This window comes from Streptomyces sp. NRRL F-5126, from assembly GCF_000721265.1.
Taxonomy (GTDB): Bacteria; Actinomycetota; Actinomycetes; order Streptomycetales; family Streptomycetaceae; genus Streptomyces.
This window is the reverse complement of the sequence record NZ_JOFZ01000006.1, coordinates 337,970-394,296: the sequence shown is the minus strand read 5'-3', so window position 1 is coordinate 394,296 and position 56,327 is coordinate 337,970. Positions and strand designations below refer to the sequence as shown.

General features: G+C 72.9%; 54 protein-coding genes (2 of these 54 running past the window's edge). 28 read left to right on the top strand and 26 right to left on the bottom strand.

The features are described 5' to 3' along the window. Together purN and purH are read left to right on the top strand one after the other, a co-directional pair. Positions 1-365: the 3' portion of a phosphoribosylglycinamide formyltransferase gene (gene purN / locus IH48_RS0114685; protein ID WP_037841929.1), read on the top strand. The gene continues 307 nt to the left of window position 1, outside the view; 365 of the gene's 672 nt are visible here — the last part of the coding sequence; the start codon falls outside the window, past its left edge; it ends in the stop codon at positions 363-365. Next, positions 362-1,939, top strand: a complete 1,578-nt coding sequence (gene purH, locus IH48_RS0114680; RefSeq protein ID WP_030903638.1) for a bifunctional phosphoribosylaminoimidazolecarboxamide formyltransferase/IMP cyclohydrolase — start codon at positions 362-364, stop codon at positions 1,937-1,939. Before purN ends, purH begins: the two co-directional genes overlap by 4 nt. Positions 1,940-2,054: 115 nt before the next feature. On the opposite strand, the gene IH48_RS0114675 is transcribed toward purH, so the two are convergent. Continuing rightward, the gene (locus IH48_RS0114675; RefSeq protein WP_030903636.1) at positions 2,055-2,666 is read right to left on the bottom strand and encodes an RDD family protein; all 612 of its coding nucleotides are present in this window, start codon (positions 2,664-2,666) and stop codon (positions 2,055-2,057) included. A gap of 230 nt (positions 2,667-2,896) precedes the next feature. Here IH48_RS0114675 and IH48_RS0114670 point away from each other — a divergent pair, with 230 nt between their 5' ends. The 7 genes from IH48_RS0114670 to IH48_RS34380 all read left to right on the top strand — a co-directional run bounded on the left by IH48_RS0114670 (position 2,897) and on the right by IH48_RS34380 (position 9,925). Then, positions 2,897-3,757: a bifunctional methylenetetrahydrofolate dehydrogenase/methenyltetrahydrofolate cyclohydrolase gene (locus IH48_RS0114670; RefSeq protein WP_030903635.1), complete on the top strand. Its 861-nt coding sequence runs from the start codon at positions 2,897-2,899 to the stop codon at positions 3,755-3,757. Beyond that, positions 3,754-4,332: a DUF3017 domain-containing protein gene (locus IH48_RS35035; RefSeq protein ID WP_078849726.1), complete on the top strand. Its 579-nt coding sequence runs from the start codon at positions 3,754-3,756 to the stop codon at positions 4,330-4,332. The genes IH48_RS0114670 and IH48_RS35035 overlap by 4 nt, the downstream gene beginning before the upstream one ends. Positions 4,333-4,426: 94 nt before the next feature. Next, on the top strand, positions 4,427-5,338 hold the full coding sequence (locus IH48_RS0114660; RefSeq protein ID WP_030903633.1) for a DUF2690 domain-containing protein: 912 nt from the start codon (positions 4,427-4,429) through the stop codon (positions 5,336-5,338). 204 nt (positions 5,339-5,542) lie between these two features. Then, on the top strand, positions 5,543-6,532 hold the full coding sequence (locus IH48_RS0114655; protein ID WP_030903632.1) for a malate dehydrogenase: 990 nt from the start codon (positions 5,543-5,545) through the stop codon (positions 6,530-6,532). 326 nt (positions 6,533-6,858) lie between these two features. Continuing rightward, entirely contained in the window at positions 6,859-8,517 is a 1,659-nt protein-coding gene (locus tag IH48_RS0114650) for a hypothetical protein (protein ID WP_078849725.1), read from the top strand. Beyond that, a complete protein-coding gene (locus IH48_RS0114645; RefSeq protein WP_030903630.1) occupies positions 8,501-8,917 on the top strand; it encodes a hypothetical protein in 417 nt (138 codons plus the stop codon). Before IH48_RS0114650 ends, IH48_RS0114645 begins: the two co-directional genes overlap by 17 nt. A 279-nt stretch (positions 8,918-9,196) precedes the next feature. Beyond that, positions 9,197-9,925 (top strand): hypothetical protein, encoded by a 729-nt coding sequence (locus IH48_RS34380; protein WP_051839771.1) that lies wholly within the window; start codon positions 9,197-9,199, stop codon positions 9,923-9,925. Positions 9,926-9,981: 56 nt separating this feature from the next. Here IH48_RS34380 and IH48_RS0114635 read toward each other — a convergent pair whose 3' ends face one another. Beyond that, positions 9,982-10,485 (bottom strand): carboxymuconolactone decarboxylase family protein, encoded by a 504-nt coding sequence (locus IH48_RS0114635; protein ID WP_030903626.1) that lies wholly within the window; start codon positions 10,483-10,485, stop codon positions 9,982-9,984. Between the two features lie 46 nt (positions 10,486-10,531). Between IH48_RS0114635 and IH48_RS0114630 the strand changes: the two genes are divergently transcribed. From IH48_RS0114630 to IH48_RS0114620, 3 genes are read left to right on the top strand one after another with little or no spacing between them, the layout of a single operon-like run. Continuing rightward, on the top strand, positions 10,532-12,058 hold the full coding sequence (locus tag IH48_RS0114630) for a PLP-dependent aminotransferase family protein (RefSeq protein ID WP_420705485.1): 1,527 nt from the start codon (positions 10,532-10,534) through the stop codon (positions 12,056-12,058). A 60-nt stretch (positions 12,059-12,118) separates the two neighbouring features. Then, positions 12,119-12,433, top strand: coding sequence for a hypothetical protein (locus IH48_RS0114625; protein ID WP_051839770.1), 315 nt, complete (start codon positions 12,119-12,121; stop codon positions 12,431-12,433). Between the two features lie 54 nt (positions 12,434-12,487). Continuing rightward, on the top strand, positions 12,488-13,675 hold the full coding sequence (locus IH48_RS0114620) for a glutathionylspermidine synthase family protein (protein ID WP_030903623.1): 1,188 nt from the start codon (positions 12,488-12,490) through the stop codon (positions 13,673-13,675). 58 nt (positions 13,676-13,733) lie between these two features. On the opposite strand, the gene IH48_RS0114615 is transcribed toward IH48_RS0114620, so the two are convergent. Both IH48_RS0114615 and rocD read right to left on the bottom strand, forming a co-directional pair. Continuing rightward, on the bottom strand, positions 13,734-14,660 hold the full coding sequence (locus tag IH48_RS0114615) for a DMT family transporter (protein WP_199809954.1): 927 nt from the start codon (positions 14,658-14,660) through the stop codon (positions 13,734-13,736). A gap of 341 nt (positions 14,661-15,001) precedes the next feature. Beyond that, positions 15,002-16,243 (bottom strand): ornithine--oxo-acid transaminase, encoded by a 1,242-nt coding sequence (gene rocD / locus IH48_RS0114610; protein WP_051839769.1) that lies wholly within the window; start codon positions 16,241-16,243, stop codon positions 15,002-15,004. Positions 16,244-16,474: 231 nt separating this feature from the next. On the opposite strand from rocD, the gene trpS reads away from it, so the two are divergent. Both trpS and IH48_RS0114595 read left to right on the top strand, forming a co-directional pair. Next, positions 16,475-17,488 (top strand): tryptophan--tRNA ligase, encoded by a 1,014-nt coding sequence (gene trpS, locus IH48_RS0114600; protein ID WP_030903619.1) that lies wholly within the window; start codon positions 16,475-16,477, stop codon positions 17,486-17,488. Positions 17,489-17,664: 176 nt separating this feature from the next. Next, positions 17,665-18,249 (top strand): 2'-5' RNA ligase family protein, encoded by a 585-nt coding sequence (locus tag IH48_RS0114595; RefSeq protein WP_030903618.1) that lies wholly within the window; start codon positions 17,665-17,667, stop codon positions 18,247-18,249. 39 nt (positions 18,250-18,288) lie between these two features. Here IH48_RS0114595 and IH48_RS0114590 read toward each other — a convergent pair whose 3' ends face one another. Both IH48_RS0114590 and IH48_RS0114585 read right to left on the bottom strand, forming a co-directional pair. Further along, positions 18,289-19,074: an SDR family NAD(P)-dependent oxidoreductase gene (locus IH48_RS0114590; RefSeq protein ID WP_030903617.1), complete on the bottom strand. Its 786-nt coding sequence runs from the start codon at positions 19,072-19,074 to the stop codon at positions 18,289-18,291. A 40-nt stretch (positions 19,075-19,114) separates the two neighbouring features. Then, entirely contained in the window at positions 19,115-20,593 is a 1,479-nt protein-coding gene (locus IH48_RS0114585) for an FAD-binding oxidoreductase (RefSeq protein ID WP_078849724.1), read from the bottom strand. Positions 20,594-20,741: 148 nt separating this feature from the next. On the opposite strand from IH48_RS0114585, the gene IH48_RS0114580 reads away from it, so the two are divergent. After that, entirely contained in the window at positions 20,742-21,686 is a 945-nt protein-coding gene (locus IH48_RS0114580; protein ID WP_037841920.1) for a YihY/virulence factor BrkB family protein, read from the top strand. 56 nt (positions 21,687-21,742) lie between these two features. Here the strand turns inward: IH48_RS0114580 and IH48_RS0114575 are convergent, their stop codons facing one another. Continuing rightward, positions 21,743-22,966: a D-alanyl-D-alanine carboxypeptidase family protein gene (locus IH48_RS0114575; protein WP_234434251.1), complete on the bottom strand. Its 1,224-nt coding sequence runs from the start codon at positions 22,964-22,966 to the stop codon at positions 21,743-21,745. A gap of 151 nt (positions 22,967-23,117) precedes the next feature. Between IH48_RS0114575 and IH48_RS0114570 the strand changes: the two genes are divergently transcribed. After that, on the top strand, positions 23,118-23,411 hold the full coding sequence (locus IH48_RS0114570; protein ID WP_030903612.1) for an SCO4848 family membrane protein: 294 nt from the start codon (positions 23,118-23,120) through the stop codon (positions 23,409-23,411). A gap of 444 nt (positions 23,412-23,855) precedes the next feature. Further along, a complete protein-coding gene (locus IH48_RS0114565) occupies positions 23,856-25,409 on the top strand; it encodes an ABC transporter substrate-binding protein (protein ID WP_030903611.1) in 1,554 nt (517 codons plus the stop codon). 45 nt (positions 25,410-25,454) lie between these two features. Here IH48_RS0114565 and IH48_RS33310 read toward each other — a convergent pair whose 3' ends face one another. The 3 genes from IH48_RS33310 to IH48_RS0114550 form a co-directional block, all read right to left on the bottom strand. After that, entirely contained in the window at positions 25,455-26,213 is a 759-nt protein-coding gene (locus IH48_RS33310) for a TetR/AcrR family transcriptional regulator (RefSeq protein WP_234434269.1), read from the bottom strand. Positions 26,214-26,353: 140 nt separating this feature from the next. Then, a complete protein-coding gene (locus tag IH48_RS0114555; RefSeq protein ID WP_037842120.1) occupies positions 26,354-26,740 on the bottom strand; it encodes a DCC1-like thiol-disulfide oxidoreductase family protein in 387 nt (128 codons plus the stop codon). 29 nt (positions 26,741-26,769) lie between these two features. Further along, positions 26,770-27,204, bottom strand: a complete 435-nt coding sequence (locus IH48_RS0114550) for a hypothetical protein (protein ID WP_030903607.1) — start codon at positions 27,202-27,204, stop codon at positions 26,770-26,772. 168 nt (positions 27,205-27,372) lie between these two features. On the opposite strand from IH48_RS0114550, the gene IH48_RS0114545 reads away from it, so the two are divergent. Continuing rightward, positions 27,373-28,575, top strand: coding sequence for a VWA domain-containing protein (locus tag IH48_RS0114545; protein ID WP_030903606.1), 1,203 nt, complete (start codon positions 27,373-27,375; stop codon positions 28,573-28,575). Positions 28,576-28,649: 74 nt separating this feature from the next. Here the strand turns inward: IH48_RS0114545 and IH48_RS0114540 are convergent, their stop codons facing one another. The 5 genes from IH48_RS0114540 to IH48_RS37635 all read right to left on the bottom strand — a co-directional run bounded on the left by IH48_RS0114540 (position 28,650) and on the right by IH48_RS37635 (position 32,963). Then, positions 28,650-29,432, bottom strand: coding sequence for a succinate dehydrogenase iron-sulfur subunit (locus tag IH48_RS0114540; protein WP_030903604.1), 783 nt, complete (start codon positions 29,430-29,432; stop codon positions 28,650-28,652). Next, positions 29,432-31,186, bottom strand: coding sequence for a succinate dehydrogenase flavoprotein subunit (sdhA, locus tag IH48_RS0114535; protein ID WP_030903602.1), 1,755 nt, complete (start codon positions 31,184-31,186; stop codon positions 29,432-29,434). Before sdhA ends, IH48_RS0114540 begins: the two co-directional genes overlap by 1 nt. Before the next feature lie 20 nt (positions 31,187-31,206). Then, positions 31,207-31,695 (bottom strand): succinate dehydrogenase hydrophobic membrane anchor subunit, encoded by a 489-nt coding sequence (locus tag IH48_RS0114530; RefSeq protein ID WP_030903601.1) that lies wholly within the window; start codon positions 31,693-31,695, stop codon positions 31,207-31,209. A 6-nt stretch (positions 31,696-31,701) separates the two neighbouring features. Beyond that, positions 31,702-32,082, bottom strand: a complete 381-nt coding sequence (gene sdhC, locus IH48_RS0114525) for a succinate dehydrogenase, cytochrome b556 subunit (RefSeq protein WP_030903600.1) — start codon at positions 32,080-32,082, stop codon at positions 31,702-31,704. 110 nt (positions 32,083-32,192) lie between these two features. Beyond that, a complete protein-coding gene (locus IH48_RS37635; protein WP_420705483.1) occupies positions 32,193-32,963 on the bottom strand; it encodes a 2-oxo-4-hydroxy-4-carboxy-5-ureidoimidazoline decarboxylase in 771 nt (256 codons plus the stop codon). A gap of 162 nt (positions 32,964-33,125) precedes the next feature. On the opposite strand from IH48_RS37635, the gene IH48_RS0114515 reads away from it, so the two are divergent. From IH48_RS0114515 to IH48_RS0114490, 6 genes are all read left to right on the top strand, one after another. After that, positions 33,126-34,844, top strand: a complete 1,719-nt coding sequence (locus tag IH48_RS0114515; RefSeq protein ID WP_107059299.1) for a beta-N-acetylhexosaminidase — start codon at positions 33,126-33,128, stop codon at positions 34,842-34,844. 68 nt (positions 34,845-34,912) lie between these two features. After that, positions 34,913-36,568 carry a leucine-rich repeat domain-containing protein gene (locus IH48_RS0114510; protein ID WP_234434250.1) on the top strand — a complete coding sequence of 552 codons (1,656 nt, stop codon included), beginning with the start codon at positions 34,913-34,915 and terminating at the stop codon, positions 36,566-36,568. Beyond that, complete coding sequence (locus IH48_RS0114505) at positions 36,565-37,416, top strand: DUF1963 domain-containing protein (protein ID WP_030903596.1); 852 nt, start codon at positions 36,565-36,567, stop codon at positions 37,414-37,416. Before IH48_RS0114510 ends, IH48_RS0114505 begins: the two co-directional genes overlap by 4 nt. A 254-nt stretch (positions 37,417-37,670) precedes the next feature. Further along, positions 37,671-38,378, top strand: coding sequence for an RNA polymerase sigma factor (locus IH48_RS0114500; protein WP_030903595.1), 708 nt, complete (start codon positions 37,671-37,673; stop codon positions 38,376-38,378). Beyond that, a complete protein-coding gene (locus tag IH48_RS0114495) occupies positions 38,378-39,493 on the top strand; it encodes a hypothetical protein (RefSeq protein WP_030903594.1) in 1,116 nt (371 codons plus the stop codon). The genes IH48_RS0114500 and IH48_RS0114495 overlap by 1 nt, the downstream gene beginning before the upstream one ends. A gap of 329 nt (positions 39,494-39,822) precedes the next feature. Further along, on the top strand, positions 39,823-41,421 hold the full coding sequence (locus IH48_RS0114490; protein WP_030903593.1) for an acyl-CoA mutase large subunit family protein: 1,599 nt from the start codon (positions 39,823-39,825) through the stop codon (positions 41,419-41,421). A gap of 33 nt (positions 41,422-41,454) precedes the next feature. On the opposite strand, the gene IH48_RS0114485 is transcribed toward IH48_RS0114490, so the two are convergent. Next, positions 41,455-42,474: an aldo/keto reductase gene (locus tag IH48_RS0114485; RefSeq protein WP_030903592.1), complete on the bottom strand. Its 1,020-nt coding sequence runs from the start codon at positions 42,472-42,474 to the stop codon at positions 41,455-41,457. A 163-nt stretch (positions 42,475-42,637) separates the two neighbouring features. Between IH48_RS0114485 and IH48_RS0114480 the strand changes: the two genes are divergently transcribed. Next, positions 42,638-43,234 carry a TetR/AcrR family transcriptional regulator gene (locus tag IH48_RS0114480; protein WP_030903591.1) on the top strand — a complete coding sequence of 199 codons (597 nt, stop codon included), beginning with the start codon at positions 42,638-42,640 and terminating at the stop codon, positions 43,232-43,234. Here the strand turns inward: IH48_RS0114480 and IH48_RS36250 are convergent. From IH48_RS36250 to IH48_RS0114455, 5 genes are all read right to left on the bottom strand, one after another. Further along, positions 43,215-43,451, bottom strand: a complete 237-nt coding sequence (locus IH48_RS36250) for a hypothetical protein (RefSeq protein WP_030903590.1) — start codon at positions 43,449-43,451, stop codon at positions 43,215-43,217. The two genes, IH48_RS0114480 and IH48_RS36250, sit on opposite strands and share 20 nt — an antisense overlap. 300 nt (positions 43,452-43,751) lie before the next feature. Beyond that, positions 43,752-44,717: an MBL fold metallo-hydrolase gene (locus tag IH48_RS0114470; RefSeq protein ID WP_030903589.1), complete on the bottom strand. Its 966-nt coding sequence runs from the start codon at positions 44,715-44,717 to the stop codon at positions 43,752-43,754. A gap of 34 nt (positions 44,718-44,751) precedes the next feature. Continuing rightward, positions 44,752-45,549: a cyclase family protein gene (locus IH48_RS0114465; protein WP_030903588.1), complete on the bottom strand. Its 798-nt coding sequence runs from the start codon at positions 45,547-45,549 to the stop codon at positions 44,752-44,754. Further along, positions 45,524-46,873: an MFS transporter gene (locus IH48_RS0114460; protein WP_051839767.1), complete on the bottom strand. Its 1,350-nt coding sequence runs from the start codon at positions 46,871-46,873 to the stop codon at positions 45,524-45,526. Before IH48_RS0114460 ends, IH48_RS0114465 begins: the two co-directional genes overlap by 26 nt. After that, positions 46,870-48,144, bottom strand: a complete 1,275-nt coding sequence (locus IH48_RS0114455) for a M20 metallopeptidase family protein (protein WP_078849719.1) — start codon at positions 48,142-48,144, stop codon at positions 46,870-46,872. The genes IH48_RS0114460 and IH48_RS0114455 overlap by 4 nt, the downstream gene beginning before the upstream one ends. Before the next feature lie 104 nt (positions 48,145-48,248). Between IH48_RS0114455 and IH48_RS0114450 the strand changes: the two genes are divergently transcribed. Then, entirely contained in the window at positions 48,249-49,271 is a 1,023-nt protein-coding gene (locus IH48_RS0114450) for an Lrp/AsnC family transcriptional regulator (protein ID WP_030903584.1), read from the top strand. 32 nt (positions 49,272-49,303) lie between these two features. Here the strand turns inward: IH48_RS0114450 and IH48_RS0114445 are convergent, their stop codons facing one another. The 5 genes from IH48_RS0114445 to IH48_RS0114425 form a co-directional block, all read right to left on the bottom strand. Continuing rightward, positions 49,304-49,984: a sulfotransferase family protein gene (locus tag IH48_RS0114445; protein WP_051839766.1), complete on the bottom strand. Its 681-nt coding sequence runs from the start codon at positions 49,982-49,984 to the stop codon at positions 49,304-49,306. 95 nt (positions 49,985-50,079) lie between these two features. Next, positions 50,080-51,135, bottom strand: a complete 1,056-nt coding sequence (locus IH48_RS0114440) for a hypothetical protein (protein WP_030903582.1) — start codon at positions 51,133-51,135, stop codon at positions 50,080-50,082. Positions 51,136-51,146: 11 nt separating this feature from the next. After that, positions 51,147-52,073 carry an N-acetylneuraminate synthase family protein gene (locus IH48_RS0114435; protein WP_030903581.1) on the bottom strand — a complete coding sequence of 309 codons (927 nt, stop codon included), beginning with the start codon at positions 52,071-52,073 and terminating at the stop codon, positions 51,147-51,149. Between the two features lie 79 nt (positions 52,074-52,152). After that, positions 52,153-53,394 carry an acylneuraminate cytidylyltransferase gene (locus IH48_RS0114430; RefSeq protein WP_051839764.1) on the bottom strand — a complete coding sequence of 414 codons (1,242 nt, stop codon included), beginning with the start codon at positions 53,392-53,394 and terminating at the stop codon, positions 52,153-52,155. A 50-nt stretch (positions 53,395-53,444) separates the two neighbouring features. Next, positions 53,445-54,860, bottom strand: a complete 1,416-nt coding sequence (locus IH48_RS0114425) for a DUF6716 putative glycosyltransferase (protein WP_420705482.1) — start codon at positions 54,858-54,860, stop codon at positions 53,445-53,447. A 174-nt stretch (positions 54,861-55,034) separates the two neighbouring features. Between IH48_RS0114425 and IH48_RS0114420 the strand changes: the two genes are divergently transcribed. Together IH48_RS0114420 and IH48_RS37025 are read left to right on the top strand one after the other, a co-directional pair. Continuing rightward, positions 55,035-56,015, top strand: a complete 981-nt coding sequence (locus IH48_RS0114420; RefSeq protein ID WP_030903578.1) for a glycosyltransferase family 2 protein — start codon at positions 55,035-55,037, stop codon at positions 56,013-56,015. Further along, positions 56,012-56,327, top strand: the start of a protein-coding gene (locus IH48_RS37025) for a polysialyltransferase family glycosyltransferase (RefSeq protein WP_030903577.1). It continues 1,043 nt past the right edge of the window; the window shows 316 of its 1,359 coding nt (coding positions 1-316); the start codon lies at positions 56,012-56,014; its stop codon lies off the right edge, out of view. The genes IH48_RS0114420 and IH48_RS37025 overlap by 4 nt, the downstream gene beginning before the upstream one ends.

Sequence of the window (56,327 nt, the reverse complement as noted above, 5' to 3'; positions counted from 1 at the left end):
TGGTGGTCTCGGCGGGCTTCATGAAGATCGTGGGGAAGGAGTTCCTCGCCGCGTTCGGCGGGCGCTTCGTCAACACGCACCCCGCCCTGCTGCCCAGCTTCCCCGGCGCCCACGGCGTGCGCGACGCCCTCGCGTACGGGGCGAGGGTCACGGGCTGCACCGTCCACTTCGTCGACGACGGCGTCGACACCGGCCCGATCATCGCCCAGTCAGCGGTCGAGATCCGGGACGAGGACCACGAGGACGGCGGCACCGCGCTCCATGAGCGCATCAAGGAAGTCGAGCGACGGCTGCTCGTCGATGTCGTGGGGCGTCTGGCCCGGCACGGCTACCGCATCGAGGGACGAAAGGTAACGATCCAGTGACCGCCGAAGGTACGAAGCGGCCCATCCGCCGCGCACTGGTCAGCGTCTACGACAAGACAGGCCTCGAAGAGCTCGCCAAGGGCCTGCACGAGGCGGGCGTCGCGCTGGTCTCCACCGGCTCGACCGCCGCGAGGATCGCCGCCGCCGGGGTGCCCGTCACCAAGGTCGAGGAGCTGACCGGCTTCCCCGAGTGCCTCGACGGCCGGGTCAAGACGCTGCACCCGCGCGTCCACGCGGGCATCCTCGCCGACCAGCGCCTCCAAGCGCACCGGCAGCAGCTCGCCGACCTCGGCATCGAGCCGTTCGAGCTGGTCGTCTCGAACCTCTACCCGTTCCGGGAGACGGTCGAGTCCGGGGCCACGCCCGACGAGTGCGTCGAGCAGATCGACATCGGCGGCCCCTCGATGGTGCGCGCCGCCGCCAAGAACCACCCGTCCGTCGCGATCGTCACGAGCCCCGCGCGGTACGCGGACGTGCTCGACGCCGCGCGCGGCGGCGGCTTCGACCTCGCGGCACGCAAGCGGCTCGCGGCCGAGGCGTTCCAGCACACCGCGGCGTACGACGTCGCCGTCGCGACCTGGTTCGCGGGCGACTACACGGCCGCTGACGAGGCTGCCGACGACAGCGGCTTCCCCGAGTTCCTCGGCGCCACGTACGAGCGCTCGAACGTCCTGCGCTACGGCGAGAACCCGCACCAGCCCGCCGCGCTCTACCGCACCCCGGGCGCCGCGGGCCTCGCGGGCGCCGAGCAGCTGCACGGCAAGGAGATGTCGTACAACAACTACACGGACACGGACGCCGCGCGCCGCGCCGCCCACGACCACGCCGAGCCGTGCGTCGCGATCATCAAGCACGCCAACCCGTGCGGCATCGCGATCGCCGGCGACGTCGCCGAGGCACACCGCAGGGCGCACGCGTGCGACCCGCTGTCCGCGTTCGGCGGCGTCATCGCCGTCAACCGTCCGGTGACGGTCGCGATGGCGGAGCAGGTCGCGGAGATCTTCACCGAGGTCATCGTCGCCCCGGCGTACGAGGACGGCGCGGTCGAGGTGCTGTCGCGCAAGAAGAACATCCGCGTGCTGCGCTGCCCCGAGGCGCCCGCGCACACCCACGAGGTCAAGCCGATCGACGGCGGAGTGCTGCTCCAGGCCACCGACCGGCTCCAGGCCGAGGGCGACGACCCGGCCCACTGGACGCTCGCGACGGGCGAGGCCCTGTCCGACGCCGAACTGCGCGAGCTGGCGTTCGCGTGGAAGGCGTGCCGCGCGGTGAAGTCCAACGCGATCCTGCTGGCGAAGGACGGCGCGTCCGTCGGCGTCGGCATGGGCCAGGTCAACCGCGTGGACTCCGCGAAGCTCGCGGTGGAGCGTGCCGGCGAGGAGCGCGCGCGTGGCGCGTTCGCCGCGTCGGACGCGTTCTTCCCGTTCCCCGACGGTCTTGAGGTCCTGCTGGAGGCCGGCGTGCGCGCGGTCGTCCAGCCGGGCGGCTCCGTGCGCGACGAGCTGTCGGTCGAGGCGGCGAAGAAGGCCGGCGCGACGATGTACTTCACGGGCACGCGCCACTTCTTCCACTGAGCCGCGTCCCGCGAGGCAGCGACCGTGTGACACCGGCCGTGTGACGCGGCAGGGGCCGCGCCCCGGGATCTCCCGGGGTGCGGCCCCTGCCGTACCAGGTGCGGCCCGCGGCCGGTCAGCGAGACCGGACGACGACCGTGGAGCAGATCTTGTCGGCGAACGTCTGCTTCTTGGAGTCCCACAGCGGCCACAGCCACCCGAGGTAGCAGGCGATCGAGTCCACGATGTGGCAGATGCGGCGGCCGAGCGCGAACCAGAAGCCCAGCGTCGAGCCGTCCGCCTCCTTCAGCAGCCGGATGCCTATGGCCTTCTTGCCGATGGTCTGGCCCGTGCTGCCCTCCATGTAGAGCTGCCAGATGGCGAGGCCGATGGCGGCGAGCGCCCCGACCAGCACGAGGATGGGGCCAGAGGAGTTGCCGTTGCTCGACATGATGGCGCCGGGGATGGCCAGCACGTAGTACGGCAGACCGATGATGATGCCGTCGATGATCGTGCCCACGACACGCAGGCCCCAGTGCGCGAGCGTCGGCATGCCGGGCGCGCCGAACTGCGGCCCGTACCCCCCGACGGGGGGCGCCTGCGGGTAGCCGTACCCCTGCTGGGGGACTCCCTGCTGGTAGCCCTGGCCGGGCTGCTGGGGGTATCCGTAGCCGGGAGCGCCCGCGCCGCCGCCCGGCGGCTGCTGGGGTGGGCTGTTGTACGGGTTGTTGGGTTCGCCGAAGCTCATGGTGAGCTGTTCCTCCGGGACTCAGAACGGGGACGTGCGGTCCGCGCGGAGGAAGCATGACGAACTGAGCGGACGCCCCCCTGCACTGCCGCGGTTCTACCGGGACATCGTCGTGGCGCGATATGTACCTTGTCCAGTCGCTTCGCGCCGCCGTTGTGCAAGCGCAACGTGCCCGGAGCGGGAAGGGGCCGAATTGGAACCCGGGCGGGGTCATCCGCGAGGATGGGGGTATGAGCGCCCAGATTCTCGACGGCAAGGCCACTGCGGCCGCGATCAAGTCCGATCTGACCGCCCGCGTGGCGGCCCTCAAGGAGCGGGGCGTGACGCCCGGCCTCGGCACGCTCCTCGTCGGCGACGACCCCGGCAGCCGCTGGTACGTCAACGGCAAGCACCGCGACTGCGCGCAGGTCGGCATGGCGTCGATCCAGCGTGAACTGCCCGCCTCCGCCACCCAGGAGGAGATCGAGGCGGTCGTGCGGGAACTCAACGAGGACCCCGCGTGCACCGGCTACATCGTGCAACTGCCGCTCCCCAAGGGCGTCGACACCAACCGCGTGCTGGAACTCATCGATCCGGCCAAGGACGCCGACGGGCTGCACCCCACCAACCTCGGCCGCCTGGTGCTCAACGAGACGGGCCCGCTGCCCTGCACGCCGAACGGCATCGTCACCCTGCTGCGCCACCACGGCGTCGAGATCAACGGCGCGCACGTCGTCGTCGTCGGACGCGGCATCACCGTCGGCCGGTCGATCCCGCTGCTGCTGACGCGCAAGTCGGAGAACGCCACCGTCACGCAGTGCCACACCGGCACGCGTGACCTCGCGGCGCAGCTCAAGCAGGCGGACATCATCGTGGCCGCGGCGGGTGTGCCCGGCATCGTCAAGCCCGAGTACGTGAAGCCGGGTGCGGCTGTCCTCGACGTCGGCGTGAGCCGCGACGAGAACGGCAAGATTGTCGGCGACGTGCACCCGGGCGTGGCCGAGGTGGCCGGCTGGCTCTCGCCCAACCCGGGCGGTGTCGGCCCGATGACGCGTGCCGAGCTGCTGGTCAACGTGGTCGAGGCGGCCGAGCGCGCGGTGGGCGCGGCGTGAGCGAGGACGCGCCGGTGCCAGGCTGCCCCGCCGCCGTCGAGCCGGCCCCCGTCGCCGGGCCCGGCGGGTCGGCGCCCGCGCCCGCGCGGACCCCGGGCCCGGACGCTGCCCCGGCGGAGCCGGCCGGCCGGGAGGCGGAGGCGGCCGGGCTGCACGGCGCCACCGCCGTCGGGCCCGCCGAGGGGTCGACGGATTCGCCCGTCACCAGGGACTTCCCGTCGCCCGAGGGCGCCGAGCGCGCCGCGCCGGGCGACGCGCCCGCGCCGGTCAGGCAGTGGCCGCTGGTCAGTGTGCTGGTGGTGGCCGCGCTCGGGCTGCTGACGGTCGGCGTGCACCCCTTCGAGGCCGCCTTCCGGGTGGGGACGATCATGGTCGGCGCCGCGCTCGTGGGCGGGGCGGTGCTCCGCAGGACGGTGACGTCGGTCGGCATGCTCGCCGTGCGGTCGCGGTTCACCGACATGGTCACGTACGGCCTGCTCGGCGTCGCGATCATCCTGTTCGCGCTGATGATCCAGCCCCGGCCGCTGCTTGACATCCCGTTCCTGCAGAGCGTGGTCCACTCGACGGTGCCGTAGGAAGACCGTCACGACCGTCGCGACGCGGTGTGATCGGCGGGCAACGGTGGGAGACTTGCCCGGGCGCGTCGAGCGCGCCAGGGGAGGGGAACGGATGGCGCGCCGTGGCACGGACCCAGCGGGTGAACTCACCGACCGCATACGGGAGCTGATCGACCGCAGCGGCCTCAGCGTCGACGCGGTGGCGGCCAGGACCGGGCGCGGCCGGCACGAGTGGGACGCGTACGTGCGCGGCCTGCGAAGGCCCTCGCGCGAGGCGACGGCGGCCCTCGCCGAGGCGCTCGGCGCGCACGGGGGCCCGCTCCTCGAACTGTGGGACCGCGCCGAGTCGCACGCGCCCACCCCCGTCGCGGACGACACCGGCAGGATCGCCCCGCCCCGGCGCGGCACCGGCCACCCCCACCATCCGCGTCACTCCCGGCCGGGCCGGCGCCCGCACGGCGACCGCCGGCCGCGGCACGCGCGTACCGGCACGCTCGTCGCCACCGCCGTCGGCGTCGCCCTGGTCGTGCTCGCCGTCGTGCTGCTGACCGGCCTCGGTGGCGGCGGTGACAGCCGTACGGCGGCGGCCGCACCCACGGCCACCGACCCGGCCACCGCCTCGCCCTCAGCCACCGCCTCGTCCTCTCCGTCGCCCTCTGCGGCAACGTCCGCCCGCCCCTCGCTCCCCGCGGGCGTCCGGTGCGCGCCCGGGGCGTGCGCCGGTGCGGACCCGGAGACCGCGGGGTGCGCGGGCGGACACGCCTCGACCGTCGCCGCCGCCCGGGTCGCCGGCGCCTACGTGGAGGTCAGGTACAGCGCCACCTGCCGCGCCGCCTGGGCGCGCGTCACCGGCGCCCCGTCAGGCGCGACGCTGCTGATCGCCCCCGGCGGGGGCCCCGTCGCCGCGCACGCGGGCGCCGGCGCCGGCACGTACACCCCGATGGTCGACGCCCAGGACCCGCGCGGCCTCCGCGCCTGCCTCACCCCCGCCACAGGACCCCGCGGCTGCACGAGCGCGCGGTGAGCCACGCCACCCGGGGGCACAGGTGTCCGAGGCCGCCGGTCGGATAGCCTGGCCGCTGGATTTCTCTTCACATCAAGATTCGGAAGGTTCCGGCCGCGATCCGGACCGGTGGCCGCTCCGGTGGGTGTGGGGAGCCGTCCCGCACACCAGGGGGCCCGCACACCAGGGCGGTACCCCACCGTCAGCTTGCTATCGGAGACCGCCATGACCCGCACTCCCGTGAATGTCACCGTCACCGGCGCGGCCGGCCAGATCGGCTACGCGCTGCTGTTCCGCATCGCTTCCGGCCAACTCCTCGGCGCGGACGTGCCGGTCAGCCTGCGGCTCCTGGAGATCCCGCAGGGTCTCAAGGCCGCCGAGGGCACCGCGATGGAGCTCGACGACAGCGCCTTCCCGCTGCTTCGCGGCATCGAGATCACCGACGACGCGAACAAGGCGTTCGACGGCGCGAACGTGGCCCTGCTCGTCGGCGCGCGCCCCCGCACGAAGGGCATGGAGCGCGGCGACCTGCTGGAGGCCAACGGCGGCATCTTCAAGCCGCAGGGCAAGGCCATCAACGACCACGCGGCCGACGACATCAAGGTCCTCGTCGTGGGCAACCCGGCCAACACCAACGCCCTCATCGCCCGCGCCGCCGCGCCCGACGTACCGGCCGGCCGCTTCACCGCGATGACGCGCCTCGACCACAACCGCGCGCTGACGCAGCTCGCCCAGAAGACCGGCACGTCGGTCGCCGACATCAAGCGCCTGACCATCTGGGGCAACCACTCCGCCACCCAGTACCCCGACATCTTCCACGCGGAGATCGCCGGCAAGAACGCCGCGGAGACCGTGAACGACGAGGCATGGCTCGCCGACACGTTCATCCCGACCGTCGCCAAGCGCGGCGCCGCGATCATCGAGGCGCGCGGCGCGTCCTCGGCCGCGTCCGCCGCCAACGCCGCGATCGACCACGTCCACACCTGGGTCACCGGCACCGCCGAGGGCGACTGGACCTCCATGGGCGTCGTCTCGGACGGTTCGTACGGCGTCGCGGAGGGCCTGATCTCCTCGTTCCCCGTCACCACGAAGAACGGCACGTACGAGATCGTCCAGGGCCTGGACATCAACGACTTCTCGCGCTCGCGCATCGACGCGTCCGTCAAGGAGCTGACGGACGAGCGCGACGCGGTCCGCGCGCTCGGCCTGATCTGATCCGAGGCCACTCTTTAGGCTGAGATTCAGGGGCTTGAAAGCCGGAACCCCCCGTAAAATACGGGGGGTTCCGGCTTTTTGCGCGGTGCGGCGCCATCTCCGGGTGAGTAGGGTGCCGGCTCCGGCGCAACGCCGCGCCGCATACGACACGGGGGTAAATCCGGGTGCCAGAACCGCAGGGGCCGGACGATCCGCGAGCACCCGGCGGTCCGCGCGGGCCCGCTGCCGGCGCGTTACCGCCGCGCCCCCGGGCCGCGCCGCGGGAGCCCGCGCGGTGGCCCGTCCACCCCGCTGCCAGCGAGGCCTGCCGCCTCCTGTGCGCAGGCGTGTACCTGGACCCCGGGTACCGGGACGCCGTGCTGGACGAACTGCGCGTGCACAAGGAACGCTTCCCGGCGCCGTCGGTCGGCTTCGACGCGGCGCGTGTCCTGCTGCACGCCGCCCGTGCACGGCGGTTGGAGATCGGCTGGGCCTGCGCCCTGGTCGTCCTCTGGCTCGTCGCCCTGCTGTTTGCGAAGGGACTCTCGCCCTTGCTGCTCTGGGGCACCGTGTGGCAGGCGCTCGCGCCGTGGATCAGGGGCCAGGACGCGCACCCGCCGATGGCCCGGCGCGTCCTGGCGTTCATCGCGCGATGGATCGGGCGGCTTTCCTACGTCTACCTGGGCGCCGCACTCGCCATCGGCGTCGTCGGCGGCTCCCCCGCGGACACGCTCTTCCTGAACGGCGACGGGCAGATGGGCGTCGGCGGGTTCGGCGGCCCCGGCCCGGGCGACAATCCCGCGGGCGCCGGCAGCCCGGGACCGCCCGGGGACCCCGGCGCAGGATGGCAGGCCCCCGCCGCGCTCGTCCTCTTCCTGTTCCTGCTGATCGTCGGCGCGGTGGCCGCGCGGGAGCGGCAGGCCGCGCGGGTCGTGACGGGCGAGCTGTCCCGCCGCCGGTTTCCCGTGCTCGGTACAGACCCCGCCGAGCGGCCGGCCGGAGGCGTGCGCCTCGGCTCGCTGCGCGACCGGCTGCGCGCCGAACAGCACGTCCCGCTGTCCATGTACCGCTCGGACGAGCCCTTCAGCGGCTACGGGAAGCCGTTCGACGTGTGGAGCCTGTCGATCGAGCTGCGGCCGCGCGAAGGAGTGACCCCCACGCACGTCGACAACGCCGAGATGCTGCGGCGGGTACGCCCCCTCGTCGAGGCCCTGCGTGTGCCGTCGCCGCGCACCGACCAGCGAGCCTCCCAGGCGGTGCGTGACAGGCTCCGCGAACTGGTCGTCGACGAGTGCGTGTTCCTGCCCGCCGACGGAATGCCGCGGCGCGACGCCGCCCCGTACGCGGCGGCGGACTTCGAGGCGCACCGCGCGGCGGCCGTGGAGGAGGGGGGCGAGGGCCGCCGCCACTTCCTGCGCGTCCGGGTCGGCGGTTGGCACGAGGAGGTCGTCGTCACGGTGTTCGTGCGGGTGCACACCCAGGGCGGCATGCTGATGGTGGAGTTCGCGCCGCACGTGCTGTTGCCCGTACGCCTGCACTTCCGTGAGGCGGACCGCAGGGCGCACCGCTACCTGCGCAGGAACGTGGTGGGCAAGGCGGTCCTGGCGCTCGGGAAGTCGGCTACCGCGCCGCCGGCCGCGCTGTACGCGCTGGGCCACGCGGCGGTGAGGAGCTGGCACCGTCTCGTCCACGGCTACGCGCACGGGCTGCCCGAGGGGCCGGGGCTGTCGGTTCGCGAACTGGGCTCCGAATCGGGAATGTCGCGGTTCCAGGAAATGGACGTGAGCCGCTACGTGAAGAGCATCCAGGACCGGGTGGCCGACGGGGTACGGGCGACGCTGCGCGACGCGGGCTACGCGACAGGTGAGTTCGAGCAGCGGATCATCCAGGTCTCCGGGCACGGCGTGTACGTCGAGAGCGCGCGGAACAGCGCCGTGGGCATCGGGGACAACAACAACGTCAGCGTCAACGACGAGAGGGAGGCCGGCCGTGGCCAGGGAAGCTGACGGGGCGGGGGAGCGTACCGCGGCGGGGGAGCAAACCGCGGCAGGGGCCGGGGTCCACATCGGCCGGGTGACCGAGAGCGCCCTGAGCATCGGCGACCACTCCACCGTGACGTACGTGAACCACCGGCACGCGGCGGTGACCGACCCCGCGCAGGAGCAACTGCTCGCGGCCGTACGTGAACTCCGCGCGGACCTCGCCCGCCGTGTCCGCGCCGACGAGACGGACGCGCTCGACGCCGAACTCGCCCGTACCGAGGGGGAGGTCACGACGGCAGGGGCCGCGACTCCCGGTCGCCTCGCCAGGCTGCGCGAGGCACTCGGGCTCGCGGGAGCGATCACCGGCGGCCTCGAGTCGGGTGTCGCCGTCGCGCAGTCGGTCGCCGGACTGCTGGGGAGCTGACGCGTGGGCGGACCCGGGGGGAGCGGGCGGCGCGAGCCGGCCGCGCGGCCCTGGTGGAACGGCGAGGCACAGCGCTGGGAGGAGGGCGGCGCACCCGTGCGGCCGTACCAGCCGCCTCCGCCGCCACTTCCGTCGCTTCCGCCCTCTGCTGCCTACGATCCGGCATTCCCGACGGCACATGAGCGGACGCCGGGACCGGACGAGGTGCCCGCCGGGGCCGCGAGCCGGGGTGACGACGCTGCCGCCGGCCCGGACGGTGCCGCCAGCCGGAGTGCCAGGGTGCGGGCAGCGCTGCGCGCGCGGCGCGGCCCGGTGGCCGCCGTCTCCGGGGCCGTCGTCCTGGGCGGGATCGCCGCCGGGGTCTGGCCGGCGGCGACCGCGGGCTCGCCGCCGGCCACGGCAGGCCACGGCGGCGGCAGCCCCGCCGCGTCGGCCGCCGGCGCTCCGCCGGCCCACCGCTCGCCCGGCCTGTCCGCCTCGGGCGGCACAGGCGGCGGCCCCTCCGAGCCGGCCGCCTCCGATCTGCCCGACGGCGTGCGCGAGGTGCGCGACCCGAAGGGGTTCACCATCGCCGTGCCCGAGCGCTGGACCCGCAGCGAACAGGGGGCCTCCGTCTTCTACACCTCGGCCGACGGGGCGAGCCTGCTTCAGGTCTTCACCGTCACCGAGAAGTCACTGACGCCGGAAGAGGCGGCCGAGGCCGCGTCACAGGGGCTGTCCAAGGCGCCCGGTTACCGGCAGATCTCCCTCGGACAGGTGCCGAGCGGACCGGAGAACCCCACGGGTGACGCCGCCGAGCTGGTCTACGCGTACGACAGCGAGAGCACCGGCTCCGTCCGGGAGGGCATCGAGCGGGTTTTCACCGCGGTCGACGGCAGGAAGTACGCGGTGCTCGTCGCCGCGCCCCAGGACCGGATGCCCGTGCAGCACACGCTGCTCGCGGCGGCGCTGTCGCGGTTCGCCCCGGTCGGAGCGGGAGAGCCGGACACGGCGTCGCCGTCCGCCTGAGGCCTGGGGCCCGGCATGACGGCGACGGCGCGTTCACCCGCAAGGGCGCGGCCGGATCAGCGGTGGTGGCCGGCGGGCGTGTAGTGGCCCGGCACCATCCTCGTGGTGACGCCGAAGCGGTTCCACGCGTTGATCACCGTGATCGCCGAGATCAGGTGCGCCAGCTCGGTCTCGTCGAACTGCTTCGCCGCCCTGTCGTAGACCTCGTCCGGCACGAAGCCGTCCGTCAGGACCGTGATCGCCTCGGTCAGTTCGATCGCGGCGATCTCCCGCGCCGTGTAGAAGTGCTGCGACTCCTCCCAGGCGCTCAGCTGGACGACCCGCTCCACCGACTCGCCCGCGGCGAACGCGTCCTTGCTGTGCATGTCGACGCAGAACGCGCAGTGGTTGATCTGCGACGCCCGGATCTTGACCAGTTCGAGGATCGTCGGGTCGACGCCCTGCCGTGCCGCCGCGTCCAGCCGGACCATGGCCTTGTAGACGTCGGGGACGAGCTTCGCCGGGTCGAGCCTGGGGGTGTGTTCCGGCATGCGCTGGTCATTGCTCTCGTTGGCTGTCATGCCTCCACCGTAGGCAGTCAGTGGCACATGTGTATGGTCCATTCCTGTGACAGAACGATGGGCCAATCCGGCGAACGGAGTAGAGGGCGGACCGGCGGGCGGACCGGCGAGCGGACCGGCGGACGGCGCGTCCGCTCCCGCTGGGCCCGGCGCCGACCTGCACCTCGACGGCCTGGAGCTGCGCGCCGGGCACGGCCTGCGCGCCTCGCTCATGGAGGCGCTGCGCGAAGCCGTGCGCAGCGGACGTCTCGCTCCCGGCACCCGGCTGCCGTCCTCCCGGGTACTCGCCGCCGACCTGTCCGTCGCGCGTGGCACCGTCGCCGACGCCTACGCGGAACTCGCCGCCGAGGGCTGGCTCACCTCGCGGCAGGGCTCCGGTACGCGCGTCGCCCGCCGCACGGCGCCCCGCAAGGCCGTGGGCGAGCCGGCGCCGGGACCCCCGCCCTCGGCGCCGGGGCCCCTGCGCGGTGCGAACGCACGCTACGACCTGCTGCCCGGCAGCCCGACGCTCGCGGCCTTCCCGCGCGCGCAGTGGCTCGCGGCGGCCCGGCGCGCCGTGACCGCGGCACCGCACGACGCCTTCGGGTACGGGGACCCGCGCGGACGGATCGAGCTGCGCACCGCACTCGCCGGCTACCTCGCGCGCGCCCGCGGCGTGCGCGTGGACCCCGACCGCGTCATCGTGTGCGCGGGCTTCGTCCACGGCCTCCGGCTGATCGGCTCCGTACTCGGCGCGCGTGGCGTGCGTACGGTCGCCGTCGAGGCGTACAGCGTCCCGCAGTACCGGTCGCTGCTGACGGAGGCGGGGTTGCGCACGCCCGGCCTGCCGCTCGACGGGGACGGCACCGTCACCTCGGCGCTGCCCGGCGTGCGCGGCGCGGGCGCCGTCCTGCTCACGCCCGCCCACCAGTTCCCCACCGGGGTGCCCCTGACCCCGGGGCGCCGCGCGGCCGTCGTGGACTGGGCGCGCGCCACCGGGGGGCTGATCCTGGAGGACGACTACGACGGCGAGTTCCGCTACGACCGGCAGCCGGTGGGCGCCCTCCAGAGCCTCGATCCCGAGCGCGTCGTCTACTTCGGCACGGCGAGCAAGTCGCTCGCCCCGGGCCTGCGCATCGGCTGGATGGTGGTGCCGCGCGCGATGACCGCGGAGGTGGTGGCCGCCAAGGGCCACGCGGACTGGGCGCCCGGCGCCCTCGGCCAGCTGACGCTCGCCGAGTTCATCACGTCGGGGGCGTACGACCGGCATGTGCGCGCGATGCGGCTGCGCTACCGGCGCCGCCGTGACCAGCTCGTCGACGCGATCGCGGAGCGCGCGCCCGGCATCCGGGTCACCGGCATCGCGGCCGGACTGCACGCGGTGCTCGAACTCCCGCCGGGCACCGAGGAGTCGGTGACCTCGGCGGCCGCGTGGCAGGGCCTCGCGGTGGACGGCCTGCGCTCCTACGTCCACGAGGACGCGGCCGGGCTGCCTGGCGTGCGGGAGCGTGCGGCGCTGGTGGTCGGCTACGGGACGCCGCCGGACAGCGCGTGGCACGGCGCGCTCGACGCGCTGTGCCGTGCCCTGCCCTGACTCGGGCGCTGCGCGGCTGGTGGCGTTCCGCACGTACGTACTACGGTGGCCGGAACGCGGATGGCTGAAGAAAAACAACAAGGGGGGTGGCGCGTGACCACGCGCCGGAAGTTGAGGTCGAGCGCTGTCGTGCTCGGGGGAATGGGACTGCTCGCGACCACGCTCGTGGCGTGCGGCAACGATCCCGACAAGCGCTGCGTCGACCCGTCGACGCACAAGCTGCTGCCCGACAGCAGGTGCAAGGGCAGCGGCGACGGCCGCTACTACTACGGCGGGACGGTCACCAAGGGCCGCGTCTCGGGTGGCGGGTTCTCCAAGTCGGCCGTGAGCCGCGGCGGGTTCGGCGGCAGCCGCAAGGGGTCGAGCGGTGGCTGACGGCACCGCGCCCGGCACCGCCGCGCGGAAGTGCACCGCCGCGCGGAGCCGGCGATGAGGCGCCACACGATCGAACCGCGCCCCGACTGGCAGCGCATCGTCGAGGCGCAGGGCGTGATCTACCCGCTCACCCGCTACCCGGACGACTCGCTGCGGCCCTACTGGGACGAGAGCGCGTACTACTCCTTCACGCTGCCCGAGGTCGAGGCGCTGGAGGAAGTCGTCGAGGAACTCCACACGATGTGCCTCGCCGCGGCGCAGCACATCGTGGCCGAGGGCCGGTTCGCGGATCTCGGCATCACCGACCGCCGCCTTGCGGACGCGGTCGCGGACTCCTGGCACCGCAGGGACGAACTCCCCTCGGTGTACGGGCGGTTCGACCTGCGCTACGACGGCGCGGGCGGACCGGCCAAGATGCTGGAGTACAACGCCGACACGCCCACGTCGCTGGTCGAGGCGGCGAGCGCGCAGTGGTTCTGGATGGAGGAGCGCTTCCCGGGCGCCGACCAGTGGAACTCCCTGCACGAACGGCTCGTCGAGGCGTGGAAGAAGCAGGCGCCCCTGCTGCCGCCAGGACCGCTGCACTTCGTCCACAGCGAACTCGACGAGCTCGGCGAGGACCTGATGACGGTCGCCTACCTGCGCGAGACGGCCGAACAGGCCGGCCTCCACACGGAGGCACTGTCGGTCGAGTCGATCGGCTGGGACGACATCGCGGGCCGGTTCGTCGACGACAAGCTGCGCTTCGTCCGCAGCTGCTTCAAGCTCTACCCGTGGGAGTGGCTGGCCACCGACGACTTCGGGCCGCACGTGCTCGCCACGCTGGACAACGGCGGCGGCACGGGCACCACGTGCTGGATCGAGCCGGCCTGGAAGATGCTGCTGTCCAACAAGGCGCTGCTGGCGATTCTGTGGGAGCTGTACCCGGGCCACCCGAACCTGCTCCCGTCCTACCTGGACGGCCCGCGCGAGCTCGCCGCGAACGGCCCGGGCTACGTCTCGAAGCCGCTGCTCGGCCGTGAGGGCGACGGTGTCATGATCCACGGCCCTGGCGAGGCGGCGCCCGTGCGCGACGAGCGCTGCTGCTACCAGGAGCTGTCGGCGCTGCCGGACTTCGACGGCAACCGCGTCGTACTCGGCGCGTGGGTGGTCCAGGACGAGGCGGCGGGCCTGAGCATCAGGGAGTCGTCGGGGCTCGTGACGGACGAGTACGCGCGGTTCGTGCCGCACGTGATCCGCTGACGGGTGGTGCGGTGGCCGGCGCGTGGCGGCCGGCCACCGCACCACGCGCCACGCGGCGTCATCCTGCGGCGCCGGGCGCTCTGGTCGCCCCGGGTGCCTCCACGGCTCCCGCCGTACCGACGGGCGCGGCATGGCCCGTCACGTCCGTCCCGTCCGCGGCGGCCTCCGGCGCCTCGCCGAAGCGCGCCAGCAGCAGCGCCCCCGCGACCGCGACGGCGAAGCCCAGCACCGCCAGCCAGCCCAGGCCCGGCCGCGTGCGGTCGCCCAGCCAGACGACGCCCACGAGCGCGGGTCCGACGGTCTCGCCCACCACCATCCCGGCCGTCGCGGTCGTCACGGAACCGCGCTGGAGCGCGGATGTGAGCAGCAGGAACGCGGCGCCGCCCGCCGCGAGCAGCGCGTACAACGCGGGGTTCGTCCAGAAGCGGCCCGACGCGAGGTCGAGCGAGTCGATGAGCCGCACCGCCACCTCGACGACGCCGAAGCCGACACCCGACCCGAGGCCGAGCACGAGCGCTCTCGCCCTGCCCGGCAGCCGCCCCCCGACGACGCCGACGAGCAGCACGAACGCGGCGACGGCGAGCATGGCCCAGCGCAGCCCGGACGAGCCGGCCGTGCCGCCCTCGGGCCCTGAGGCGAGGCCGAGCATGGCGAGCCCGCAGCAGACGACCGCGACGGCCGCCCACTCGGTACGGCTCAGCCGCACCGACAGCAGCCGCGCGGCCACCACCGCCGTCACGGCGAGGCTCGCGGCGAGGGCCGCGCCGACGACGTAGATGGGCAGCGAGCGCAGCGCGACGATCTGGAGCGCGAACCCGCCCGCGTCGAGCAGGAGCCCCAGCAGGTAGCGCCACTGCCGCGCGGCACGCAGGAAGAGCGCCGCGTCGACCCCGGAGCCGCTGCCGGGCGCGGTGCTGCGCGTGGCGGCGGCCTGGAGTACGGCCGCGGTACCGAAGCAGACGGCGGCGCCGAGCGCGCAGAGCATCCCAGGAAGCACGGTCCGAACAGTAACCCGCCCGGGTGAACACCCCTCCCGCCGCGCCGCCGCGGCCCCGTCCGGCCAGGAGAGCCCGATGCCTCGGCAGTGACGCACGCCCCGTGCTTCGGTGCGGGCGCCTCCCGCCTGGCGTGGTGCCTCGGGCAGGGCGCGTGGTCTGCCGTTCTTGGGGCGGCCGCGGGCTGTCCGCCGTGGTAGCGGCCGGTGGGGCCGTCGGCGCGGCGCCCGCGTTGCCGGTTGGCCGGCCGGGGGTGCCGTTGGGGGCGGGCGCATCCCGCCGGGACCGGCGTCCCGGCGGGGAACGCTGTCGAGCGTCCTGGCGGAGGCGGCTACGACTCCGCCAGGACGCCCCGCAGCTGCGCCAGCCCCCAGTCCAGGTCCTCCCGTGAGATCACCAGCGGTGGCGCCAGGCGGATCGTCGAGCCGTGGGTGTCCTTCACCAGCACGCCCCTGTCCATCAGCCGCTCGGAGACCTGCCGGCCCGTGCCGTGCCGCGGGGCGATGTCCACGCCCGCCCACAGGCCGCGGCCACGCACCTGCGTCACCCCGCCGCCGACCAGCAGGCCGAGCTGCTCGTGCAGGTGGTCGCCCAGGCACGCCGCGCGCTCCTGGTACTCGCCCGTCCTGAGCATGGCGATCACTTCGAGCCCCACCGCGCACGCCAGCGGGTTCCCGCCGAACGTCGAGCCGTGCTCGCCCGGCCGGTACACGCCGAGCACCTCCGCCGACGACACCACCGCGGACACCGGCACGACCCCGCCGCCGAGGGCCTTGCCCAGCACGTACATGTCCGGCACCACGCCCTCGTGCTCGCACGCGAACGTGCGGCCCGTGCGGCCGAGGCCCGACTGGATCTCGTCCGCCACGAACAGCACGTTCCGTGCGCGCGTCAGCTCGCGCACCGCCGCCAGGTAGCCGGGCGGCGGCACCAGCACGCCCGCCTCGCCCTGGATCGGTTCGAGCAGCACCGCGACCGTGCGGTCCGTGACCGCGGCTTCGAGCGCCGCGGCGTCCCCGTACGGCACCACGTCGAAGCCCGGGGTGTACGGGCCGAAGCCGGCCCGCGCCTCCGGGTCCGTCGAGAAGCTGACGACGGTCGTCGTACGGCCGTGGAAGTTGCCGGACGCGACGACGATCCTCGCCTCGCCGTCCGGCACCCCCTTCACCTCGTACCCCCACTTGCGTGCCGTCTTGACCGCCGTCTCGACCGCCTCGGCGCCCGTGTTCATCGGCAGCACCATCTCCATGCCGCAGAGCTCGGCGAGTTGCGCGCAGAACTGCGCGAACCGGTCGTGGTGGAACGCGCGCGACGTGAGCGTCACCCGTTCGAGCTGCGCCTTCGCCGCATCGATCAGCCGCTGGTTGCGGTGGCCGAAGTTGAGGGCCGAGTAGCCGGCCAGCATGTCCAGGTAGCGGCGGCCCTCGACGTCGGTCATCCACGCGCCGTCCGCGGAGGACACGACGACGGGCAGCGGGTGGTAATTGTGCGCGCTGTGGGCCTCGGCCGAGGCGATGGCCTGCGCGGTGCCCTGCCCGGTCACCTGTCCCGCGGGGCTTGAGGTGGTCGACATGGTGTGTCCTCCGATCGTTCGGCACGAAGAGGGTCGTACGCCAGTTTCTCTCGGATTACTGCCCTGCGGCAGGCAATGCTGATCCTCCGTGCGAGGGTCGCACGGCGACCGCACGCGGACGCCGTGCCGGCCACGACGCACAAGACGCTGCGCGGGCCGCGCGGCCTCGACCGGGATGTCGGGCATCAGGACCGGCACGCCGGCCTCCCGACGGCCTGAGAGAATGGGCCCATGGCCTCAGACCGTCCCCGCGCCCTCTCCGGCATCCAGCCCACAGCCGGCTCCTTCCACCTGGGCAACTACCTCGGCGCCATCCGCCAGTACGCCGCCCTCCAGGAGTCCCACGACGCCTTCTACATGGTCGTCGACCTGCACGCCATCACCGTGCCGCAGGACCCGGCCGTGCTGCGTGCGAACACCCGCCTCGCCGCCGCGCAGCTGCTCGCCGCCGGGCTCGACCCGCAGCGGTGCACGCTGTTCGTGCAGAGCCACGTTCCCGAGCACGCGCAGCTCGGCTGGGTGATGAACTGCATCACCGGGTTCGGCGAGGCCTCCCGCATGACGCAGTTCAAGGACAAGTCGGCCAAGCAGGGCGCCGACCGCACGACCGTCGGCCTCTTCACCTACCCGGTGCTCCAGGTCGCCGACATCCTGCTGTACCAGGCCGACTCCGTGCCGGTGGGCGAGGACCAGCGCCAGCACGTCGAGCTGACGCGCGACCTCGCGGAGCGGTTCAACGGGCGCTTCGGACACACCTTCACCGTCCCCTCGCCGCACATCGTCAAGGAGACCGCGAAGATCTACGACTTGCAGGACCCGGCCATCAAGATGAGCAAGTCGGCGTCCACTCCCAAGGGCCTGATCAACCTGCTCGACGAGCCGAAGGCCACCGCCAAGAAGGTGAAGAGCGCCGTCACCGACACCGGCTCCGAGATCGTCTTCGACGCCGAGAACAAGCCGGGCGTGAGCAACCTGCTGACGATCTTCTCGACGCTGACCGGCACTTCCATCGGGGACCTCGAAGCCCGCTACACGGGCAAGGGCTACGGAGCGCTCAAGACGGACCTCGCGGACGTCATGGTCGATTTCGTCACACCTTTCAGGGACCGGACGCACGAGTTCCTTGAGGACCCGGAGACCCTGGACGCCCTCCTCGCGACCGGCGCGGAGAAGGCGCGTGCCGTGGCCGCGGAGACGCTGGCGACCGCGTACGACAGGATCGGATTCCTGCCCGCGAAGCACTGATCGCAGCCGCCCGGCCGGCACAGGGGGCCGGTCGGGCGACGCCGGAAACGTCCCACATGGCGGACACTGGTCACGAGGCCCCGGGAGGGCCACACTGGCGTGCGTCCGGGCCGAGTACCGACAAGTCCGGACGAAAAGCCGAAAAGCTGATAGTGGTCGACAGCGAGGAGATCGATGTGGGGACCGTAACGCTCGGCGTTTCGATCGCGGTCCCGGAGCCGTTCGGCAGCCTGCTCCAGCAGCAGCGCGCGAGCTTCGGGGATCCCGCCGCACACGGCATCCCCACACACGTCACCCTCCTGCCGCCCACCGAGGCCGTCGCGGAAGCACTGCCGGTGGTGGAGGCCCACCTCGCCGCCGTCGCCGCCGCGAGCAGGCCCTTCCCGATGCGGCTGTCGGGCACAGGCACGTTCCGGCCGCTGTCGCCCGTCGTGTACGTACAGGTGGTGGAGGGCGGCTCGGCCTGCAACTGGATCCAGAAGCGGGTGCGTGACGCGTCGGGGCCGCTCGCACGCGACCTGCAGTTCCCGTACCACCCGCACGTGACGGTCGCGCACGCCATCGCCGAGGAGGCGATGGACCGCGCGTACGAGGAGCTCGCCGACTTCGGCGCCGCCTGGGCGTGCACGTCGTTCGCGCTGTACGAGCAGGGCTGCGACGCCGTCTGGCGCAAGCTGCGCGAGTACGCGTTCGGCGGCGGTGAGGCCCACGGCGTGCCGCCGCAGGGCGCGCCGCACCGCCGTGCGCCGGTGAGCCGCTGAGCACCGGTGGACCGCTGAGCGCGGGGGCCGCCCTGCCCGTCACTCCGGGACGGTCGCGTCCTGCACCGCCCGGTACACCGGACCCGGCAGGTGCCTGAGCGCCGCCATCACGAACCGCAGCCGCGCCGGCACGTACACCGTGGCGGAGCGGCGCCGCAGCCCCAGCTCGATCGCGCTCGCCACCTCCTCCGCGCTGGTGGTCAGCCGTCCGCCCGTCACGTGCCGCGGCGTCACCGCGCCCGGGCGCACGGTCATGACCTGCACGCCCGTGCCGTCCATCGCCTCGCTCAGGCCCTGCGTGAACGTGTCGAGGCCGGCCTTGCTCGACCCGTAGATGAAGTCGGCGCGCCGGGCGCGCTCGCCCGCCACGGACGACAGCACCACCAGCGCGCCGTGCCCCTGCGCCTGCATCGCGCCGGCGCACACCAGCGAGGCGGACAGCGCCCCGGTGTAGTTCGTCTGCGCGACGCGCACGGCGGCGAGCGGGTCGGCCTCGTCGTGACCCTGGTCGCCTGCCGCGCCGAAGGCGAGCAGCGCCAGGTCGATGTCGCCCTCGGCGAAGACCTTGCCGAGCGCCTCCTCGTGGGACGCCGGGTCGAGTGCGTCGAAGGCGACCGTACGGACGTCCACGGTGCCCACGGCCCGGCCGTCCGGGCGCAGCGCGCGCAGCGACGCGGCCGCGGCGTCCAGCGCGGGGGAGGGGCGCCCGGCGAGCCACACCGTCCTGGCCCGCCGCGCGATGAGCCTGCGCGCGGTGGCGAGGCCGATCCCGGACGTGCCGCCGAGTACCAGCAGGGACTGCGGGGCGCCGAACGCGTCCTTCATCGGTGTCTCCATTCGGGGTTCGGGTTCTCTGGCCGGGTTCTCAGAGCGCGAGCCTGCGGGCCAGGTCGGACGTGATGACGCCGTCGGGATCGAGTCCGGCGCGCACCGCCCTGAACTCGGCGAGGCGCGGGTACATCGACTCCAGCAGGTCGGGCCGCAGCCGCGCGTCCTGGGCGAGATCGACGCGGCCGCCCGCGGCGGCCACCTCCTCGTCCAGTTCGTCGAGGAAGCGGCCGAGGCCGCCCGCGCTCGCGGGGATGTCGAGCGCGAGGGCCCAGCCGGGCAGGGGGAACGACAGCAGGCCCGTGCCCGCTGCGCCGAGGCGCTGGAGCGTCGCCGCGGGCACCGGCACGGCCCGGCGCGCGACGTTGCGCACGATCCGGTGCAGCGCGTCCTCGTGGCCGAGACCGAGGGCGCACTCGTACCGCACGAAGCCGCCGCGGCCGTAGCAGCGGTCCAGGCCGGGCCACCGGCCGAGCGGCCGGGTCAGCGGCCGCAGGGCCCGCGCCCTGCGCGGCGGCGAGGCCCGGAAACGCAGCGCGTTCAGCGCACGTGCCGCCCCGGCGCCCAGCAGGCCGTCCGGGACCAGTTCCGGCGGCAGGGACGGCACGGCGGGCAGCGTGAACGGGGCGGGGCGCGTGGCGCGGGCGCGGGCACGGGCACGTGCGCGGGCGCGGGCGCGTCCGGGCAGTGCCTCGACCGGCACGTGGAGCGCGCGGGTCAGCACCCCGCGCCCCAGCGCGGGCCCCCGCGTGAGGAGGTCGAGCCAGGCGGTCGACCACCGGTAGCGGTGGTCGGTCAGCGACAGGCGCGAGAGCAGGTCGTCCAGGCCCGTGGCGCGCTCCGTGTCGACGGCGAGCAGCGGGCTCGCCGCGCGCCGCAGCCGCACGGTGGCCGAGAGGATCACCCCGGTCAGGCCGAGACCGCCGGCCGTCGCGTCGAACAGCGGCGTACCGGCGTCGACCGTGCGCACGGAGCCGTCGGCCGTCAGCAGCCGCAGCGACGTGACGTGGCGGGCGAACGAGCCGCAGGCGTGGTGGTCGCCGCCGTGCAGGTCGGCCGCGAGCGCGCCGCCGACGGTCGGCCAGGACCCGCCCGCCGCCGTGGGCAGCACGGGCAGGGACCAGCCGAGTTCGAGCGCCGCCTCGGCCAGCCTGCGCAGCGGCACGCCCGCGTCGCAGACGGCCAGGCCCGCCTCCGTGTCGACGGAGCGGACCAGGTCGAGCCCCGCCAGGTCGAGGACCGTCCCGCCCGCGTTGCGTGCGGCGTCGCCGTGGGCTGTGCCGAGGCCGCGTGCGACGGCGCCGCGCGCCCCCGGCGCGGACCGGCTCGCGCCGAGCGCGGCCGCGGCCTCCTCGTACGACCGCGGGCGCACCAGCACGGCGGTGGTGGGCGCGGTGCGGCCGCGACCGGTGAGCGGCGCGACGTCGAAGGCCAGGGCGCGATCGTCCGGCGGGTGCGATGCCTCCGGGACCGGTGCGTCCGGTGCGTCAGTGCTCTCCACGCTCTCCACAGCCATGGGGGCGACGGTATCGCCCGGTAAGGCCCGGAATGCGGCGTCCGGCACGGTAGTCGCGCTACTCGTATCAAGCGGTACTCATATTTTCGGGAAGGGGCACACGAGATCGTGTCCGCTGCATCCACGATCCGGGGGTAGGCCTCTTGCCATGGACTGGCTGAAAAAACTCCCCGTCATCGGCCCGTTCGTCGCCAAGCTGATGCTGACGCACGCCTGGCGCTCGTACGAGACGCTGGACCGGGTGCACTGGGCGCGGCTCGCCGCCGCCATCACGTTCATCAGCTTCATCGCGCTCTTCCCGCTGATCACGGTCGGCGCCGCGATCGGGGCCGTGCTGCTCAGCACGAGCCAACTCCATCAGGTGCAGCACAACATCTCGGCCCAGGTCCCCGGCATCTCCGACCAGCTCGACATCAACGCGCTCGTGCAGAACGCGGGCACGGTCGGGGTGGTGGCGGGCGCGCTGCTGCTGTTCACCGGCATCGGGTGGATCGGCTCCATGCGGGAGTGCCTGCGCGCCGTCTGGGAGAAGGAGGACCAGCCCGAGGGCAACCCGTTCCTCCTGAAGGCCAGGGACACCCTGACACTCGTCGGCCTAGGCGCCGTGGGGCTCGCCTCGCTCGGCGCCTCGACGTTCGGCTCGACGGCCGTCGGCTGGACCGCGCGGCAGCTCGGCATCCCCGAGGACGGCCCGACCGGCTTCCTCCTCCAGGCGGGCTCGATCCTGATCGCGGTGCTCGCCGACTTCCTGCTGCTGCTGTACGTGCTGACGCTGCTGCCCGGCGTCAAGCCGGCCAGGCGGCGGCTCGTGGTGGCGGGACTGATCGGGGCCATCGGCTTCGAGGTGCTGAAACTGCTGATGGGCGGCTACATCAGCCAGGTCGCAGGCAAGTCGATGTACGGCGCGTTCGGCACGCCCGTCGCGCTGCTGCTGTGGATCAACTTCACCGCGAAGCTGCTCCTCGTGTGCGCGGCCTGGACGGCGACGCCCGGCAAGGACGAGCCGAGCAGGGCCGAGCTGAACGAGCGTGAGGCCGCGGAGCGGGAGCGGGAGAAGGCGGCCGAGGATGCGGAGCGGGCCGAGGAGGCGTGACCCTCATGACGCCGGCGCTGCGGGCGGGGCCGTGCCGCCCGCCCCGCCTCGGACCGTTACGGCTGCGGGCGGCGCGGCCAGCGGCGGTTGACGAAGAACCCGCCCGCGGCCAGGACGACCAGGACCCCGCCGATGATGGCGAGCGAGGTGGTGCCGACGCCGGACGAGCTGTGCGCGGCCGTCGCCTCGGCGGGCGCCGTCGCGGCCGCCTTGCCGGTCGAGGGGCTGCTCGACGAGCCCGCCTGCTTGGTGTCGGCGAGCGACTTCGGCGGCACGAGCTTGCCGACCGGCGTCACCTTGCCGTCCGCGGCGAAGCCCCAGTCGAGCAGCGACGCCGCCTCCTTGTAGACGGCGTTGGGCTCCGTGGCGGACGGGTTCATGACGGTCACGAGGATGACGTGCGAGCCCCGCTGCGCCACGCCCGTGTACGTGTTGCCCGCGTTGGTGGTGTAGCCGTTCTTGACGCCGGCGATCCCCGGGTAGGGCGTCATGCCGTGGGTGCCGCTCAGCAGGCGGTCGGTGTTCTGGATCTGGAAGGACGGCCGCTTCTTCCCCTTCTTCGCCGCACCGGGGAACTGGGCGGTGGCCGTCGAGCAGTACTCCCTGAAGTCCTTGTTCTGCAGCCCCGAGCGGGCGAAGAGGCTCAGGTCGTACGCGCTGGAGACCTGGCCGGGCATGTCGTAGCCGTCGGGCGAGACGACGTGCGTGTCCAGCGCCTGGAGATCGTCCGCGTGCTGCTGCATCTGCTGGACGGTGCGCGGCACGCCGCCGTTCATCGCGGCCAGGACATGCACGGCGTCGTTGCCGGACTTGAGGAACACGCCGAGCCACAGGTCGTGGACCGAGTACGTCTGGTTCGCCTCGACGCCGACCAGGCTGCTGCCCGCGCCCATGCCCTTCAGGTCGCTCGCCGCGACCTTGTGCTGCTCGTCGCTCGGCAGCTTCGGCAGCAGGGTGTCCGCGAACAGCATCTTCAGGGTGGAGGCGGGCGGCAGCCGCCAGTGCGCGTTGTGCGCGGCCAGCACGTCGCCGCTCTCCGCGTCCGAGACGATCCAGGACCTCCCGGTCAGCTTCTTCGGCAGTGCGGGCGCGCCGCCGGCCAGGGAGACCTGGGTGCCGGACACGCCGAGCCGCGCGCCGCCCACGCTCGACATGTGGGCGGGCGGCTTCGGGGCGTCGCTCGCGTCGGCTCCTCCGCTCGCCCACGCGGGGGCGGCGGCCAGAAGGGACAGCACGGCGGTTGAGGCGACCGTCACCGCGGTCTTTTTGGCAGCAGACACGACGGAGAACGTACAGGGCGCGACCGCGGGCCTCGACAGGCGAGGTGGCTCAGGGAGCGTTTCCGGCAGGAAATCCGGGAGGCGGGGTGACGACGCCCACACGCCACGGCCCGCGCGCCAGGACGGATCGGCGGACGGCGATACTGGGGGCATGAAGCTCAGCCGCCCGGTGTCCTGGTTCCTGCTCGCCTTCGGCGCGTGGAGCTGGTTCATCTGGATCACTTTCGCTAAGAACCTGTGGCAGGACGGGAGCGGCCTCGCCTTTGACGACGCGGGCCACCCGACCGCCTACTTCTGGATCCACCTTCTGCTTGCCGTCGCGTCCTTTCTCCTGGGGACGGCGATCGGAGTAATCGGGTTCCGCGGGGTGCGGGCCCTCAGGGCCCCCGCCGCGCAGCAGGACGGGCCCTCCGAAACGCCGGCCCCCGAGCGCACCCGGGCGTGACGCCCGCGGGCGTGACGGCGTACGGCGTGACGCCCCGGGCCGCGTCCCTCGGCCAGGTACGTCCCGCGCCCGCCCCCGCCGGCGCATGCGCCCGTGCCGGCCGTCGCGTCGCCGACGGGCCAGGCGGCCCGTGCGTCCGGCGCCCTGCCGTCCGGCGCCCCTCGGGCGGGTGCGCCGACGGGCTCGCGGCGTGACGCTTCGTTACTGTTCGGGCGCGCAAAGTCGCTGTATGGCGCGACGGTTGTGGAGTCGGCGTGCCCGAGGGATGATGCGGGCGGTGCGGACGTGTGAAGCGTTTCGGCCGTCGGCCGGTGGGACGGCCGTGCAATTGACCCGACTGTTGCCTGTGCGACCCCAAACATCACTTCTCTTTGTGAAGGCCGTGTGATTGGGTGACGCCATCGCGGTCAGGGGTGGGCGTGAAACACGAGGGGCACAGCGAAAATGCGGTCGATCCGTCTCCGAATACTGGTTACCTGCGTGGTGCTGGCGATCATCGGCGTGGGCGGGTGGCAGCTGCTCCCGTCCGGTGACGACGGAGAGCAGCCGATCAGGGTCGGCACGACCGACATCGTCAGCTCGCTCGATCCGGCGGGCGCATACGACGCGGGCTCCTGGGCGCTGTTCAACAACATCTACCAGTCGCTGCTCACCTTCAAGCCCAGTTCGACGGTCCCGACCGGTGACGCCGCGCAGCGCTGCGGGTTCGAGGGCAGCGGCCTGGTCACGTACAGCTGCAAGCTGCGCAGCGGCATCACGTTCTCCAACGGCGACAAGATGACCGGGCACGACGTCGCGTTCTCGATCAACCGCGTGACGCACATCCACGACGGGCAGGGCCCCTGGTCGCTGCTGTCCACCATGAAGTCGGTCGAGGCGCACGGGCAGACCGTCACGTTCCACCTCAAGACGCCGGACGCGACGTTCCCCTCGAAGCTCGCCACCGGCGCGGGCGCGATCGTCGACAGCAAGTACTACCCGGCGGACAAGCTGCGCCCGGGCGACACCGCCATCGGCTCGGGCCCGTACCTGCTCAAGGCGTACAAGAAGGGCGTCTCCGCGACGCTCGTGCCGAACCCGAAGTACAAGGGCTCCATCGGCAAGACGGGCAGCCCCGTGGACGTCGAGTACTTCAAGACGTCCGAGCAGCTCAACACCGCGTGGCAGAAGAAGAAGGTCGACGTCACGCACCGCCAGATGCCGCCGTCCGTCGTGGCCAAGGTCGACGCCAGCTCCAGCGACATGCACGTCACCGAGACCGCGAGCGCCGAGATCCGCAACATGGTCTTCAACACCCGCAAGGGCTCGCCCATGGGCACCAAGGCGGTGCGCCAGGCCGTCGCCGCGGTCATCGACCGGGACAAGATCACCGCAGGGGTCTACGACTCCACCGTGGAGCCGCTCTACTCGGTGATCCCCCAGGGCATCACCGCGCACTCCACCGCGTTCTTCGACACCTATCCCAAGCCCAGCAAGGCCAAGGCCAAGGCGCTGCTCAAGTCGGCGGGCGTCCACACGCCCGTGCACTTCTCGCTGGCCTACTCGCCGGGCGGCGCGACCGCACAGGAGACCGCGGAGATCAGCCGGCAACTGGACGCCACCGGGCTGTTCAAGGTGAAGGTCGTCAGCAAGGAGTGGACGGCCTTCCAGAAGGGGTACGCGGCCGGCGACTACGACGCCTACACGATCGGCTGGCTGCCTGACTACCCGGACCCCGACGACTTCGTCGCGCCGCTCGTCGGCGCCGACAACACCTTCCAGAACGGCTACGACAACAAGAAGATCGACGGCCTGATCACGGACACGCAGAAGTACAGCCAGCGCGCACAGGCGTCCGGCGACTTCAAGACGATCGAGCAGACCGTCGCCGACGACGTGCCGCTGCTGCCGCTGTGGCAGAAGAAGGACTACGTGCTCAGCACGGAGAACGTCACCGGCTCGCAGTACCTGTCGGACGGCACCGGCATCTGGCGCCTGTGGGAGCTCGGCCGCATCTGAGACTGCTGTCCCGCATCCCCTGCGGGCCCACGGCGCGGCGCGCCCTCACCCGGCCGGTCGCGGTGCCTGCGGCCGGCCGCCGTCGCCGTCCAGGTCCTCGGGCACGTCCGCGTCCTCGCGGCCGTCGCCTTGACGGCCGCCGCCGCGGACCCTGCGGGTGACCGCCGCCTCCGCCATCCCGGGCAGGAAGTCCGTGAACAGCTCGTGCACCTCGCGCACGAGCGGCCGCAGCGGCCGGAAGCGGGAGAGCGCCACGCCACGCGTCGTCAGCCGCGCGCCGCGGTCGGCGAGGCGGCGGCTGCGCTCGCTGTCCTGCGAGCGGTCGAACACCCAGTACAGCACCAGGCCCATCTGCGAGAGCCACATCAACTCGGGGAGGATGTCGACCAGTTCGTCCGCAACCTTCGACCTGGACCCGGCCAGCACCTCACGGTGCACGGAGATCGCGGCCTCACGCGCGTGCTCGGACTCGGGCGAGAAGGGGCTGAGCGGGCTCTCCGGGTCGGCGGCGTTCTTGAAGAACTGCGCGGCGAACTCGTGGTACGGCCCGGCGACGTCGAGCCAGACGCGCAGCACGCCCGCCATGCGCGCCTCAAGCCCGGTCTCCCGGTCGAGCACGGGTCTGACGGCCTCGCGGTGCTCCGCCGCGATGCGGTCGTAGAAGCCCTGGACGAGGTGTTCCTTGGACGAGAAGTAGTAGTACGCGTTCCCCACGGAGACCCCGGCCTCCTTGGCGATGGCGCGCATCGTCGTCCTGTCGTAGCCGCGCTCCTGGAAGAGCCGGAGCGCGGTCTCGAGGATCAGCGTGCGCGTCTGCTCGCTCTTGGGCGCACGCGCGGCCCGTGCGGAGCCGGAAGGGCGGGAGGCGCCCCCCGGCGCCTCCCGCCCGTCGTCCGAGCCCGCCGCCCCCGTCACATCCTTCTCACGCTTCACGATGCCCGAGCCTAGTGCGCCCCGCCGGGCACCTCGCACCGTCCTTCGCACGGTGCCGCGGTCAAATCGCGGTACCTCGCCGCCGCCAGGAGGGCCGCCCTGGCGAACGGCGCGCCGGCCGGGGTGGCTAGCCAGTACGCCTTCTGCCGGTGCGCGGCGAGCGCCCACAGGCAGACGATCCACGCGGAGGTCCCGCGGTAGACCTGGCCGCCGTCCCCGACGACCGTGATCTCCCGCAGGGTCTCCTCGTGGTCGAGCGCGGGGAAGCGGCGAACCGCCTCCGTCGATCCCGCTGCCACCGCTTCGATGGGCACGAGGTGGGGTTGGCGGAGCAGCCAGCGGCGCATGTGGACGCAGAGCGGGCACCCGGCGTCGTAGAGGACGGTCAGCGACCGCACGGCCGGCGACTGCACGGTCCGCGTGCCCGTCAGGCCTCGGTCGCGGTCGCCGTCGCCGTGCGGGGCCCGCCCGCGGGCGTCCACCCCTGCGGCTCCACCGGCGGGGTGTGGCGGCGCTCGGCGATCCCGCGCCGCCGCATCCTGTTGAGTACGTAGACGTTGCCGAGGTGCAGCACGCCGAGGACGAGCAGCACGACGCCGAGCTTCACGGAGATCGCCTCGACCAGTTGCCTGGCGTCCGCGACCGCCCGGGACTCCTTCAGGTACAGCGCGACGAAGCCCAGGTTGACGAGGTAGAAGCCGACCACCAGCAGGTGGTTCACGGCCTCGGCGAGCTTCTCGTCACCTTGCAGGACGTCGGACAGGAAGAGCCGCCCGTTCTTGCTGAGCGTCCTCGCCACCCACACGGTGAGTCCGATGCTGACGGCCAGGTAGATGACGTACGCGACAACGGTGAGATCCATTACGCCCCTCCATTTGAACACGTTCAAAACGTGCTGACGGCAAGACTCTAGCCCTCTTTTTGAACATGTTCAAGAAAGGGGTCGGGCGGGGCGGGCCGCCTGCGTCCGCTGCCGTATCCCGTGTACGCACGCTTACGGAGAGTGCCTCTCCCACGGCACACTGTCCGGATGGCATCCGCTTCCCTGGCCGAGGGCGCTCATGTCCCCGTCGCCGCGACAGCCGTACGGGCCGTGCTCACCCCGGCGGCGGGCCCGCCCGCCGACCCCGCGGCCGCACCCGGCAGACGCGTGCCCGGCGTCCTGCTGACCGCCGACGGCGGGGAGGCCGGGGGAGTGAGTGACGTGGTGTACCTGCCGTCGCTGCCCGCCGACGTCGCCCGCGTCCTGTTCCGCGTGGACGGTGGCGACCGGCGCCCCGGCATGCTGCTGAGGCTGGTGCGGGCCGCCGACGGCACCGAACTGGCCCGCGTCGTGCCCGCGGACGTTCACGCCGACGCGCCGTGCGAGGGCGGCGAGCTCTACCGCGCGGCCGGCCGGTGGGCCTTCCGCGCCGCGCGGCCGGCGGGCGAGCACCGGGTGCCCGCACAGGGCGCCCCTCCCGAGGCCGAGAGCGCCGACGCCGGCCCGGCCGGTGCCCTGCGCCGCAGGATCGCGTTACGGAGCCGGCAGGCCGCCCTGAGCCTGCGGAGGTACGGCGCCGCGGACGCCAGGGCGCGCGTCGTCCTCGTCATGGACGCGTCCGGCGCGCTGTCGGGCCTCTACGCGCGCGGGGTCGTCGCCGACGTCGTCGAGCGCACCGCGGCGGTGGCCGCCGTGCTCGCCGGTGGCCGCATGCGGGCGTGGACGTACGCGTCCCGTCCCGCCCGGCTGCCCGACTGCACCGTGGACGGGCTCCACGAGTGGCTGCCCCTGCACGTGCGCGCCGGTCAGCTCGCGCTGCTCGGCAGGCCGCGGCGGCGCGCCCGCGGCCTGCGCCCCTGCCAGGTCGACATGCGGTGCGTCGGCGTCCAGAGCGACCCCCACAGGGCCGTGGCCGAGGTGCGCGCGTACGTGCGCGAGAGGCCCGCGCCCGTGCCGACGCTCGTGGTGTTCCTCTCGGGCGGCGGCGTCCACCACGCCGGGCCGCTGCTGCGCGAGTTACGCGAGGCGGCCGACGAGCCGCTGTTCTGGCAGTTCGTCGGGGTCGGCAGGGCGGACCACCGCGCGCTTGCCCGGCTCGGCACGGGACCGGGCTGCGGCCCGCTCGGCAACGCCGGCTTCTTCGCCGTGGAGGACGTCGCACGCACCCCCGACGCCGAGCTGTACGACCGCCTCCTGTGCGCGTTCCCCGCCTGGCTCTCGTCGCAGCGCGGCGCGGGCCCTCGCGGCTGACATGCGAACGCCCGCCCCGGCGTGCTGGTTCGCGCGCGGGAGCGGGCGTTCGGCGCTCAGGAGAGCGACGGGTGTCAGAAGCGGCGCGTGATCAGCGCCCGCTTGACCTCCTGGATCGCCTTGGTGACCTCGATGCCGCGCGGGCAGGCGTCCGTGCAGTTGAAGGTCGTGCGGCAACGCCAGACGCCGTCACGGTCGTTGAGGATCTCCAGGCGCTGCTCACCGGCCTCGTCACGCGAGTCGAAGATGAAGCGGTGCGCGTTGACGATCGCCGCGGGGCCGAAGTACTGGCCGTCGTTCCAGAACACCGGGCAGGACGACGTGCACGCGGCGCACAGGATGCACTTGGTGGTGTCGTCGAACCGCGCGCGGTCCTCGGCCGACTGGTACCGCTCGCGCGTCGGCTCGTTGCCCTTGGTGACGAGGAACGGCATGACGTCGCGGTACGCCTGGAAGAACGGGTCCATGTCGACGACGAGGTCCTTGAGGACCGTCATCCCCTTTATGGCCTCGATCGTGATCGGCTTCGAGACGCTGCCGGACTTGTCCAGCGAGACGATGTCCTTGATCAGCGTCTTGCACGCGAGGCGGTTCTTGCCGTTGATCCGCATCGCGTCGGAGCCGCAGACGCCGTGCGCGCAGGAGCGCCGGAAGGTCAGCGTGCCGTCGAGGTCCCACTTGATCTTGTGGAGGCCGTCGAGCACCCGTTCCTTCGGGTCGATATCCACTTGGAAGTCCTGCCACCAGGCCTCGTCCGAGACCTCCGGGTTGAACCGGCGGATCCGGAACGTGACGGTGAGCAGGTGGGCGGAGGCGGCGGAGTCCTCCTCCACCCGGTCCATGGTCGGGGTAGCCATCAGTACTTACGCTCCATCGGCTGGTAGCGGGTCTGGACGACCGGCTTGTAGTCGAGCCTGATGGACTCGACACCGTCGTCACCGACCTCGCGGTACGCCATCGTGTGGCGCATGAAGTTCACGTCGTCGCGGTTGGGGAAGTCCTCGCGGTAGTGGCCGCCGCGCGACTCCTTGCGGGCGAGCGCCGACACGGCCATGACCTCGGCCAGGTCGAGCAGGTTGCCCAGCTCGATGGCTTCGAGCAGGTCCGTGTTGAACCGCTTGCCCTTGTCCTGGACCGCCACGTTCTTGAAGCGCTCCCGCAGCTCGCCGATGCGCTCGACGGCGGTCTTGATGGTCTGCTCCGTGCGGAAGACCATCACGTTCGCGTCCATGGTCTCCTGCATCTCGGTGCGCAGTGCCGCGACGCGCTCCTTGCCCGTGGAGGCGAGCATCCGCTCGACCTGGTCGACGACGAACGCCTCCGGGTTCTCCGGCAGCTCCACGAAGTCGTGGTTCGCCGCGTACTCGGCGGCGGCGATGCCGGAGCGGCGGCCGAAGACGTTGATGTCGAGCAGCGAGTTCGTGCCGAGGCGGTTGGCGCCGTGCACGGAGACGCAGGCGACCTCGCCCGCCGCGTACAGGCCCGGCACCACCGAGGTGTTGTCGGAGAGCACCTCGCCCGTCACGTTGGTGGGGATGCCGCCCATGTTGTAGTGCGCGGTCGGCTGGATCGGGATCGGGTCCGTGTAGGGCTCGATGCCGAGGTACGTGCGCGCGAACTCGGTGATGTCGGGCAGCTTGGCGTCGAGCTGCTCGGGCGGCAGGTGGGTGAGGTCCAGGTAGACGTGGTCGCCTGCCGGGCCGCAGCCGCGCCCCTCGCGGATCTCCGTGTAGATGGAGCGCGAGACGACGTCACGCGAGGCGAGGTCCTTCATGACGGGCGCGTACTTCTCCATGAAGCGCTCGCCGTCCTTGTTGCGCAGGATGCCGCCCTCGCCGCGGGCGCCCTCCGTGAGCAGGATGCCCATGCGCCAGATGCCCGTCGGGTGGAACTGGAAGAACTCCATGTCCTCCAGCGGCAGTCCGCGCCGGTAGCAGGCCGCCTGGCCGTCACCGGTGAGGGTGTGCGCGTTGGAGGTCACCTTGAAGAACTTGCCCGACCCGCCGGAGGCGTAGATCACGGCCTTCGCCTGGAAGATGTGGATCTCGCCCGTCGCCAGCTCGTACGCGACGACGCCGGCGGACCGCCGCACACCGTCGACCTCGACCATGATCTGGTCCAGGACGTAGAACTCGTTGTAGAACTCCACGCCCTCCTTGACGCAGTTCTGGTACAGCGTCTGGAGGATCATGTGGCCGGTGCGGTCGGCCGCGTAGCAGGACCGGCGCACCGGCGCCTCGCCGTGGTTGCGTGAGTGCCCGCCGAACCGGCGCTGGTCGATGTTGCCCTCGGGCGTCCTGTTGAAGGGCAGGCCCATCTTCTCCAGGTCGAGGACGGCGTCGATGGCCTCCTTCGCGAGGATCTCGGCGGCGTCCTGGTCGACCAGGTAGTCACCGCCCTTGATCGTGTCGAAGGTGTGCCACTCCCAGTTGTCGTCCTCCACGTTGGCGAGCGCGGCGGCCATGCCGCCCTGCGCCGCCCCGGTGTGCGACCTGGTCGGGTACAGCTTGGTCAGGACGGCGGTGCGGCTGCGCTTCGTGGCCTCGATGGCCGCGCGCATTCCGGCGCCGCCGGCGCCGACGATGACGGTGTCGTACTTGTGGATCTTCATCGGTGTCGTCAACCCCGGCTCTAGCGGATGTTCGGGTCGAAGGTGAAGATCACCAGCGTGCCCAGCAGGACGGTCCAGATGGTGGCCGTGTAGAGCAGGCCCTTGAGCCACATCCGGGTTTTGGGGCGCTCCGCGTAGTCGTTCACGATGGTGCGCAGGCCGTTGCAGCCGTGCAGCATCGCAAGCCACAGCATCGCCAGGTCCCAGACCTGCCAGAACGGGTTGGCCCAGCGGCCGGCCACGAAGGCGAAGCCGATCTTGGAGACGCCGCCGTCGAGCACGAGCTGGATCAGCAGGTGGCCGAGGACGAGGACGACGAGGACGACGCCGGACAGCCGCATGAACAGCCATGCGACCATCTCGAAGTTGCCGCGGGTCGTCTTGGGCGTCCTGGCGGTGCGCGCGCGGGGCGGCTCGATGACGGGGGCCGGGTGGTCGACGTCGAAGAGGCTCGCGCCCTCGACCTCGCCGATCGCGGAGCCGGCCGCGGAAGTGGTGTCTGCGGACATGGGTCTCTAGCTCCCGAACACTTGACGGAATGCGTGGCCGAGCACGGGGTACAGGGCGCCGAGCATCAGCACCAGCCACAGCACCACGGCCGTCCACAGCATCTGCTTCTGGTAGCGCGCGCCCTTGGACCAGAAGTCCACGGCGATCACGCGCAGGCCGTTCAGTGCGTGGAAGAGGATGGCGGCCACAAGGCCGTACTCGAGCACCGCGACGATGGGGTTCTTGTAGGTCGCCACGACATGGTCGTAGGCCTCGGGGGAGACACGGACGAGAGCGGTGTCCAGCACGTGTACGAACAGGAAGAAGAAGATGAGGACACCGGTGACTCGGTGAGCCACCCAGGACCACATGCCTTCCCGGCCGCGGTACAACGTTCCAGCCGGCACGGAAAAACCCTCCGGAAGCGGGGATCGGGGCCGGCCGCCATCTTCTACTTGGTCAAGCACAGTGGTGTCGGTCGCGCCCGGCCGGGTACGGTCCACCGGCCCCGGCCATGTTAGCGACGACTTGCCGGTCCGTTCGCCCGGGGGTCGCCGGTGTGATCGAGCCCGCAGTCAAACTGCCACGTACGGGCTACAGGGGACGGTACGGATCCGCGCGGACGCGGCATTTCGGGCGCGCCGGCCGGGCGTGTCCCCGTTGCACCGGCACCCGGTGCTCCGGTCACCGGCGGCCCGGCCACCAGCGCCGCCAGCCGGGAGCGCGCGAGCCTGCGCAGCTCGTCGGCGGCCACGGCCCGCTCGTCCTCCGGGTCGTTGCCGAGCCTGGTCCTGATGGCGGCGAGCACCTGGTCCAGGTACTCGTCCGGCGCACGGCCCGCCAGGCTGATGACGAACGTGTGGCCGAAACTCGCCTCGTACGCGGCGAACGCCGCCCGCAGCGCGGTGCGCGCGGCGGCCGGTACATCGGAGCCCGGCAGTTGCACGCACCGAGCGGCGGCGGACTCGGCCGCCAGCGCCTGGGTGACGTCGGCCGGCGACAGGTCGTAGCCGGCCTCGTCGGCCGCGGCCAGCAGCGCGGCCAGATCCGGGTACGGTCGGTGGGCGGCGACCCTGCGCGCCCAGCGGTCGCTTCCGCAGCACGTCAGCAGGGTGTCGTGGACGATGTCGGCGGGCGCCGTGTTGAAACGGCGCAGCCCTGACTCCTCGCGGGACAGCGGGGGCTCCTCGGACGCGGCGGGGAATGGCGTGGGACGGCGTGGGTAGCGGGCGTGCGTGAACGGGTGTGGGACGGCGTGGGTACGGCGGGGAAAGCCGGGCCGGGCCACGACGCTAGCGACATGTGCGTGACCCGGGCAGTGCGCACTCACTCTTTCACTCGTACGAAGAAGTTTCGACATGCGGCATGGACGTCGGCGTGGCACGTTCGCGTGAGGACACCACAGACACCACAGGCAGACACCGCACGTCTGCACAGGAGGGCCAGGACGATGGGGCGATCGCGGTACACCCTGGGCGCGGCGACGGCGGCCGTGGCGGCCGGCGCGCTGGCGCTGACCGCCTGTTCCGACGGGTCGCCGGGCACGGGCCGCGGCGGCGCGTCGTCGACGCCCGCGTCCGCCAGGTCCTCGTCGCCGTCGCCGGCCCGCAGCTACCCGCTGTCGAGCGCCCCGCGGACCATCCCGTCCGTACGCCACTTCCAGGCGGCGCACGGGCCCGGGTGGAAGCCGTCCGCCGGCAGCGGCGTCGTCGTCGCGGGCGGCGCCGCCGGGCAGGGGCTGAGCGACGAGGCGCAGCTCATCGCCAAGGAGCTGAAGATCCACTACCGGGGCACGGCCGCCGCGCGCCCGGGTGACGTGGAGCTCGAACTCGGCGGTGGCGGCCCGGCCGAGTCGTACACCCTGACCACCAAGGGCGACCGCGTGGTGATCAAGGGGCCCGACCAGTCGGGCGTCTTCTACGGCACCCGCACGCTCAAGCAGTCCGTGCGGGACAGCGGCGCCATGCCGGAGGGCGTGGTGCGCGACAGCCCGGCGAAGCCCGAGCGCGGCCTCAACCTCGACATCGCACGCAAGTTCTACCCGGCGAGCTGGATCGAGGCCAGGCTGCGGCAGATGGCGGACCTCAAACTCAACGAGCTCGGCCTGCACTTCTCCGACGACCAGGGCTTCCGCATCGCGTCGACCAGCCACCCGGAGGTCGTCTCCAAGCAGCACCTCACGACCGCGCAGACCAAGCAGATCATCGCGCTCGCCACCCGCCTGCACATCACGATCGTCCCGGAGATCGACTCGCCAGGACACCTCGGCGCCGTCATCGCCGCGCACCCGGACATCCAGCTGCGCAACGCGTCGGGCACCACCTACCAGGGCGCGGTCGACATCTCGAACCCGAAGGCCGCGAAGATCGTCGACCAGCTGCTGACCGAGTACGCCAAGCTCTTCCCCGGCCCCTACTGGCACATCGGCGGCGACGAGTACCTGGCGCTGACCGCCCAGGACCCCGAGACCAAGTTCCCGCAGCTGGCCGCCGCCGCGCGCAAGAAGTACGGGCCGAAGGCGCGGGTGCGGGACCTGGCGACGTGGTGGATCAACGGGCGCGCCGCCGTCGTCGAGAAGCTCGGCAAGAAGCCGAAGGTGTGGAACGACGGCGTGTTCCCCGACGGCATCGCCAAGCCGTCCAAGGACCTGCAGATCGAGTACTGGACGGGGAAGGAGGCCGGCAAGATCCCGCCGTCCACCTACCTCAAGGCCGGGCGCAGGATGATGAACCTCAACGACGAGTACCTGTACTACGTACTCGGCCAGCCCAACGGGTTCACCTATCCGACGGGGCAGCGGATCTACGAGGAGTGGAGCCCGCTGGTGCTGCGCGGCACCACGCCCGTGTCGCGGAAGTACGACTCCCAGGTCAGGGGCGCGCGGTTCGCGGTCTGGGGCGACATCCCCACCGCCCAGACGACGGCGCAGGTGGCGGCGGGCATCAGGATGCCGCTCAACGCGCTGGCGCAGCGGCTGTGGGTGCCGGGCAAGCCGTCGCTGAGCTGGTCGGGGTTCACGGCGCTCGCGGACCGGATCGACTCCTCGGCGGGCACGGCCGTCACGCCCGCGCCGAGCACGTCGGCCCCGGGAACGTCGGCCCCGGGAACGCCAGCCCCGAGCCCGTCGGGATCGGGCGGGGCGGCTTCGGGGGCGTCCGCCGGGTCATGACCCGGCCGGCCCCCTGAGGGCGAAGGGGAGCGGCGGCACTGTCACAGGCGGCGCCTACTCTGCCGCCCATGACACGATCGACTTCCGTCGCCACCGGCAACACCCCGGCCAGGCTGGACGAGTTGAGGGCACTGCTGGATACCGCCGCACCCTCGCAGGCGCGTGCGGCCGTCCAGGAGCTCCTGGCGCTGTACGCGCAGGGCGACGGCGGGGACGACGCCCTGCGCCTGGCCGTCCGGTTCTGCGGCGCGGCGGACTACTCCGACGACGACCTGCTGCGGCTGTGGGCCGCGCTCGACGGCGACCCGGACGGCTTCTGCGCGGACCTGCTCGCCCCCGCGTACTGCGCCCGCAAGGCCGTGAAGAAGCTCGTCACGCTGTCCGCGCCGGGCGATGGCGGCCACGCCCTGCGGCTGGCCGCCCGGTTCACCCACCGGGACGAGTACGCCGTCAAGCTGCTGCTCAGGCTGTGGCGCACGGCCCGCGACCCGGACGGATTCGCCGAGCACCTGCTCGCACCCGCGTTCCGCCGCGACGGCCTGAGCGAGCTGCGGCTGGCGGACGTCACCTCGCTGACGGGCCTGCGGCACCTCACCATGCTCGACAGGCTCGACATCGACGGGTGCCGAAAGACCCCGGACTTCACCGAGATCGGGGAACTCACCGGCCTCGGCGAACTCAGCCTCCTGCGCTGCCCCATCGAGGACCTCACCCCGATCGGCCGGCTCACCAGGCTCACCCGCCTCGACCTGAGGCAGTGCGAGGACTTCGAGGACATCGAGCCGCTGCTGAACCTCGGCAGCCTCCGCGAGCTGGACCTGAGGTGGACCAGGACGCGCTCCACCGACGGTTTCGGCCGGGCGTTTCCTGCCCTGGAGTCCCTGAATCTGAGCTTCTGCCGGTTCTTGACGGACGTGAGCGGGCTCTGCGGGCTGCGCGGCCTCACCCGGCTGGAACTCGGCCCGATCGACAGCCGCGAACTGCCCGTCCCGCAGGACCTCCCCGCGCTCGCCCACCTCAGGCTCAGCGGGCACGACCCGCTCGGCGACCTCTCGCCGTTCGACGCTTTCCCCAGTCTCGAGTCCCTGGAGATCGACGACTGCGAGGGCCTGACCACGGTGGCGGGGCTCGGGACCGGCCCCCGGCTGAGGAGGCTGTGCGTCGACGGATGCCACAATCTGCGCACTCTCGAAGGCCTCGGCGAGCAGCCCGCACTGCGGGACGTGCGGTTGAACGGAGGCCGTCGCCTGGCCGATCTCAGCGGCCTCGGTGGGCTGCCCGCGCTGCGCAGCCTGTTGATCAACGGCACCGCGATCCGCGACCTCGACGGCCTGGCCGGGTCCCCGCTGACCACGCTGAGCCTCCTCTACATGAAGGAACTGGACTCGCTCGACGCCCTCCAGGAGTGCCACGGCCTCAAGGAGCTGACCCTGCGCGACTGTCCGCTCGCCGAGGAGATACCCGCCGACTCCCTCACCTCGCTCTCCCTGTCGGGCGCGGGCTGGAAGGACCTGTCCAGCCTGGCCCGCCTGCCCCACCTCGCCGAGCTCGACCTGAACGGGTGCCGATCGCTGAAGGATCTGCGGCCGCTGCTCGCCATGGGGTCGCTGACGCGGGTGAAGCCGCCCCGCGGGTTCTGGGACTCCGAGGCCCCGGGAACCCGGGAGCCCGTACTGGCCGAGCTGGAAGCACGAGGCACCACCATCGTCAGGAGCCACGCATGACCCCCGAAACGCCGGACAAGCTCGACCGCTTCCGCGAGAAGGCCCTCGCCGCGGGCATACCCCTGGAGGACGTCGAGCGGTGGATCGGCACCGCACGCCCCTGCGCGAGGCTGGACGCGACCGGAAACGGGCCGGTCGTGGGCCGGCTCGGCGGCCCCCTGATGCTGCCCGCGGACGCCCCCGACCCCTGGTGCCGGCTCGCCGCCACCATCGACCTCGCCGCGCTGCCCGCGCACGCGACGGACCTCGGCCTGCCGCGCGACGGCCGCCTGCTGCTGTTCGCCGACCCCGACACCGACGCGATGGGCGGCGGAACGCTGGGCAGCGCGCTGCACGTCCCCGCGGGTACGCCGGTCGAGGAACGCCAGGTGGACCTCGACCCGGAACCGGACGACCGGCTCTACGGCGTGGAGTTCCCGGAGGGCCGGCTGCGCCTGAGGACGGACGTCTCCCTGCCCTGCCACAGCGAGGTCCACGCCCCCGGGCCCCCGCCCCGCACCGAGTTGCTCGTGGCGGAGGAGCGCGCCTGGGAACTGCTCGACGCCTGGGCGGAGATACCGCAGGACATCGTCCACCCCGGGCTCCAGCTCGGCGGATACGCCGAGGACGAGTACCGCGAGGAGGATCCCGCCGTGGGGGCGGGGCGCGAGGCGGCGCGGGCGGAGGCCGGGGGCGGGCTGCCGAAGGGCGAGCCGGGCACGCGTCCCGAGGACTGGGTGTGCCTCGCGCAGTGGTGGCACGGGCTCGACGGCCTGGAGATGGCCCTCTACTCCTGGTCGATCGCCCGGCAGGACCTGGCCGCGGGACGCTTCGACCGGGTGTACGCCACCATGACCTGGAACCCCTGACATCCGCGGGCCGGATGGGAGACGGCCGGAGCCGCCACCCCCCACAGGAGAGGCTCCGGCCGTCGGGCGGTGCCGCTCAGCGACCCCGTCACTCCACTCAGCGCCCGGCGGCCCGTTTGTGTCACACGACGGCTTCCAGGGTCGTTGCGTTTTGTACGAGCCCGTGGACGCGGGACCGGGAAAGGCCGTAGCGTTCGAGACGCGTGGGGTGGCGCGGCAATGACCAGGCTGCGGATCAGGACGGGTTGTGGGTTGTGCTGGGGGATGACGCGGAGCTGACCGCCGCGGTGCACGCGGCACGTGACGGGGACGAGCGCGCTTTCCGCACCGTGTACCGCGCTGTGCACCCGCGGCTGCTCGGGTACGTCAGGACGCTCGTCGGCGACTTCGACGCCGAGGACGTCACCTCGGAGGGCTGGCTGCAGATCGCCCGCGACCTCGGCAGCTTCGAGGGCGACGCGGACCGTTTCCGCGGCTGGGCCGCCCGCATCGCACGCAACCGCGCGCTCGACCACATCCGCATGCGCGGCCGCCGCCCCGCGTCCGGCGGCGACGAGAGCGAACTGGCGGGCAGGCCGGCCGACGCGGACACCGCGGGCGAGGCCATCGAGGCGATCTCCACCCGCCGCGCGCTCGCCCTGGTCGCACGGCTGCCGCAGGACCAGGCCGAGGCCGTCGTGTTGCGGGTCGTCGTCGGCCTCGACGCGAAGACGGCGGCGGAGACGCTCGGCAAGCGGCCCGGCGCGGTCAGGACGGCCGCGCACCGCGGCCTGAAGAGGCTCGCCGAGCTGATCGAGGCGGACGAGCACACCCGGCCCTTCGCGGACGGCGCTTCGGCCGCCGAGCGCGCGGGCCGGGGAGGCGGGAGCGTCTGCGTGCCGCCGCAGCGCACACCGGGTGCGGCCATAGCCGCCTCCGTGGGTGTGACGCATTCGCGCCTGCGGACGCAGAAGGACATGTGATGGCCGACGGGCGTGACCAGTGGCTCGACGAGGACACCGCGGACAGACTCCTGCGCGGAGAGCCCGTCGGCAGCCGTGGCGAGCACGCGGCGGCGCCGGCGGCCCGGGCCGCCGCGGCCCTGCGCGGCCTCGCGGAGGTCACAGAAGCAAACGGCGGCGGCGCGAACGCGCAGGCGCCCGGCGAGGCGGCGGCCGTGGCGGCGTTCCGCCGGGCCGCGCACGAGCGCGAGGCCGGGGGCGGCCTCGCCACCGTACGGCTCGCGCCGGCGCCGCGTGCCACGGAGAGGACACGGGCCCGGAACACGCCCACCCGGTGGTACGCGCCCCGCGGCGGCCTCGCCGCCGCGCTCATCGGCTGCCTGCTCGGCAGTGCGGCCCTCGCCGTGGGCGGCGGGGTGCTCGTCGCGCCCGCCTACATGGGCAGTGACACGCCGACCAGCACACCGGGGCCCACCGCCGCGGCGCCGGGCGCGAGCACGGACGCGACAGACGGCACCGCGTCCCCGCCCGCCCTCGCGCCCGACTCCTCCCGGCCCGGCGGCAAGGGCCGCGCGCTCCCGGGCCCCGACTCCTCCTCGGCACTCGGCCCCTGGGAGAGCGTCGGCCGCGGCATGGCCGCGCTGGGCACGGGCCCAGGAGCCGGGGTGCCCCCGCACGCCTCCCACGGCGCCCCGTCGTCGCCGGGCGCGGCCGCCACCCCGTCCGCCTGGTACACGAGGGCCGTTGGCGCCTGTCGGGACCTGCGTGCCGGCACGCTCGACGGCGCGCGGCGGACGGAGCTGCTGCGGGTGACGAGGGGTCAGGCCGGCGCCGTCGCCTTCTGCGACTCGCTCCTCGGCGGCAGCAGCGGCAGTGGCGACGGCGGCAGCAGCGGCTACCTGCCCCCCGGCGGCGGCTACGGCCCCGGCGGCGGCAGCAGCGCCTCCCCGTCCACCTCTCCGGAGCCGAGTGACACCCCCAGGCAGCCGAGCGGGCACCAGAGCGGGCCGCCTGCTCCCTCCTCGTCCGCCACGTCCTCGCCCGCGCCCACGTCCTCGCCGTCGGCGCAGCCGGTCCTGCCGCGCGAACTGCTCTCCTCGGACCCGGGCGCCACGGACGCGCCGCCTTCCCCGTGAGCACCCCTCCTGACCTGCCGCCACACGGGTGCGGCGCGAGGGTGTGACGTTTTCCGGCACCGTGGCGCAGTAGAGAGTGAGCCGACTGGTCATCGGCAGCGCACAGAGCCGGGGGTTCCCCCCGTACCCTCGGCTCAGCGCACAGGCGCGGACGGGGCACGTTCCCCCGGTCCCGTCCGCGCCGTCTCTTCCCTCCACGCCGAACGCCGAAGCGTCGCCGCCGCTGTGAGCAACGTCCCAGCGTGTGGGCCTCCACCGGCCGCACCCGCGCGGCTACAGTCCGCCGAAGCGGAGTCACACGGCGAGAGCCCCCAGGGGAGGCAGGAAACATGGCGCGCGAGCCCGGCAGCGGACGAGTGACCGAGAGCGGGTTCCCCGTGGCACCGGTCTACGGGCCAGGCGATCTCGCCGGCTGGGACGCGGCGGAGAAGCTCGGTGAGCCCGGCGCCTACCCCTTCACCCGCGGCGTCTATCCGACGATGTACACGGGACGGCCGTGGACGATGCGGCAGTACGCCGGGTTCGGCACCGCCACCGAGTCCAATGCGCGCTACAAGCAGCTCATCGCCAACGGCACGACCGGCCTGTCCGTCGCCTTCGACCTGCCCACCCAGATGGGCCACGACAGCGACGCGCCGCTGGCGGGCGGCGAGGTCGGCAAGGTCGGAGTCGCGATCGACTCGATCGACGACATGCGCGTGCTGTTCGGCGGGATCCCGCTCGGCGACGTCTCCACGTCGATGACGATCAACGCGCCGGCCGCGCTGCTGCTGCTGATGTACCAGCTGGTCGCGGAGGAACAGGGCGTCTCCGCCGAGCAGTTGACCGGCACGATCCAGAACGACGTGCTGAAGGAGTACATCGCGCGCGGCACGTACATCTTCCCGCCGAAGCCGTCCCTGCGGCTCATCGCGGACATCTTCAAGTACTGCAAGGCGGAGATCCCGCGCTGGAACACCATCTCCATCTCCGGCTACCACATGGCGGAGGCCGGGGCGTCGCCCGCGCAGGAGATCGCGTTCACGCTCGCCGACGGCATCGAGTACGTGCGCACCGCCGTCGCCGCGGGCATGGACGTGGACGACTTCGCGCCGCGCCTGTCGTTCTTCTTCGTCGCGCGCACGACCTTCCTCGAAGAGGTCGCCAAGTTCCGTGCCGCGCGCAGGATCTGGGCGCGGGTGATGCGCGAGGAGTTCGGCGCGAAGAACCCCAAGTCGCTGATGCTGCGCTTCCACACCCAGACCGCAGGCGTGCAGCTCACCGCGCAGCAGCCCGAGGTGAACCTGGTGCGGGTCGCCGTGCAGGGGCTCGCGGCCGTGCTCGGCGGCACGCAGTCGCTGCACACGAACTCCTTCGACGAGGCGATCGCGCTGCCGACGGACAAGTCCGCGCGCCTGGCGCTGCGCACGCAGCAGGTCCTCGCGTACGAGACGGATGTCACCGCCACCGTCGACCCGTTCGCGGGCAGCTACGTCGTCGAGAGGATGACCGACGACGTCGAGGCGGCGGCGCTCGCGCTGATGGAACGCGTCGAGGACCTCGGCGGCGCGGTCGACGCCATCGAACGCGGCTTCCAGAAGGGCGAGATCGAGCGCAGCGCGTACACGATCGCGCAGGAGACCGACAGCGGCGAGCGCGTCGTCGTCGGCGTCAACCGGTACCAGCTCGACGCGGAGGAGCCCTACGAGCCCCTGCGCGTCGACCCGGCGATCGAGGCCCAGCAGGCGGCCCGCCTCGCGGCGCTGCGCGCGGAGCGCGACCAGCCCGCCGTGGACGCGGCCCTCGCCGAGCTGCGCAAGGCGGCGGCGGGCGAGGACAACGTCCTGTACCCCATGAAGACGGCGCTCAAGGCGCGCGCCACGGTGGGCGAGGTCTGCGACGCGCTGCGCGAGGTGTGGGGCACGTACGTCCCGGCGGACGCGTTCTGAGCCTCCTCTTGCCCAGCCGCGCCGCCCGGCCCGTCAGCGGCGGCGCAGCGACGGGTCGAGCAGCGACGGCGGCGTGTCGAACTTCTCGTGCGCGGCGAGGTCGACCCCCGGGGCGACGACCTCGTCGATCGCGTCCAGCACGTCGGCCGGCAGCACCGTGTCGGCGGCCGCGAGCTGCGAGCGCAGGTGGTCCACCGTGCGCGGGCCGATGATGGCGCTGGTCACGGCAGGGTGCGCGGTCACGAAGCCGAGCGCGAGCTGGATCAGCGTCAGGCCCGCTCCCTCGGCGATCTTGGCCAGCCGCTCGACGGCGTCGAGCCGGGCGCGGTTGGCGGGCACGGACATGTCGTAGCGTTCCGGCAGGAGCGCCGAGCGGTTGGTTGCGAAGGGGCGGCCCTCGCGGATCGCCCCGGAGAGCCAGCCGCCGGCCAGCGGCGACCAGGCCAGCACGCCGAGCCCGTACTCGCCGGTGACGGGCAGGACGTGCGCCTCCACGCCGCGCTGCAGGATCGAGTAGCTGGGCTGCTCGGTCACGTAGGGGCGCAGGTGGTGCTCCCTGGCGGCCCACTGGGCCTGCACGAGGCGGTGTGCGGGGAAGGTCGACGAGCCGAAGTAGCGGATCTTGCCCGCGCGCTGCAGGTCGGTGAGCGCCGACAGCGTCTCCTCGTCGCTGGTCGTGGGGTCCCACCGGTGGATCTGGTACAGGTCGACGTGGTCGACGCCGAGCCGGCGCAGGGAGTTGTCGAGCTCGGTGACCAGCCAGCGCCGCGAGCTGCCCTGATGGTTGCGCTCGTCGCCCATCGGCATGTTCGCCTTGGTGGCGAGGACGATGTCCTCGCGCCTGCCCTTGATGGCCCTGCCGACCATCTCCTCGGACTCGCCCGCGCCGTACATGTCGGCGGTGTCGATGAGGTTGACGCCGCCCTCAAGCGCGGCGTCGATGATCGCGGTCGCGTCCTCCTGGGTGGTGCGCCCGATGGCGCCGAAGTTCATCGCACCCAGTACGAGGGAGCTGACCTGCACGCCGGTGCGGCCGAGTGTGCGGTACTGCATGATGTGTTCCTTCCTGGCGGGGAGCCGCGGGGCCGCGGTTCCGTGGTCGCCGGCCGGCCGCTGTGGCATCATGGCCAAGCGGAGCGGCGTTCCACTAAAACGATACGGAGCGATGTTCCGCTTTGCAAGCGGGCGGCCGATGAGGCAGGAAGGGAGCGGCGTGATGGCCGAAACCGACGGACGGGCCGGGCGTGCGGCGCCGCGCAAGCGCGCTGACGCGCGGCGCAACGAGCAGGCCCTGCTCGATGCCGCCGCACGCGTCTTCGTCGCCTCGGGAGTGGAGGCGCCGGTACGCGACATCGCGGCCGAGGCCGGCGTCGGGATGGGCACGATCTACCGACACTTCCCGACCCGGGCCGACCTGATCATCGCCGTCTACCGGCACCAGGTCGAGGCCTGCGCCCAGGCCGGGCCCGCCCTGCTGGCGAGCGGTATCGCGCCGCACGCCGCGCTGACGCGGTGGATGGACCAATTCGTCGACTTCCTCGTCACCAAGCACGGCCTCGCCGGGGCCATGCGGGCGGGCCACCCCGGCTTCGAGGGGCTGCACGCGTACTTCCTCGACCGCCTCCTGCCGGTGTGCACGCAGCTCGTGGAGGCCGCCGTGGCGGCGGGCGAGATCCGCTCCGAGATCACCGCCTACGAACTGATGCGCGGTGCGGGCAACCTGTGTGCCGGCACCGAGGACGACCCGGACTTCGACGCCCGCCGCATGGTCGGCCTGCTCGTGGCGGGCCTGCTCAGGCCGCCGACGGCCTGAGCAGGCGGGATCGGCGGTTGCCGACGGCGATCCCGCCGTTCAGGATCGTCATGGCGGGTTCGCGCGGATTGATGTTGCCGCGAAGATCCGGATGGCTCGCGTCGTGGGCCCTGAGCGTCGGCGTGTGGGCGACCGTGGCGCCGTGCTCCAGGCCGTCCGCCCCTGCCTCGAGAGGCGGCCGCACCAGTTCGGCCAGGTGGTGGACCACGTCGCGCATCTGCCGCACGCTGCCGGGTGGGGCCGGAATGGTTGCAGTCAGGGGATGCGTCGAGGCGGACGGTGTGCCTCCGCGGCGCCGATGTTGCGCCCGACCTCGCACGCGGCGCTGGGCGGATGCGCGTGCCGCGCGCCGGCGACCAGCCGCCGTCCCGCCCCGCGGTGGCCCACACCAGGTCGGCATGGCGCAGCCGGCCGAGGATGCGCCGCACCAGGACCGGATTGCTCGCCGGGCTGCCCGCGATCTCCGCGGCGGTCAGAGAGCCCCGGCCGAGGTGAGGTGTCCTGGCTGCCGGGCTGCCTAAGAAGCCGTCAGGCGGTCCAGCGGAGCCCACTCCCGGATCTCGAAACGGTCGCCCTCGTGCTTGACCCGCGCCGCCCCGCGCCCGGGGAAGTGGGCGGGCAGGACGAGGGCGCGGGTGTCCGCGGCCTCGGCGAGTACGCGGCGCCGGGTTTCGCGCGACTGCCGCGGATCCTCGCAGAAGCAGCTGTTGGCGTGCGGCGTCCACAGCTGGACGGGGCTGTGCAGCATGTCCCCGACGAACACCGCCCGCTCGGTCCCCGAGCGCAGCCACAGCGCCGAGGAGCCGGGCGTGTGTCCGGGCGCGGCGCGCAACTCCAGGTCGGCGTCGATGCGGTGCCGGTCCTCCCAGAGCACCGCGCGGCCGCTGTCCAGGATGGGCTGCACGCTGTCGGCGAAGACGAGACGGTTCCCCTCGCGGCGCAGCCGGTCGGCGTCGCTCCGTGCGGCGGGGCGCAGATGCTCGTTCGCGGGGTCGAAGTACTCGCGGTCGACGCGCGGGATCAGATACGTCGCCCGGGGGAACGTCGGCACCCAGGCGCCGTCGTCCAGCCTGGTGTTCCAGCCGACGTGGTCGTAGTGCACATGCGTGTTGACCACGACGTCGACGTCCTCCGGCCGGACGCCCGCGCGTGCGAGATTGTCCAGGAACGGCGTGCTGAGGTGGTCGAACGGGGGAACCTGGGGCCGATCGCGGTCGTTGCCCGCGCCCGTGTCGACGACGATGACGCGGCCTTCGCTCCGGATGATCCACGACTGCACGGCGCAGAGGTACGCGTCGTCGCGCGGGTCCCAGAAGTCCGGGACGAGTTCCGCACGGTGCTCCTCGCGCACCTCCTCGGGGCTGTCGGGGACCATCTCCCCCACCGTGCGGATCCGGCCGGACCACTCGACGACGCGGGTGACCGTCACGTCCCCGAGTTCGAGGGTGTCGGTCCTGGCCGTCGTTTCCGATTGACCTGACATGGCCTGTGCTTCCTTTCGGTTGGCCGGTGTGCCCTCAGGGGCCGATCAGCGCGAGGGGTCGGATGGGCGCGCCGGTCGCGCCCCGGACGTTCAGTGGGGCCCCGACGAACAGGAACTCGGCCGCGCCGCGCGCGGCAAGTACTTCGAGGTTCATCACCTCGATGAGGTTGATGCCGTGCTCCGCGAGCAGCAGGCGGTGCACGGGAAGCGCCGCGGGCCCTGCCCCCGGCGGGATGTGTTCGAGGGCGACGGTGTCGGCGCCGACCGCCGCGACGCCCCGCCCGGCGAGCCAGGCGGCCGCGGCCGCGTCGAGGCCCGGGACGCCGCGTCGGTCGCCGAGGTAGGCGGGCGGGTCGCCCCAGTGCTGGGCCCAGCCGGTGCGTACCAGCGCGACGTCGCCGCGCTCCGGCTCCGGCGCGCCGTGCGCCCGCAGGTCGTCGAGGCGTACGGGCTCGCCGGGTGCGAGCCGGTCGACGCCGCGCATCGTGGGCACGTCGAAGAGCACACCGCGGCGGACGAGCGGCGGCACCTGATCGATGCCGTGTGCCGTGTAACGTCCGCCGCGCAGAGCGTCGGCCACCGGGATCCCGCCGAACAGACGGCCGTCGACGGCCACATGGCACAGGGCGTCCATGTGCGTTCCGACGTGGCCGCCGAGGACGATCATCTCGTGGGAGCCGGTGATCCCGTCCGCGCGAACGACGTCGCCGTGCCGCTCGCGCAACGCGAACTGGAAGGCCGGATGCGTGGGGGAGACCGGCATGCCGATCTCCAGCGGCTGCGCGAGGTCGATCGCCTCGATGCCGTCACCGAGCGCTTCGAGCAGTCTCATGTTCCCCACCTTTCCCCGTGTCGGCACCCGTGGCAGGCCCGAGTTCGGTCAGCGCGGTCTCCGGCAGGGTGGCGACGGTCAGCGCCGAGACCAGCAGGAGGGCGACAACGTAGCCGTTGAAGGCGGCACGCCCGAGATGCTCGCCGATCCAGGTCTGCAGGTACGGCGCGGTCCCCCCGAACGCGGCAACCGCGATCGAGTACGGCACCGCGAGGCCGACCGTGCGGATCCCGGTCGGGAACATCTCCGCGTACGCGGCGGGCAGGACAGCCACGCCGGCTGCGATGAAGACGCTCGCGACCGCCATGGCGATACCCAGCTGCCAGGCACTGTGGCCGATCAGCGCCTGCAACGGAAACAGCAGCAGGGCCGTGCCGATCGCGCTGATCAGCAGAACCGGGCGCCGGCCGATGCGGTCGGAGAGCGCGCCCCACGCGGGCAGCGACGCGATGAGCACGAGGGCGGCCAGCGCCCCGGCGCACAGTGCCGCTGTGGAGTTGATGTGCAGTGTGCTCACGGCGTACGCGGGGGCGGCGATCACCCAGGCGTAGTAGACGACGGTGAACCCCACGGTCATCCCGACGACCTGCGCCGCCTGCCGGCGGTGGCGCCGCAGCTCGGGCCAGATCCGTGCACGCGGGCCGTCCCGTCCGGCCGTGGAGGTGAAGGTGCCGGTCTCCGCGAGCGTCCGGCGGATCCACAGCGCGATCACGCCGAACACACTGCCGACGATGAACGGAATGCGCCAGCCGTAGGACGTCATGGCGGCATCCGACAGAACCACGGAGAGCACCAGTCCCAGCAGGACGCCGACCGTGTTGCCGCCGACGCTCGCGACGTAGATGACACTCGACCACAGGCCGCGCCTGCTGGGCGGGGCCGCCTCCGCGAGGTAGGTCTGCGCCGAGGGCAACTCGCCCCCGGTCGCCAATCCCTGCACCACTCGGGCGAGCAGGAGCACGACCGAGGCACCCGGGCCGATGACCGAGTACGTCGGGCAGACCCCGATCACCAGGCTGGCGAAGGCCATGCCGGAAACCGTGAGCAGCATCATCGGCCGGCGCCCGACCCGGTCGGCGAGTCTGCCGATGACGAGGCCGCCGATCGGCCTGGCCGCGAACCCGACGGCGAAGACGGCGAGGCTCGACAGGACGGCGGAGACCGCGTTGCCGGCGTGGAAGAACTGGGTCGCGAAGAACGGTACGAAGATCGCGTAGATCCCCCAGTCGTACCACTCAAGGGCATGTCCGAGAGCCGCGGCGCACAGCGTGCGCCGGGAACTCGGCGGCAGCCGTACGGCAGCGGGGGTAACGGATCCGTTCATGGGCGGGCCTCCGTCGGTGGCTGGGTGGGGCTGATGGACGTTGTCCTCTTGGCGTCGCGGGACGACGGCCCGGCGGCACGGGTCCGCCGGAGCGCGAGTTCCGCGTAGAGCGCGGCACCGAGGGGCAGGACCGCGTCGTCGAAGACGGCGCGACCGCTGTGGTTGAACGGGGCGGTCGCGGGGTCCGCCCCGGCGGGCAGCGCGCCGAGCGCGATCATGGCTCCGGGCACTTCGGCGAGCACGCGGGAGAAGTCCTCGGCCCCGGTGAACGGATGGGCCAGCAGCCGGTGCCGGTCCTCGCCGAAGACCTCACGGATCGTCCCGTCGGCGAACGCCGTCTCGCCGGGGTCGTTCCAGGTGACCGGCCGTTCCCTGACGAACCGGGCATCGACCTGGACTCCGTGGGCGTCGGCGATGCCGTGCAGCAGACGCAGCGCGCTCTGCCCGACCTGCTCTGCGGCGGAGTCGGAAAGGGTACGTACCGTCGCCTCGAAGTCGGCGGTCGCCGGGACGATGTTGCGCCGGGTGCCGGCATGCAGCGTCCCCACGGTCAGCACCACCGGCTCGAACACGTCGAACCGCCGAGTGATCATGGTCTGCAGGGCGAGGACCATCTCCGCCGCGACGGTGATGGGGTCCAGGGCCCGGTGCGGTTCCGAGGCGTGCCCGCCCTCGCCCCGCACGGTGGCCAGCAGCGCCGACGACGAGGCGAGCATCGCGCCCGGCCGGGTGAAGAAGTCCTGCGCCATGTTCGAGAAGACATGCAGGCCGTAAGCGGCCACGGCCCGGCGCCCCGCGGCGTCGAGCACCCCTTCCTCGATCATGGCGCGTGCGCCCTCCCAGCCCTCCTCACCGGGCTGGAACATGAACACCACGTCGCCGTGCAGCTCCTCGCGCCGGGCCGAGAGCAGCCGCGCGGCGCCGACCAGCATCGCCGTGTGCATATCGTGTCCGCAGGCGTGCGCCACCCCCTCGGTCCTGGACGCGTGGACGAGTCCCGTCTCCTCCCGCACCGGTACGGCGTCCATGTCGGCACGCAGCAGCACGGCCGGCCGGGCATCGCCGCGATGCGGTGCACTGCCGCGCAGCACGGCCGTGACGGAGGTGGCGCGCTTGCCGAGCGAGACGTCCAGTGGCAGCCCGCTCAGCGCCTCGACCACCTGGGCCTGCGTGCGAGGGAGGTCGAGTCCGATCTCGGGATGGGCGTGCAGTGTGTGCCGCAGAGCTGTCAGCTCGGGTGCCAGTGCCTGCGCTTCCTGCTGGATCTTCACGTCATGGGCCTTCCGCCGTCCTTGCGAGTAGTGTGGACAGCGATCGCCGATCGGAGCGGAAATCGATCGAATCGTGCACAGCGACAAGGAATCGGAATCGATCCGTGCGGGCTGACGAGCTGGATGAGCGCGATCTGCAACTCCTGCACGGTCTGCAGATCGCCCCCCGCGCCACGTGGACGGACGCCGCCCGCATCCTGGGCGCCACCCGGGCGACACTCGTGGCCCGGTGGGAGCGCATGCGGGCGTCAGGCCTCGCGTGGGTGAGCGCGCAGCCGGGAAACGCCTACCGCGATGTGACGCTGGCGCTCGTCGAGGTCGACTGCCTGCCGGGGACGCGCGCCGGGGTCGTACGGGCGCTGTGCGAGGACGCGAGGGTCGTCACCGTCGAGGAGTCGACACGGGGCAGAGACCTCCTGCTCACGGTGATCACCCGCGACATGCCCGCACTCACGGAATTCCTCTTCGACACCCTGGAGTCCCTGCCCGGTGTCGCTCGGCAGCGCAGCCACGTGGCGACCGCCGTCCACCGCCACGGCAGCCACTGGCGCCTGGGCGCGCTCGGCCCGGCGCAGGAGGCCGCCTTCGAGCGGCTCGCCCCGGCCACCTCGTCAGCGGCGTCCGCGCCGCCGCAGTTCGACGCGTGGCCGTTGATCGAGGCGCTCGCCCACGACGGCAGGGCGAGCGCCGCCGACCTCGCCCGGGCCACCGGCCACAACCCCGCGACCGTACGGCGCCGGCTCGGGCGCCTGCTCGGCTCCGGCCTGGTGTCGTTCCGCTGCGAGCTGGCGGCGGAGGTCTCCGGCTGGTCGGTGAGCAGTACCTGGACGGCCCGGATCGACCCGGCGGGACACGACCGTGCCGTCGCCGCGCTGGCGACGCTGCCGGAGCTGAGGATGTGCGTCTCCACCACGGGAGAGACGAATCTCGCCATGACAGTGTGGACGCGCACCGTGGAGGAGATCCTGCACATCGAGCGGCTCTTCGGCGCGCGCCTGCCCGAGCTCCGGGTGCGCGAGAACGCGATCAACCTGCGCACGCCGAAACGCATGGGCTGGATGCTGGACAGCGCCGGACGGGCGACCGGAACCCTGGTCGTCCCGGCCGCCCTGCGGCCCCCGGGCTGAGGAGCGGCCGGGGGTTCGGTCCGGCGCCGCGCCTACGCGCGCCTTGCGGCCAGCGCCCGGGCGCGCTCCTCGAAGGCGGCCTCCGCGACCTGGCGGAATCCGCTCGCCTCGTTGACGCGCGGGAACTCCTCGTCCGGCACGGGAACGCCGAGGAACGCGCACAGCGGCTCCCAGCCCTCCTTGACCTGGAAGACGAGGAGCTGCTCCGGCGGGACCGTCGCCCGGACGTCCGCCACGTGGCGTTCGAACGCGGCGACCGCCTCCTCCTCGTCCAGCTCGTTCAGCGGGCGGTCCGCGCCGACGTCCATGACGCGGGGCATCAGCTCCTGGCCCATGAAGCGCCGCAACTCCCTGATCTCGGGGTCCGGATGGTCCGTGTCCGGCCGGTCCATGGAGAAGATCGTCTCCTTCGCGGAGGCGTACCAGCGGTGCGGGTCGCGTACGGTCAGCACCACCTTCGCGTCCGGCCAGGCCGCGAGCTGCTCGCGCCAGTACATGCTGGTGGGGAAGTCGACGGAGGCCCGGTACCCGTCGAGTACGCCCGCGATGTCCACAGGATCCGACGCGAGCGCGCGGCTCCAGCGTGGCAGCTGGTCGGGATCCCTGAGCACCTCGATCATGTGGTAGCACGGGGCGAAGCCCAGCCTCTCCAGGGCCGTCCGCAGCGAGAGCGTGCCCGTACGGCCGTAACCGGCCCCGATGACGTCCACCATGCCCGGCGTCCTCCTCCTCGATCCGCGCGGCGTCTCCGCGCGTGCCGGGTACCTACCCAGCCCACCGGTCGGACGATCTGACTGCGGCCCGTGATCTAAGCGGGCGTCACCAGCCTGTGGACGTCCTTCGCCGCGTCCGTCACGCCCGACAGGAAACCCTGGGCGCGCGGTGACGCGTGGGACGTGAGCCACTCCGGGGCGATGTCGCAGACCGCGACGCGCACGCCCGTGCCGGCGAGGGCCGCGGGGAGCGTGTGGACGACCGTGGACGGGAAGCTCACGATCGTCGCGCCGATCGGGCCCCTGCGCGCGATCACCTCAAGGGGCAGATCGGGGCGGACGATCTCCAGGCCCGTCGCCGCGTGCAGCGCCCGGAGCTTGTCCGGGCTCTCGCGGCGGTGCGCGAAGTAGCGCAGCGCCCCGTGCTCGCGGGCCAGGGCGCGCACCGCCCCGGCGTACTGGGCCTCGTCGAGCACGCCCGTCTCCACCAGCGACGTGCCGACCAGGTCGGCGCCGTCGATGATCCTCGGCGGGCCGAACGCGGCACGCGTCCACGCGAAGCGGTTCTCCGTCACCTCGATGCCCTCGGGCACCTCCTCGACGGGCATCGCCGTGAACACCTCGACCGAGCGCGCCGCCGTCGGCGTGAGCCTGCGGCGGGCCGCCGCGGTGACGGGGGCGAGCACCAGTTCGCGCGGCCCGCGCGCGCCGCCGCGCCTGTGCCAGCGCACCAGGCGCTCCCCGCGCGCGAGCTGGCCGACGAACTCCATCGTCGCCGTCCCGTCGTCCACCACGGTCAGCCGCTTGCCCTTGACGAGCGTCAGCAGCAGCTGCACGTAGCGCGAGAAGGGGTCCCCGATGACGATCCGGCCCGACCTGTGCAGCAGCGGCGCCAGTTCGCGCACCGCCTTGAGCGGGGCACCCGCCCCGCCCCTGGCCTCCTGCCAGCGGACCGTGAACCCGGCGTCCCTGGCCAGTTCGGCCATGCGGCGCAGCTGGCCGCGCGACATCGGGTCGGTGGGCGACAGGACGACCACGGTCAGGTCGTACGCGTCCCGCGCCGCGGGGCGGCCCGCCCACTCCAGCACGTTCAGCAGCTGGACGGGGCTCTCCACGAAGGCGACCGCCCGTTCCTCGCTCGCAGATGGCATGGCCGGCGCCGTCAGACCCGCGCCGACTCGGCGTCGGCCACCACGCCCGCGACGCGGCGCAGCTTCTTCATCGGGCCGAGCTCCGACTCGTAGACCTGCTTCACACCGTCGCCGAGCGACGCCTCGATGGTGCGGATGTCGCGCACCAGGCGCGCGAGGCCCTGCGGCTCGACGGACGCGGCCTGGTCGGAGCCCCACATGGCGCGGTCCAGTGTGATGTGGCGCTCGACGAACGCCGCGCCGAGCGCCACGGCGGCGAGCGTGGTCTGGAGGCCGGTCTCGTGGCCGCTGTAGCCGATCGGCACGTTCGGGAACTCGGCCCTGAGCGTGTCGATGACCCGCAGGTTGAGCTCTTCCGCCTTCGCCGGGTACGTCGAAGTGGCGTGGCACAGCAGGATGTTCTCGCTGCCGAGCACCTCGACGGCGTGCCGGATCTGCTTCGGTGTCGACATGCCGCTGGACAGGACGACCGTGCGTCCGGTGGCGCGCAGCGTGCGCAGCAGCTCGTCGTCGGTCAGGCAAGCGGACGCGACCTTGTGTGCGGGGAGCGAGTCGAACTTCTCCAGGAAGGCGACGGCCTCGGTGTCCCACGGGGACGCGAACCAGTCGATGCCCTTCTCGGCGCAGTGCTCGTCGATGGCGCGGTACTCGTCCTCGCCGAACTCCACGCGGTGGCGGTAGTCGATGTACGTCATACGGCCCCAGGGCGTGTCGCGCTCGATGTCCCACTGGTCGCGCGGTGTGCAGATCTCCGGGGTGCGCTTCTGGAACTTGACGGCGTCGCAGCCTGCCTCGGCGGCCACGTCGATCAGCGCGATCGCGTTGTCCAGGTCGCCGTTGTGGTTGATGCCGATCTCGCCGGTGATGTAGACGGGGTGGCCGGGGCCTGCCGTGCGCGAACCGAACGTGCGCAGGCGGGAGGAGGCTTCGGTGTTCATGAACTGTCCTTAGGTGTCAGCGGTGTTGTGGGGGTCGGGGGTAGGAATCGGGTGGGGGACGGACGGAGCCGGGCGCCGCTCATGCGACCGGCGATACGGCCGTTGACGCGACCGGCGGCGCGAGTGCCGCGTCCGGGGCCGGGGCGCGCAGCCCGGGGCCGAGCAGCCAGCCGGCGATCTCGCGGATCGCCCCCTCGCCGCCCGGTGTCGCGGTGACGGCACGGGCGGCGGCGCGCACCGCGTCGTGGGCGCTCGCCACGGCCACCGGCCAGCCCACGAGGTCGAAGCACGGAAGGTCGTTCACGTCGTTGCCGACGTACAGCACGCGCTCGGGCACCACCCCGCGCTCGTCGCACCACTGTTTGAGCGCGGCGTCCTTGCGGTCGATGCCGTGCAGCACGGGCACGCCGAGCTTGTCCGCGCGGGCGGCGACGACGGGGTTGCGCTCCGTGGAGAGCACCAGCAGGGCGAGACCCGCACGGCGCAGCGCCGCCACGCCGAGCCCGTCGCCGCGGTGCACGGCGACCATCTCGCGGCCGTCCGAGTCGATGAGGACGCGGTCGTCGGTCTGCGTGCCGTCGAAGTCGAGCACGACCGCGTCGACGTCGCCGTACGCGGGCAGCACCGCCGGGTCGAGCAGCGGCGCCAGCGCGCGTGCGCGGGCGAGGTCCTGCGGCTCGTCGATCTCCAGGACGCGTGCCGGGTCGGTCACCACCAGCTGCGTACGGCCGAAGAACCGGTGGCCCGCCGCGCGGAACCCGTCGGCGCGCATCGCGTACGCGGCGCCCGTCTCCAGGTACTCCCGCGGCCTGTCCTGGCGGCGCGGCCGGTTCGCCTTGTCGTGGTTGACGCCGTAGCCGTCGGCGCCGGCCTCCGGCGTCCCCGCCTCACGCCAGACGAAGCCGTGCGTGGGCGCGACGGTCAGCGCGGTGTCCGCGCCGTCCGTGGTGATCGCGGCCGCCACACCGTCCACGTCCTCGGCGGTGAGGAAGGGGCTGGTGCACTGCACGAGCAGCACCACATCCACTGGCGTCGCGTGTGCGTTTTCGAACGCGTCCATGGCGTGCGCGACGGCCGCCTCGCTCGTGGCGGTGTCGCCCGCGATCGCGGGCGGGCGGGTCACGACCTCGGCGCCCGCGGCGCGCGCCGCGTCCGCGATCGCCGGGTCGTCGGTGGACACGACGACGTCGGTCACCTCGCGGGACGCCCGGCAGGCCCGTACGGCGCGCACGACCAGCGGCACGCCGCCGACCCTGGCGAGGTTCTTCGCGGGCACGCCCTTGGACCCGCCGCGGGCGGGGATCACGGCGAGGACGGTCATGGCTTCTCCTTGGTGCACGGCGGTGGTTCGTCGGACACGGCCCCGGCCCGTCACAGCTCGCCCATCCGCCGGATGACGGGCGCGACGCGCTGCACGCCGTGGCGGTACGCGCCGCGCGCCGCGTCCCGTACCGCCTGGCGCACGGCCCGGCGCAGGCCCGAGGCGTCGTCGCGGGACGCGGCCGGCGCGAGCGGCCTGCCGTCGGGGTCGAGGTGGTACCTCGCGAGCAGTTGCGGCAGGTAACCGGGTGCCGTGGTGCGGGTGTAGTAGGGGGCGGGCGGCGGCAGCGCGGGCCCGTCGAGCAGGGCCGCGACGCGGGCACGCGCCTCGTCGAACGCGGCGGCGTACGAGCCCGCTCCCGTCGTGGCATCCACAGCGGCCACGCCCGACCTGCCCGCCCAGACGGGGTCGGCGTCCGGCCGCAGGCCGGCGTCCAGCTGGTCCCAGGAGGCCAGGCAGCCGGAGCCGACGAAGTGGTGGTTGCCGAGCGGCTCGCGGATGCCGAGGTCCGTGAGGATCGCGGTGGGGATGCGGCGGTGCAGCGATTCGAGCGCGGCCGTGGAGGAGACCGTGACGAGCAGGTCGGCGCGGTCGAGGACCTCGCCCATGTTCCCCTGCACCAGGCGGAAGTTGGGCGGCAGGCCGCCCGCGGTGCGGTCTGCGAGCCGCTGGTAGGGGAACTCCTCGACGTGCGTGGTGTGTTCGCCGACCCGGCTGCGCAGCTTGAGCAGCACCTCGCGGCGCGGGTGCAGGCGGGCGTGTTCCACCAGGCGGTGCAGCAGGTACGCGCGGTCGGCGCGGGTGGCGGGCACGGACGGCTGCGCCGCGAACACCACGGTGTCGCGGCCCTCCTCACGTTCGTAGCGCGCACCCCCGAGGAACGGCAGCGCGGCCTGCGTGACGCCGGCCGCGTCCGCGCCGACGCCCTCGTACACGTCGCGGAACCGCTCCGCGTCGTGGCGGGAGTTGGCGAGGACGACGTCGGCGCCGTGCCGCAGCAGCAGGCCGTCGGCGAGCTTCTCGTAGACGACGCCGACATAGCCGGTCACCACCACGGGCCGCCGGCCGAGGCCCAGCGCGGCGATGCCGTGCAGCATGGCCTGCACACCGCCGCCGACGAGCGCGAGTACGACCAGGTCGTAACCGCGCCCGTACCCGCCGGGCCCGGTGTCGCCGTGCCCGGTTTCGAGAGCGTGCAGGAACTGCGCGCCGGTGACCTCGCGTACCGCGTCCGCCGCCGCGTCCACCTCCGCGAGCTGGCGTGCGGTGGGTGTGGCGCGGCCGCGCAGCAGGAAGCCGCCGAGCTCGACGGTGCGGCCTTCGGGGACGACGCGGCGCGCGGTCAGCGCGCCCCACTTCCACCGGGTGTCGGAGTCCGCGAGAACGGCGACCCGGACCGCTTGACTGGTAGCTGAGTGCACGCCGAGGACGTTAGGAAGCCGCGCCGGGCAGCGGCCCAACTCCATGGCAACAACGGGTTAACAGCGCGTCTACGCCTGGGGTGGGCGGCCGGCGGGCGGCCCGCGAGAGGCGCACGGCGGGCGGGCGGCGCGAGGCGTGGGGATTTCGTCACACGCCGTTCACCCGCCGTCGGCCGGGCGTTCGCGGGCGGAGCCGTGGCGCCACCTAGCGTCCGGCGGGTGGTCAAGCTCTCCGTCATCGTGCCGTACTACAACGTGCGGCCGTTCATCACCGAAGCCCTGCGCAGCCTGCGTGCGAACGTCCGCGAGGACGACGAGGTCGTGTTCGTCGACGACTGCTCCACCGACGGCACCCCCGACGTCGTGGCGGCGTTCGCGCCCCGGCTGCGCTGCGAGGTGCGCCAGATCCGGCACGAGAGGAACAGCAGCATCGGCACCGCACGCAACACCGGGCTGCGGGCGGCGGCAGGGGAGTACCTGACCTTCCTCGACGGCGACGACTGGCTGGCGCGCGACTACCTGCCCGCGCTGGTCGGCGAGATCGAGCGGCTCGGCGTCGACTTCATCCGCACCGACCAGGTCCGCTGCACCGCCAGGGCGCGGACCGTCTACCGCGCGCCCATCGGACCGCGGGGCACGGTGCTGCGCCCGCGCGACCTGATACTCCCCGACACCCGCTCCACGTCGGTGGACTACCCGTACTCCTGGGCCGGAGTGTTCCACCGGCGGCTGCTCGACGCGGGCCTGATGACATTCCCCGACGGCCTGCACACCGCGGAGGACCGGCCGTGGATCTGGCGGCTGCACCGCGGGGCCGAGTCGTGCGCGGCCGTGAACCAGCTGGGCTACTACTACCGCCGCGGCGTCCAGTCGTCCCTCACCCAGATCGGCGACACACGCCAACTCGACTTCGTCGCCGCGTTCGACCTGCTGCTGCGCGAGACCGCCGAGGACCAGGACGCGGACCTGCTGATGCCGAAGGCCGTCCGCACGTACTGCGCCATCATCACCCACCACCTGGGCAGGATCGACCAGTTCGAACCGGCAGTCGCCAAGCAGCTCAAGGCGATGAGCGCCGCCGCGCTGCGCCGCATGCCGCAGGACGTCCTCGACGCCACCCTGGCAGGGCTCGACCACCGGCGCGCCGCGCGGCTCGCCAAACTGCGCCGCCGCCAGGCCACCGCGGAGGTGGCCGCATGACCACCCGTATCCTCCTCGCCTCCACGCTCTACGGCGCGGCCACACTGGCCGCCGCCCTGGACGCGGGATGCTTCGAACCGGCCCGGCGCACCATCCTGCTGGTGTCGAACAACGCCGCCAACCCGGAGGCCACCCCGGCGCTCGACGAGATGTCGGGATTCGGCCGGCTGCGCGGCCGCTTCGACGACGTCCTGTCGTGGAACGAGGCCATCCACCCCTTCCACCCCGGCTCGTGGTCGCCGCGCCCCGACGACGTCCCGCTGTGGGAGCGCCACCTGCGGCTGCTGTGGAACCTGGGGGACGACCCCGTCC

Coding starts and splice junctions, on each gene's coding strand:
- IH48_RS0114675 (WP_030903636.1), bottom strand. CDS start 2,666: ATGAGCTTCGGCGAACCCAACAACCCGTACAACAGCCCACCCCAGCAG.
- IH48_RS0114670 (WP_030903635.1), top strand. CDS start 2,897: ATGAGCGCCCAGATTCTCGACGGCAAGGCCACTGCGGCCGCGATCAAG.
- IH48_RS0114660 (WP_030903633.1), top strand. CDS start 4,427: ATGGCGCGCCGTGGCACGGACCCAGCGGGTGAACTCACCGACCGCATA.
- IH48_RS0114655 (WP_030903632.1), top strand. CDS start 5,543: ATGACCCGCACTCCCGTGAATGTCACCGTCACCGGCGCGGCCGGCCAG.
- IH48_RS0114635 (WP_030903626.1), bottom strand. CDS start 10,485: ATGACAGCCAACGAGAGCAATGACCAGCGCATGCCGGAACACACCCCC.
- IH48_RS0114625 (WP_051839770.1), top strand. CDS start 12,119: ATGGCTGAAGAAAAACAACAAGGGGGGTGGCGCGTGACCACGCGCCGG.
- IH48_RS0114620 (WP_030903623.1), top strand. CDS start 12,488: ATGAGGCGCCACACGATCGAACCGCGCCCCGACTGGCAGCGCATCGTC.
- IH48_RS0114615 (WP_199809954.1), bottom strand. CDS start 14,660: ATGCTCTGCGCGCTCGGCGCCGCCGTCTGCTTCGGTACCGCGGCCGTA.
- rocD (WP_051839769.1), bottom strand. CDS start 16,243: ATGTCGACCACCTCAAGCCCCGCGGGACAGGTGACCGGGCAGGGCACC.
- trpS (WP_030903619.1), top strand. CDS start 16,475: ATGGCCTCAGACCGTCCCCGCGCCCTCTCCGGCATCCAGCCCACAGCC.
- IH48_RS0114590 (WP_030903617.1), bottom strand. CDS start 19,074: ATGAAGGACGCGTTCGGCGCCCCGCAGTCCCTGCTGGTACTCGGCGGC.
- IH48_RS0114585 (WP_078849724.1), bottom strand. CDS start 20,593: ATGGCTGTGGAGAGCGTGGAGAGCACTGACGCACCGGACGCACCGGTC.
- IH48_RS0114580 (WP_037841920.1), top strand. CDS start 20,742: ATGGACTGGCTGAAAAAACTCCCCGTCATCGGCCCGTTCGTCGCCAAG.
- IH48_RS0114570 (WP_030903612.1), top strand. CDS start 23,118: ATGAAGCTCAGCCGCCCGGTGTCCTGGTTCCTGCTCGCCTTCGGCGCG.
- IH48_RS0114565 (WP_030903611.1), top strand. CDS start 23,856: ATGCGGTCGATCCGTCTCCGAATACTGGTTACCTGCGTGGTGCTGGCG.
- IH48_RS0114550 (WP_030903607.1), bottom strand. CDS start 27,204: ATGGATCTCACCGTTGTCGCGTACGTCATCTACCTGGCCGTCAGCATC.
- IH48_RS0114545 (WP_030903606.1), top strand. CDS start 27,373: ATGGCATCCGCTTCCCTGGCCGAGGGCGCTCATGTCCCCGTCGCCGCG.
- IH48_RS0114540 (WP_030903604.1), bottom strand. CDS start 29,432: ATGGCTACCCCGACCATGGACCGGGTGGAGGAGGACTCCGCCGCCTCC.
- sdhA (WP_030903602.1), bottom strand. CDS start 31,186: ATGAAGATCCACAAGTACGACACCGTCATCGTCGGCGCCGGCGGCGCC.
- IH48_RS0114530 (WP_030903601.1), bottom strand. CDS start 31,695: ATGTCCGCAGACACCACTTCCGCGGCCGGCTCCGCGATCGGCGAGGTC.
- IH48_RS0114515 (WP_107059299.1), top strand. CDS start 33,126: ATGGGGCGATCGCGGTACACCCTGGGCGCGGCGACGGCGGCCGTGGCG.
- IH48_RS0114510 (WP_234434250.1), top strand. CDS start 34,913: ATGACACGATCGACTTCCGTCGCCACCGGCAACACCCCGGCCAGGCTG.
- IH48_RS0114505 (WP_030903596.1), top strand. CDS start 36,565: ATGACCCCCGAAACGCCGGACAAGCTCGACCGCTTCCGCGAGAAGGCC.
- IH48_RS0114495 (WP_030903594.1), top strand. CDS start 38,378: ATGGCCGACGGGCGTGACCAGTGGCTCGACGAGGACACCGCGGACAGA.
- IH48_RS0114490 (WP_030903593.1), top strand. CDS start 39,823: ATGGCGCGCGAGCCCGGCAGCGGACGAGTGACCGAGAGCGGGTTCCCC.
- IH48_RS0114485 (WP_030903592.1), bottom strand. CDS start 42,474: ATGCAGTACCGCACACTCGGCCGCACCGGCGTGCAGGTCAGCTCCCTC.
- IH48_RS0114480 (WP_030903591.1), top strand. CDS start 42,638: ATGGCCGAAACCGACGGACGGGCCGGGCGTGCGGCGCCGCGCAAGCGC.
- IH48_RS36250 (WP_030903590.1), bottom strand. CDS start 43,451: ATGCGCGACGTGGTCCACCACCTGGCCGAACTGGTGCGGCCGCCTCTC.
- IH48_RS0114470 (WP_030903589.1), bottom strand. CDS start 44,717: ATGTCAGGTCAATCGGAAACGACGGCCAGGACCGACACCCTCGAACTC.
- IH48_RS0114465 (WP_030903588.1), bottom strand. CDS start 45,549: ATGAGACTGCTCGAAGCGCTCGGTGACGGCATCGAGGCGATCGACCTC.
- IH48_RS0114460 (WP_051839767.1), bottom strand. CDS start 46,873: ATGAACGGATCCGTTACCCCCGCTGCCGTACGGCTGCCGCCGAGTTCC.
- IH48_RS0114445 (WP_051839766.1), bottom strand. CDS start 49,984: ATGGTGGACGTCATCGGGGCCGGTTACGGCCGTACGGGCACGCTCTCG.
- IH48_RS0114440 (WP_030903582.1), bottom strand. CDS start 51,135: ATGCCATCTGCGAGCGAGGAACGGGCGGTCGCCTTCGTGGAGAGCCCC.
- IH48_RS0114435 (WP_030903581.1), bottom strand. CDS start 52,073: ATGAACACCGAAGCCTCCTCCCGCCTGCGCACGTTCGGTTCGCGCACG.
- IH48_RS0114430 (WP_051839764.1), bottom strand. CDS start 53,394: ATGACCGTCCTCGCCGTGATCCCCGCCCGCGGCGGGTCCAAGGGCGTG.
- IH48_RS0114425 (WP_420705482.1), bottom strand. CDS start 54,860: ATGGAGTTGGGCCGCTGCCCGGCGCGGCTTCCTAACGTCCTCGGCGTG.